We start from the raw sequence: 57,671 nt of genomic DNA on the forward strand, positions 1-57,671 counted from the left end.
ACGCCGCCTTTAGAGGCACTGGCTCACTCAGTTGGAAGTCATGTCTCGATCAGGGTGATCGCATTGCAAGTCCTTGCTTTTATTGTCGCGTACATAAAAGTACGAATGTGTTCCTGAAACCCTACATAGCAACCGCTGTGCCATAAACGACCGCCGGTAAGCGCTGTATCCCGCGTGCCAGAGCGGGTGTCGCATTCTTGTAATAAATTTTCGAATGGCGGCGCATAGGCGTTTTCTTCCTTTAAAGTGGAGGCCGAACAAGCCGATTAAAAAGGCGAAGCGGGTCCCTCTGGGGCGCCAGACGAATTGAAGTACACCGATTAGGATGACTGGTTAGTCACGCGCACCAATACTGGAAACGGAGGTTCAAGTTGGTGCGTTAGTTGGTCAAATGCTCACAAAAGGATGCTCCTGTGTAGATAAGGCGCTGTAAAAAAATGAAAAAACAGCCAGCAAGTGATGGCTAATTGAAACTAACAAACCAAGTTGTCGAACAATAAACGGCGCGCAGTTGCAATGCGTGTGTTCAAGTTTCTTTTAACAGTCGTGCACGGCAGCGCTGGCCTGGTTAACGAAACAGGCGCTTTGCAAGGACATCAGCAGGGCAGGCGAGGGCCTGTGACCCGATACCCGTTAGAAAACGTGCATCAATTTGGCAAGTAGTGGTTTGGAGACGACGGGCAGGCCTGGGGCGGACGCGGCCGGGTGAAGCGGTGGAAGGTGCAAGGATGGGGTTACACGAGCTGAATGCGACACAGAGAGACTCCTTTCCGGGTCAGGTGCCAGGCTTGTGGCCGGGCACCTGCACTGTTTATGGACGCCTGACGTCCGATATCTGCACTTTGGTGCGAGTAAGCACCCCTGAAGCGCAGCGCGTGCCACACGGTTATGGCACGGCCGTTCCACTTGGAAGATCTGTGCCAATTGTGTCTTTTTGTATCGAGAAAATTACAGGTGGTTGCCGCTGACCCCGCCATAGGCTCGGTCTCAATGCCTATCTGCGCGGCACCACGCGGCTTTCGTAGGCGCGAGCTTGCTCGCGAAAGGGCTCATGTAAAACTGTCAGCAATGAACCTGACCCCTTCACGAGCAAACCCGCCCCAACGGGCTAGCCGACTTCCGCAGACCTACCGACCACCCACCCACGCCAACACCCCCCGCCACAACCCACGCCGCCTTGCAGCCGGACGCTCCATCAACACCCCCGGCATATCCCGCCAGCGCACCCACGCCTCATTGCGCCAATGCAGCACCTGCAACGAACTGCCCAGCCAGTCCAGGCTGTTGACGCTCGGCAACCGCCCCGCATCGTCACCGCGCTGATGCAGCTCCGGCAGCACCTCATGGGTCAGCCAGCGCCGCAGGCTGCGATTCTCCGGAACGTAGTGATGCACCAACAGGGCAAACACCCCGGACTCACTTACCAGGATGCACTTCTCCCAATGCTCATGGCTTTCCACCCAGGCCGTGCGCCGCTGGTCCGGGTCGAGCTTCATCGTCGCCCGCTCATCGATGGCCCGCCCCATCAGGCGGCTGAGATCGGCCAGACAGAACCAGCCCTGACCGTCGCTGAGCACGGCGCGCAATCGGCGGCGGTGGCGGTAGAAGAGAGTGGCGTGGAAGTGTTGCGTGCAGGGGGGGTTGGGGTTGATTGCGGTCATGTCGAGTCCTCGTTACGTTAATCCCGCCACTGACCGTCGCCAAACGATCATGGGGTGGCGGCTGTGCGCAGGTTGGCGAACCGGGTCAACGTAGTCGCACCCCGGCAGACCCGAAGGTCTCCCACGCACAGCTGCCATAACGAACAGACAGGCAGGAAACTGCCCGCAACGTCTTGAGGAGCTGCGTGACTACGTGATGTTCAGGTCGCCAAACCCGACTCGCTGAATTGGCAGCGAGCGGGGGGCAGGGTAGCGGAGGGAGGGGGTGGGGGCAAGGGTGGGGCGTTGGGTATAGATAGAATTTGCCGGCGGTTTGGGTCTTACTTGCTGATCTTTTTAAGGCGCCGACGCGATGGACGCGTGATCTGGTCGTAATGTATTCGTTTGGGCCGGGGTAATCTGAAACAAGTCGGTATCTATCTGTATTAACTATTAAATAATATTTGGTCAGCGTGCTTGGAATACCAGTTGGAACGCTGTGTGGCCTGGATTCCGATGGACGGTGCTGTTAGAGCTACAGGCCATAAACGAATCGGCATCGAATCTATAAAAATGTCGGCCCCCCAGGTCGCCCATGGCCTGGCTGGGCCAGTCGTTCATCAGCTAAGGGCGCAGCTCGTTGAGGCTTTTGACCACGATCTGCTGGGCTTCGGTGCTGGTTGCGAGGTTGTGAGGATTGATGTGGTAGCGCTGCAGCACATATTGCATCAAGGCCTTGCGGCTTGGTATCAAAAGCTGCCCAGTCAGCATACCAAAGTCGGCTTCGATGATCGCCTTCTACGCCTCGTTCATTCGAACGGCTGCTCCGCTTCGTAGCTCGCCAGATGGCCTATGCAAACAAATTGACTAAGGCTGCTGTGCGCCAATGCGTGAAATCTGACCGCAATACATTGGTTACCCACCGCTCAAACACGGGTTTAGGTCAATGGGAGAGGGAAAATCTCAGGCCCTGTATCTTTGTTCGGTTTTTGCTCTGAACCCACTAACTATCTTCAACACCACCCCGAAGGAGAAAGTCGCTCAGAAGCTTGGCAGCCTTGATTTTGACCTTGAAGATTGGGAGTGAAACACCCTCAAGACCGTCAAAATATGCCTTTGCTTTTTCTTGATCTACTGTGCCCCTAAGATCATCAAACCGGCCGTATTCATTGAGATTAGCTTCCGTGAGATGAGTGCTCATCAAATCAATCAGCTTCGCTGCATGCACCCCCAAAGCTGAAACGATAGCCGCTACTTCTTTACCTTTTGCGGCCGTCTTGTAATCCATAAGATAGTCGCGGAAGGTCCGAGCGGGATCGATCTGCACATCGCCTCGCTGGATGTCGTGCAAGAAAATCTCGGATAACTTCTGGTCCTCCTGCGAGAGCGATGTGAACGACCGATGCAACTCGGCCAGGGTTGCCTCCTTGGATGCCCCGTCGCCGCTCTGCAGCTCTTTGAGGTACTTGGCAAAACGCGAGTTCATGTAGTCTGCGTCGATCTTGCCGGTGTCGATCTCGGTGATGTGGCTATCGATGTCGAACGGGATGCTCTCGCCGGCACCGCCACCGCCTGCCCCCAGTTCCTTGTAGCGTTGCAGCAGCGTCAGGTACTGCAGCTTCGTGATGGCCAACGCAATCGACTGCTTCGGACCCGTGTCGAATTCGTAGACCATCTTGTCCCAGGTGAAGCCCTGAATCTTGGCGGCCTCAAAGATAGCGCTGAACCGGTTGAAATGTTTTGCGAAAACCGCCCGCGCCGCCAAGTCGTCGGGCAACTTGGCAAAGTCGGTGATGCCCGCCGCGCTGAAGAGAGCAATGATCTCGGTGAAGCACTCGTTCAAGCGCTCCAGGTTCCGGGGCAACTGGTCGGCAAAGAGGCCAATGGGCTTGTCGCCAGAGTACACCTTCACCGCCGCACCCACGTTGCGCTTCATCGTGTGCGGCTTGCGGTAGTAGCGGATCGTGCCAAATGGCTTGTCTGGCCCGAACAGCCGGTTGGTGCGTGAGAACGCCTGTATGAGGGTCTCGTAATCCAGCAACTTGTCGCAGTACAGCGTGTTGACCCACTTCGAGTCGAAGCCTGTCAGCATCTGGTTCACCACGATTAGCAGATCCAGCCGCTTCTCCGGCTCGGCCTCGATCCGGATGTAGGGTGCCTTGTGGGCCAGACGTGCGGCCAGGTCCTTCTTGAAGTTCATATGGCTTCCCATGTCGAACTTCTGACCATAGGTGGCGTTGTAGTCCTTGATGATCTCTTCCAGCCCGGCTGCCTTGAAGGTCGGATCGGTATTGCCGGTGTCGTCATCGCTGATGTGCGGGTCGAACAGCGCGGTAATCTTCAGCGTGGGGCACTTCGCCTTCATGAGGCGGTAGTAGACGATCGCCTCAGTGATGCTGCTGGTGGCAAGGATGGCGTGGAACTTCCCTCCTTGGCTCAGCACCTCCCAGTTGTCAGCGATGTCCCTCAGCACGGCGTGGTGGTGCTCGTCGCGCTCGTACTGGGCGTTCGACAAGTAGTCCTCAATGCCGCGCTGGTACTCCCCCGCGGCATCAACGTGGCCTGCCATCGGCACGTCGTTCATGTACCGGTTGAAGGCCTTCTTCTTCGCTGGGGTCGCCAGTGCCTCAGCCACGGACGACGCCTTGGCCTTCTCCAACGCCACTGCCAGTCGAAGGTCGCGGTCGCGGTAGGTCAGAACCTGGTAAGGATCGAAGCCCAGAACGTTCTTGTCACGGATGCCGTCGGCAATGCTGTAGCGGTGCAGTTCGTCCCCAAAGACATCCGTCGTAGTGTTGTCCTTGCGAACGTTCTCCTTGTGGATAGGCGTGCCGCTGAAGCCAAAGAACACAGCGTCCGAGAAGCTCGCCTTGATGTCGGCCAGCATGTCGCCGAAGGTGGAACGGTGGCACTCATCCACGATGAACACGATGCGTTTGCCGCGCATGGTCTCCAGGTCGTGTGCCTTCAAACCATCCGAGTCGTCCGTGATCCGGCTCATCTTCTGGATGGACGTGACTATCAGGGTGTCCGCGGGCGCGGTGCTCTTCAGCGTCTTGACCAGCACCCCGGTGTTTTCAGTGGCCTGCACCTGGTTGCTGTCACCGGCAAAGTCCCGGTAGGCCTTCAGCGTCTGCGTTCCCAGTTCCACCCGGTCCAACAGGAACACCACTTTGTCGGCGTCCTTGGAGTTGGCGATGAGCTGGGCCGACTTGAAGCTCGTCATGGTCTTGCCCGAGCCGGTGGTGTGCCAGATGTAGCCGCCCAGGCGGTTCGGGTTTTTCCAATCGGTCTTGGCCACCTTGTCGGAAATGGCGTGCGCGGCGTAGTACTGGTAGCTGCGCATCACCTTCAGCACGCCGTCGGCCTCGTCGGCTACGGTGTAGAAGCCGATCAGCTGGTGCGCCATCGGGATCGACAGCAGGCTGGAGGTGAAGTTCTTCCAGTTGTTGATGGGTTCGTTGTTGAAGTCAGCCCAGTGGAAGGCGTAGTCCTTGTTGAACTTGCCGTCCGGACCGGGGTTAGCGAAATACAGCGCCTCCCCAGGCGCCATGGCCACAAAGATCTGAACCAGAGAGAACAGGCGGGTGAACACGCCCTCGCGTGCGTACTTCTGAATCTGGTTGTAGGCCTGGCTGACAGGCACACCGCTCTTCTTCAGCTCGATGTGGATCAACGGCATGCCGTTGATCAGTAGCAGCATGTCACCCCGCCGGTCATGTTGCAGTTCAGACGTGCGGGCGTAGCGCGGCTGCTGGGCAATCTGGTAGCGACTCTGCCCAGCGGCAATCTCGTGCCGGTCGTAGACCTTCAGGCTCACCTCCTTGCCAAAGTGCAGCGTGTCGGCCGGGTTGTCCCGCGTGATGGCCACCGTCTTGCCGTTGATGAAGCCGTTCAGCTTCAGCGGGGTGCGCAAGGCGACTATCTGCTCCATCACCTGCTGCATCTCGCTGTCGGTCAGCGGCACCTCGTTCAGTCGGTCCTTGCCTCGGTTGTTCTCGAAGAGGATCTGCTTCCAGTTCGCCAGCAGGTCGGCCTCGCTGGGGCACTTTATGACCTGCAGCTCCCCCCAGCCGCGCTGGCGCAATTCGTGGATGAGAGCGGCTTCGAATTCAGACTCATTGGCAAAGGTGGTCATGGGTGATGTACTCAAAGCTCAGATAAAATCATCGTTTCTAAGCATGATGATTTGATTTGCCGGAATTTCTGGATCTGACGCGCTTGTCGCCTGATCAGCAGGTCCAAGTTATAAAAAAACGCACCGATTCTTCGTTGTTCGGCTTCGTGGATCGGGAACCGGACCCGTAGCCGTTTGATTGCCGTCTTTGATATTGAGAGCACCTTTGTGCCCTGCATGATGGGCAACAGCTGTGTATGGAAGGCATCCGAGTTCAGGTAATAGCCGAGAAAGAAGGGCGCGAACGAGCTTTTTGGTCTAAGTGCAATCGTGTGGAGGCCTGCAACGACTATCTGATTGCCTATATTGCGAAGCTCGGTACACTTGCCGACGGCGTCATCCTCGGCCGCATCCGCCATTACTATGTCACCATTCCTGAGACGGGACGAGCTGAGTTTCTCCACAATTGCGTCGCTAGAGATCAGTGGTACGTCATCAGTTTGCGCATCCAAGACCTCACCGAATTTGGTGAGGATGTCCCCGTAGTGAACGTTCTTGGCCAAACCAGAGCGGCGGTTTAGATTGGCCCTCGAAAGGCTATTGTTTGCGATGTTCTCCATAGCTTTTTCGACGCTCTCTTCCGCCCAGCTTCCTTGGAAGCCTTTGAATCTGATGCCTGGAGCACCTTCATCAGGGTTGGGGAACATTTTCTGAAGCATCGCCTTCTTAAGCGCCATTAGCTTGTCATATTTGCGCTGATGCAGGGCTATGAATAGATCTAATTCACGGAAGAAGGCGCCAATACGATTCTGTTCCGTGACTTGGGGGATGGTGACGACACGCTTCTTCCAATCGTCAGCATCGAAAAACAGCTTTTCAATGTCCACGCCGTACGAGCTTAGAAAGAACTTCCTACGCATCGCGGGCAAGCTCGCCACGATGGTGAGAAACTCCGTCAGTAGCTTCTCGCTGTCGATGGCGGTCAGATATTCATTCGACACGATGGCGCCATCCAAGGCAGGCGGCACGATGCCGGTCGCCCCGTGCACCACCTGTCGCTTGGAAATGACGAAGTCGCCCGCCTTGAGCTGGGCGTAGTTTTTCACCAGGATGTCGCGTCCTAGCAAGTGGCCGCGAGAAACGACGCCTTCGTTGCGCCGTTTGACCGTGATGAGCTCGTAGCGCTGATCGTCTTCCAGCACGATAGGGCGACGCTTTTCAGCGAGGACGCCGCCAATCGTCTCGTCCGCCCACGGTTCGCTGTACGCCTTGAACCGAATGCGAGGCACCTTTCCTGTGGTCTGGTCCGCCATGTCAGTTCCCCGCCAACAAGGTCTTCAGCTCTTCAATGCCCTTGATGTCGAACTCGCCGCCATTTAGCTCCCCCAGCATGCTCACCAGGGCATTTTCGGCTTGCTGAATGTCGCGGGCATTGTCGGCATAGGTGATCCGGTACTTCTCTACCAAGGCTTCCAGCCTGGCGATGAGGCTGGATGTCACCTTGCCAGGCAAGCGATGCAGCTCGTCCACCAATGGCGTGAGCCAGCTGCTTTCGAGCAGGGCGTACACCTGCTCGTCGCTGAGCGCCTCAATCGTGGCTTTGGTCTTCAGGTGTAGCGCTGCGGAATCCTTCTTGATAGTCGCTTTCAGCGACTTTTCTTTGGCCAGCACTTTGGCTGCTTGGATGATCTTGGCCTCGTAAGACTCGGAGCCGAAGGCCGCGGAGGCCTGATCCTCGGCCGCCAACTCCTTGGCCTCCTTGGTTACGGCAGCCGCGACGAACTTTTCGCCGGTTTCATTGAAGGCGTCCTTGGCCTTGTCTTCGTCGCTGAAGCTCTCAAGTAGTTCGTCCAGCTGAGCGACCACCTCGGTCAGTTCGGACTCCTTCTTGCGGAGTGCGTCCAGCTCCTTCTTGTGGTGTGCCAATTGCACGAGGTCAAAGGACAAGATGCGGCCTTTCCAGCCGTCCTGCACCTCGACGTCCTTCCCGTCCTTCTTCTTGAAAACATAGTTCGGGTCGACCACGCGCGTAGCACCAAAGCCCTCGGTCTGGAGGATTTCAAGATCCACAGCAATGGTCTGCCAGTGGTCGTCGAGGACTTGATAGGCCTGGTACTTGTCGATGAGCGGCACAGTGCCGACCTTGGTCAAGCGGGCAAACAGTTCGTCGCAGATAATCGCTTCTTGGCGAGGGACCTGCAGCGTGAGCATCTTGCCGATCAGTTCGCTTTGCAGCCAGGGCTTGAAGCCGTCGAATGCACGGGTGAAGGCCTCGTTGAACTCCGTCACTTCAGGGTGCTGCTGCACGACTGCAGACAGGTCATCTGCCTTCGGCTGGGCGTACGGCGTGCCATCCAAGGTAAACAAGGCCGCGCGCAGATTGGGGAAGGCCTTCCAGTAGTCGGCCAGCGCATCCAGTTCGCTCAGCGGGATGCCGCCGAACATTGAGGCATACAGGTCCCAGCTCTCGGGCGGCTCGGATGAGTCCACGTACCGCGGAATGTTGAGGTTGTAGTCGTTGGCATCGCATTGCAGCTCTGTCTTGGGCACCAGTCGGCTGAAGCCAGGCACAGTGGTGCGGGCGATCACCACATCGGTGATCTTCTTGATGTCGCAAGCGCGGAGCTTGTTGTTCTTGCCCTCTTTGGCAAAGCCTTTGGAGGCATCTACAAACAGCACATCGCTGCCTGCGCGCTTTTGCCTGAGCACGAGGATGACGGTTGGGATGCCAGTGCCGAAGAAGATGTTGGACGGCAGGCCGATTATGGTTTCGAGGTGGTCATTCTCGATCAGCTGTTTGCGGATGACGCCTTCCTCTCCGCCCCGGAACAGCACGCCGTGCGGCAGGACGATGGCCATGATGCCGTTGGGCTTCAGGTGGTACAGGTCGTGCAGCAGGAAGGCGTAGTCAGCCTTGGATTTGGGGGCCACGCCGAAGCGTGCGTAGCGCGGGTCAGTGTTCTTGTGCTGCGGGTCCCACTTCTGTGAGTAGGGCGGGTTTGACACCACCGCATCCAGGTACAGCGGGTTGTAGCTGTTGACCGGGTCTTGCTCGTCGAAGTACGGCCAATCGTCCTCTAGCGTGTCAGCGTTACGCGTGACGATGTTGCCCGGGAGAATGCCGCGCATCACCAAGTTCATGCGCGTGAGGTTGTAGGTGTTCTCCTTAAGCTCTTGCGCGTAGTACTTGATGCTGTCTTTGTCGCCCATGTGTTTCGCGATGGCCTGGCCGATGTTGAGCAGCAGCGATCCCGAGCCACTGGTGGAGTCGTAGATCTGGATGGTTTGGCGGTCCTTCAGATGCTGCGCGATGACCTCAGACATCAGCACGGACACCTCGTGCGGGGTGTAGAACTCGCCCGCCTTCTTGCCCGCATTGGCGGCAAACATGCCAATAAGGTACTCATAGATGAAGCCGAGCACGTCGTACCCCTGCTTGCCATCCATGGGGATGTCTTTGATCAGCTGGACAAGTTCGCTGATCGCCTTGGTCTGTTTTGCTGCGGTGTCGCCCAGCTTACTCAGCCCGGTCTCCAGCGTCTTGAAGATGCCTTCGAACAGGCGCTTGTGGTTCGGGTGGATCAGGCGGCCAAAGGCCGACAGGGCTTCGCGAACATCAGCAACATCGAAGTCGCTGGTTTGTTCGAGCCACGTCGAAAAGAGGTGCTTGTGGGCGATGAAGTAACCCAGGTTGGACTTGAAGTGGTCAACGGTTTCCGTGTCCTCTTCAGTCACCGCACTGAAGTCTTCGTCTGTGAAGCCCTCGGCGGAGGCGAAGGCCAACAGCTTGTCGGAGAGGTACTTGTAGAAGATGAAGCCAAGGATGTAGTCCTTGTATTCGTTAGCCTCGATCTTGGATCGCATCTGGTTGGCAGATTCCCAGATCTTGGCTGCGAGCTGTTGCTTGTTCACGGCGAGTACTTTTAGGTAGTTGATCAGGCAAATTGAAAGAAATTTTCTGCCTTGAGCAGGGCTGAGCCAGCAAAAGGATGGGATTTCAATAAGGTGCCGAAGTATCGCACCCACAGGGTGTTCACGAAAAGCTATGAAGAGGGTTAGCCGGTGGATATCGTCCCAAACTGAAGAAGGACTGAAGCAGACCTTCGTAGCCAAGCGGACTTCTAGGACTGCTGATCAGTAGCTTCCAGGCGCTCACTTGATATTGGTTGTGCGTCTGCAAGGGCCGAGGAATTCGCCATCAGCAAGCACCCTGAGTAGTGGCTTGCTCAGCAAGCTGCCTTAGCTAAGCTCGAAAGATGAAGGTCCACTGAGGGGCGAAAGCAGTCCTGCCTGAGCGATTGCTTCTGGCCGGCAGTCAGCCAACACTTTTCGATAACTCGCCGCGCATCATTGATAGCGGGCCCTGTTCGGAGCGGCACCACTTCACGAATGCCTGCCATTGATCACAGTGCGCCCTCACCGTGCCGTAGCCGCCGCCGAACATGTCTTTCAGTGCCTGCGGCCCTGCATAGCTCAAGTGCCTGCCATAGCCGAAATTGCGATCATCTCGGGGAACACGTGCAGCGCAAGCGACCGCCAGATGTCCTCGGCGCAGGCTGGGGGGACGGAGTCTTTCTTGAGCTCAAACCAGGCCGTGGCCACGTTCTCGAAGGTGTGTTCCGGTTCTGCGCGCTTGGCTTCATTCAACGTATTGCGCTGCACCTTGGGATCGATGCCTTGGGCGAGAAGCTCGCGCGCCTCGACCGCCATCTTTCGTGCGTTCGCCAGTCACAGTTCGGGGTAGGTCCCGCATCCGATGTTGATGCGCTTCTTGGTCGCCGGTTCGCGGTTGGTGAAATTACACATCACCGAGCCGTTGCTGAGTACGCGGAGCTACAAACCGTCACCATCTGTGAGGACGTAATCCTTGGATGCGGGTTTGACTCCCTTGAGCTGTCGATCGGAGAAGCGGAGGTTTTGAGCGGGCATGAGATTGAACCCGAGCACTGATTCTGTATTTCAAAGATCAGCAGCGGGTGTGATGGAATACCGTCTGGAATACGCGAACAGCCGTACCTCAAAAACCTCCGCCACCCGCAAACCTGCTGAAATCCCGTACTCATCAAATCCCAACCACAAAAAAAGGCGCCCTAAGGCGCCTTTCTCTTCAAATTTGGTGGAGCCGGGGGGATTTGAACCCCCGTCCGCCAGTACTCCGCTGTCGGTCCTACATGCTTAGCCGTGTCTATTGAGTTAACCCTCAGCGACCCGACGGGCAGGGTGCTTTGGGCGAGTTGCGTAAGTTTTAGTCACGTCGGCCGCAACGTCCTAGGTGACGATCCTGTTCTGTATGACAATCGGTTCGGGTTTACAGGCATCCCCTAGCGATTGCTGGAGCCGAAGCTACCAGAAGAGCTAGTCGCGCCGCTTACGCAGCGAGAGCGTAGCCCTCGTAGTTTTCGTCATTGGCAACTATAGAAAGTTGCAACAGTGGATTTACGACTTCTGTTACCAAGTCGGCATGCACCTAGAGTTTCGTCACCGGCGTCGAATCCTGATCGGCCCCGTGACTACCTGTAGGCAGTCAGTGGGGCGCAGTGTACGCCAATCGGCGCGACACGTCGACCCACTGCCTGGTGCTGTTCGGCAGTTATTTGGCGCCTTCGCTGCCCGAGCCCATTTTCTTCAGGCTGGCGATGGCCTTGGAGGTCAGCTCGATGCACTGCTTCTCGTCGCCTTTGGCCTTGGCCGCCATGCCGTCGGCTTCCACCTTTTTCAGCATTTCCTGGGTTTCAGTGCTGAGGTTGGTGTTGGTTGAAACCTGGGCATCCTTGATGGCCTGCAGGTTGCTGTCGCACAGATCGTCAGCGGCGAATACCGGCGAAGCGAGGAGTGCAGCGCTGAGGAACAGTCCTGTAAAAGCGGTACGTTTCATGTCGTTTCTCCTTGAACCTGTGGACTCGGTATGGCCGGTCGTGAGGCCGCTGCCCGAGGTGTCAGGTGGTGCACAGCACCCCTGAAAGGGAGCCCGCATTCGTGCGGGCTTACTGGATGGACTGCGCCGCCTGGCAAGGGTTCTATTTATTTTCCTAACCGTAATAAAAAGTCGAAAAGTGCCTAACGCGCACGAAAAAGGGGCAAAGATTGCCCCTTTGGTTGAAGTGTGCGGTTCAGTGCGCGCGCGGTTGGGTGACCCTGTCTACGAGGTAGACGAGGCTGTGGTAGTCGATGCCCGAGTGATGGCTCAGGCCGATTTCACAGGTGCGGCTGGTGGACAAGCCTTCGCTGCAATGCTGTACGGCGTCCTTGAGCGGGCGCAGGGCGTGGGCGTTGAGTTCCGGGGTGGTGAAGCCCTTGTCGCCGGCGAAGCCGCAGCAGTGAATGCCTTCGGGCACTACCACATTGACGCTGCACAGCCGCGCCAGTTCGATCAGCGCCTGGCTTTCGCCGAGGTGCTGGGTGCTGCAGGTCACGTGCACCGCCACCGGCGCCTGCTGTGGGGTGAACTCCAGTTTGTCGAGCAGGTGGGTGCGGATGAAGCGCACCGGGTCGTAGAGGTCCAGGCGTACGTCTTTGAGGTCCTGCACCAGGCGCAGGGTGCAGGGGCTGGTGTCGCAGTAGATCGGGTCGAGGCCGCCGCGGCTGGCGCGCAGCAGGGCGTTGATCAGTTCGTTGCGTTTCTCTTCGGCTTCGCGGGCGTAGCCCTTGGAGGCGAAGGGTTGGCCGCAGCACAGGCTGTCGGCGTCGTCGGGGAACACCACTTGGTAGCCGGCCTTTTCCAGCAGGCTGCGGGTCTTGTCCAGCAGCGAGGTCTGTTCGCGGTCGCTGGCCGCCGGGCCCATGACCCGCGACACGCAGGCGGCGAGGTACACCACTCGCGGGCGTGAGTCCTGGGCCGGGGTGTTCACGCGAATCGTCTCGGTGGCCTGGGGCAGGGCGGGGGTCCATTGCGGTACACGGCCGGCCGTGGCCTGGTGCAGGCGCGCGGTGAGGCGCGTCAGGCGCGGCGCGCCCAGCAGGCGGCGGGCGCCGTCGGCGGCCCACAGGGTGAAGCGCGCGCCGCGCAGGGCGGTGTGGAAGTGCTGGGCCAGCCACCCGGCGGTCTTGTCGTGGCGGGCCTGGGTGCCGCGCAGTTGCTTGACCAGCTCGCCGGTGTTGATGCCCACCGGGCAGCGCTGCGCACATAGGCCGGTGGCGGCGCAGGTGTCGATGCCCTGATACTGGTAGTCGCGCTCAAGGGCTTGGGTGTCTTCGCCGTTGCGCCGCCGTGCCTGGATATCGCGCCAGATGACGATGCGCTGGCGCGGGCTGAGGGTCAGGCCCTTGGAGGGGCACACCGGCTCGCAGAAGCCGCACTCGATGCACTTGTCGACGATGGCGTCGGCGGCGGGCAGCGGCTTGAGGTTTTTCAGGTGAATCTGCGGGTCGTCGCTGAGGATCACGTCCGGATTGAGGATGCCCTTGGGGTCGAGCAGGCGTTTGAGTTGCCACATCAACTGGTAGGCGTCGTGGCCCCATTCCTTCTCGACGAAGGGCGCCATGTTGCGCCCGGTGCCGTGTTCGGCCTTCAGCGAACCGCCGAATTCCACGGCCACCAGCTCGGCGACGTCGTCCATGAACGCCTGGTAGCGCGCCACCTCTTCGTGGCTGTTGAAGCCCTGGGTGAAGACGAAGTGCAGGTTGCCCTCCAGGGCGTGGCCGAAGAGGATGGCTTCGTCGTAGCGGTGCTTGTCGAACAGCGCAATGAGCCTGCGCACGCCGACGGCCAGTTGCTCCACCGGAAAGGTGACGTCTTCGATGATGACCGTGGTGCCGGTTTGCCGTACGGCGCCGACGGCGGGGAAGGTGTCTTTGCGAATTGCCCAGAGGCGGGCGTTTTCCACTGGGTCTTCGGTGAAGTCGACCTGTTTTTCCACCGGGAAGGCGGCCAGCGCGGCCATGATCTGCGCCAGTTGTTCATGCAGCAGGCTGTGGCTGGCGGCGCGGGCTTCGATGAGCAGGGCGCAGGCGTTGTCTGAAAGTTCACGCACGAAGGTCGGCATGCCGGGTTTGTTCTGCACCGAGCGCAGGCTGCGGCGGTCGAGCAGCTCCACGGCTGCCACCGGTTGCTGTTTGAGCACGGTGACGGCGTTGCAGCAGGTTTCCACGTCGGGGAACACGATCAGCGCCGAGGCCTTGTGCGGGTGGTCGGGCACGGTGTGGTAGGTCACCGCGCTGATGAAGCCCAGGGTGCCTTCGCTGCCGACCAGCAGGTGGCTGAGGATGTCCAGCGGCTCGTCGAAGTCGACCAGAGCGTTGAGCGACAGACCGGTGGTGTTCTTCAGCCGGTACTTGTGGCGAATGCGCGCGGCCAGTTCAGTGTTGGCGCGGGTTTCCCGGCCCAGGCGGGCGAGTTCGGCGAGCAGCTCGGCGTGGCTGGCGCGAAAGGCCGCCACGCTGGCCGGGTCTTCGGTGTCCAGGCGCGTGCCGTCGGCCAGCACCAGGCGCAGGCCGGCCAGGGTGTGGTAGGTGTTCTGCGCGGTGCCGCAGCACATGCCGCTGGCGTTGTTGGCGACGATGCCGCCAATCTTGCAGGCGTTGATCGAGGCCGGGTCGGGGCCGATCTTGCGCCCGTAGGGGGCCAGCCAGGCGTTGGCCTGGGCGCCGACCACGCCGGGTTGCAGGCGTATCTGCGCGCCCTGGTCGCGAATCTCGCGGCCGTTCCAGTTGTCGCCCAGTACCAGCAGCACCGAGTCGCTGATCGCCTGGCCCGAGAGACTGGTGCCGGCGGCGCGGAAGGTCACCGGCACCTGGTGGGCCTGGGCCAGTTTGAGCAGGGCGACCACTTCGTCTTCGGACTCCACGCGAATCACCAACTGGGGAATCAGCCGGTAGAAGCTGGCGTCGGTGCCGAAGGCCAGGGTCGACAGCGGGTCGTTGAAGCGTCGCTGTTCAGGAATGAGCAACTGCGCCTGGCGCAGAAAGGCGGCGGGCAGGGTCATGCGTCCTCCACAATCAGCACCACCAGGTCTTTCGGACCATGGGCGCCATAGGCCAGCACCTGTTCGATGTCGGCGGTCTTGGATGGGCCGGAGATCAGCAGCGCGTTGGTCGGCATGCTGCTGGCCCAATGCTGTTCGCGCTGCACCTGGTAGAGGTTATCGCGAATCTGGCTGGCCTTGAGCAGGGCGAAGTGCACGGGTGGCACCAGGCTCATCAGCCGTGGCTCTTCGCGGGTGGGCCAGAGAATCAGGCTGCCGGTGGCGGCGATGGCGCCGAGGGTGGAGGTGAAGCTGGCGGCGACATCGTCGAACAGCTCCTTCTTCCACGCTTCGATGGGGCGCTCGTAGGTTTTCAGTGGCGGCAGGCCGGGTTGCTGCGCCCACTGCGCCTGCACGCGCTGGCCGGCGGGCGTGCCGGGGGCGATCAGCAGGTTGGCCAGTTGGCGCTCGTGCACCAGCTCGGCCAGGCGCTGTGGCCAGGTCTGTTCGCTGCACAGGTGAGTTTCCGTGTGCACGGCTTCCATCAGCTGGCGCAGGCGCGCCACGCGTTGCTCCGGGGGGTAGGTCCAGGGCTCGGTCACCAGCGCTTCATTGAACTGATCGGCGATGGGGCGGGTGCCTTCCAGGCTGCGGCGCAGCTTGCCGAGAATGTTGTGCTTGGCGCTCATCGGGCGCTCTCCTTGTGGCGGGCCTGGTGTTCGCGGGCCAGTTCGTGCAGCGAGCGGGCGGCGGGCCTGGGCTTGCTGTGGTGTTGCGTCCACGGGCCGATGTCGCCGGGCAGCAGGCCGCGCAAGCGCGTGGCGAAGAAGCCGAACACGCGGTACAGCGTTGGCGAGGTGTTGAGCAGGCGCCAGGCGTTCCAGATGAACCGTTCCTTGCGCGAATACTTGCGACCCTGGTCGCGCATCACCGGGTTGGGGCTGTCCGGGGCCTTGACGTTCTCTTCGCGCAGGCGGCGCAGCAGGGCGGGAATGGGAATCTTCACCGGGCACACTTCACCGCAGGCACCGCACAGTGACGAGGCGCTGGGGTGGTCGGGCACGCGGGCCAGGCCGGCCATGTGCGGGGTGATGATCTTGCCGATCGGGCCGGGGTAGACCTCGCCGTAGGTGTGCCCGCCCACCCGGGTGTACACCGGGCAGTGGTTCATGCACGCGCCGCAGCGAATGCAGTTGAGGCTCTGGCGCAGCTCGCTGTCGGCGAAGGCCTGGCTGCGACCGTTGTCCAGCAGCACCAGGTGCACTTCCTGTGGGCCGTCCAGCTCGTGGGCCTTGCGCGGGCCGGAGATCATGTTCACGTAGGTGGTGATCGGTATGCCCAGCGACGAGCGGGTCAGCAGCGACAGCAGCGGCACGGTGTCGCGCAGGTTTTCCACCACCTTCTCGATGCCGGTCACGGCGATGTGCACCGGTGGCACGCTGGTGACCATGCGCCCGTTGCCTTCGTTTTCCACCAGCAGCAGGGTGCCGGTTTCTGCCACGGCGAAGTTGACCCCGGAAACGCCGATGTCGGCCTCGAAGAACTTCTGCCGCAGCACGCGGCGGCCGGTCTGGATCAACTGGTCGACGTCGGTGGTGAAGTCGACGCCGAGGGTGTCGTGGAACAGCTGGCCGACCTGGGTGGCGTTCTTGTGGATGGCCGGCATGATGATGTGCGAAGGCTTTTCATGGTCCATCTGCACGATGTACTCGCCCATGTCGGCTTCCAGGCATTCGATGCCACGCTCGCCGAGGAAATGGTTCATTTCCATTTCCTCGCTGACCATCGACTTGCCCTTGATCAACTGACGCGCGCCGTGTTGCTCGACGATGGACAGCACGATGGCATTGGCTTCTTCGACGGTCTCGGCCCAGTGCACCTTCACGCCATTGCGGATCAGGTTGCTTTCCAGCTGTTCCAGCAGCTCGGGCAGCTTGGAGAGGGCGCGGGCGCGGATGGCGTTGCCCAGTTCGCGCAGGTCTTCGCGTTCGTCGGCGTCGCTGAAGGCTGCGGCACGCTTGACCATCAGCGAGTCCATGGCGCGGCGGAAGTTGCCGCGCAGTTGCGAATCGCCCAAGGCGTGGCGAGCGCGTTCGCGGAAGTCGGGTTCTATCTGCAGGGCGGGGATGCGTTGCGGCGCGTTCATGAGCGGCCTCCGCTGCGTTGCCACAGGAAACTGGCCAGGTGCTGGCCGCGCAGCGCAGCGCGCTGCTTTTCCAGGGCGCCGTTGATGTTCATCAGGCAGCCGCAGTCGGCGGTCAAAACCTGGTCGGCGCCGGATTCCTTCAGGGCGCGGGTCTTGTCGGCGACCATGGCGCCGGAAATGTCGGGCATGCGCACGCTGAAGGTGCCGCCGAAGCCGCAGCATTCGCTTTCGTGGTCGTGCTCCACGCGCTCGACGTTACCCAGCTGGGCCAGCAGCTCGCGGGCATGCAGGTGGGTGTTCATCTCGCGGCGTGCCGAGCAGGAGGTGTGCAGGGCGATGCGCGTCGGCTGGCCGTGGTCGCTGAAGCGCACCTTGCACACGTGCAGCAGGAATTCGGTGAGTTCGAAGGTGCGTTCGGCCAGTGCGCGCACCTGTTCGAGCATCGCCGGTTCGTCCTTGAACAGCTCCGGGTAATGCTCGCGGAACATGCCGGCGCAGGAGCCGGAGGGCACCACCACTGGGTCGCTGCCGGCGAACAGCCGCACCTGGGCACGCGCGACTTCGCGGGCCTGTTCGGTGTAGCCGCTGGTGTAGGCCGGCTGGCCGCAGCAGCTCTGGCCCTGTGGATAATTCACCTCGATGCCTTCGCGCTCCAGCAGGTGAATGGCGTCCATGCCGGCTTCGGGGAAGAACAGGTCGACCACGCAGGTGCCGAACAGGTACACGCGGCTCGGCTTGTGCTCGGGGTACTGCCGGGGCCGGTGGCGGGGGGCGACGCGGGTGGCCTTGGGGGAGGCGTTGTAGAAGAGTTCGCTCATCAGGTGTTTCTCCGGGTGGGCCCGGTTATCGAAAACTGGCGCCCGCCGGGGCCGGCGCCAGGGTGTGCGGCTCAATGCACCAGCATGCCGGTGAACCAGTACGCCTGGGCGTAGGTGATGATGCCGACCAGGGTGGCGAAGAACAGGCTGTGCTTGAGGGTGAAGCGGAACAGGTCCGACTCCTTGCCGACCAGGCCGGTGGCGGCGCAGGCCACGGCGATGGATTGCGGCGAGATCATCTTGCCGGTGACGCCGCCGCTGGAGTTGGCCGCCACCATCAGCACGTCACTGACGCCGGTCTGGTGCGCGGTGGTGGCCTGCAGGGCGCCGAACAGGGCGTTGGCCGAGGTATCCGAGCCGGTGAGGAACACGCCCAGCCAGCCGAGGAACGGCGAGAAGAACGGGAACGCCGCGCCGGTACCGGCCAGTACCAGGGCCAGCGTGGAGGACATGCCCGAGTAGTTCATGACGAAGGCGAAGGCCAGCACCATGCCGATGGACACGATGGCCCAGCGCAGCTCGATGAGGGTCTCCTTGAAGGTGGTCAGACCAATCTTCGCGCTGATGCGCAGTACGATCATCGACACGATGGCCGAGAGCAGAATGGCGGTGCCCGAGGCGGCGATCAGGTCCAGCTTGTACACCGCCGGCATGGCCGTGGCCTTGGCGACGATGGGCGTGCCTTTGATGACCATCTGGTCGAGGAACGGCACCGCCGTGTTGATGGTCCAGGCCTGCAGCGGGCCGCCAGCGGCGAACAGCGCCTTGAACGGCTTGAGGGTCCAGACGGTGACCATGGCGGTGAGAATCAGGAACGGCGACCAGGCCTTGAAGATCTGCCCGGCACTGTAGGGCGATGGCGTGCGCGACGACATCGGAGCGCTGCCGCCACCGCCCAGCATGGCCGCGCCACCGCCGCTGATCACCACGTCGCTGGCACGCTGCGGCTGCCAGACCTTGAGGAACAGGGTCAGGGAAATGATGCTGACCAGCGCCGAAGTGATATCGGGCAGCTCGGGGCCGATGAAGTTAGAGGTCAGGTATTGGGTGAGGGCGAAGCTGGCCCCGGCGACGAACGCGGCCGGCCAGGTTTCCCGCACACCGCGCACGCCGTCCATGATGAACATCAGCCAGAACGGTACGAAGATCGACAGCAGCGGCAGCTGGCGGCCGGTCATGGCGCCGATCTTGAACGCTTCGATACCCGACACCTGGCCGGCGACGATGATCGGAATGCCCAGGGCGCCGAAGGCCACCGGTGCGGTGTTGGCGATCAGGCACAGGCCGGCAGCGTACAGCGGGTTCAGGCCCAGGCCGACCAGCAGCGCGGCGGTAATCGCCACCGGGGCGCCGAACCCGGCCGCGCCTTCCAGGAAGGCGCCGAAGCAGAAGCCGATCAGCAGCACCTGCAGGCGCTGGTCGTCGGTGATGGTCAGTACCGAGCTGCGGATGATCTCGAACTGGCCGCTCTTGACCGTGAGTTTGTACAGGAACACCGCCGCGACGATGATCCAGGCGATGGGCCACAGACCGTAGGCGAACCCGTAACCGGCGGCGGCCAGGGCCATGTCCACCGGCATCTGGAAGGCGAAGATCGCCACCAGCACCGACAGCGCCAGGGTGATGCTGCCCGCGATATGCCCCTTGAGCCGGAACACCGCCAGCGCCAGGAAGAAGAACACGATGGGAATCAGCGCAGCGGCGGCGGAAAGGCCGAGGCTGCCCAGGGGGGTATAGAGTTGTTGCCAGGTCTGCATTGGGTTGGCCCCTAGTTGTTTTTGGTTAGGCCCGGTGTTCGGTGGCGCGGTTGCCTTGTTCGGCAGGCGGGTGCAGCGCCCTGTTCACCAGCTCAGGCCTCTCGGGTCGAGAGGTCCAGCAAGGGGAGGTTGGTCGATCTCCCTTTTATCTCTGGATAATTGGTAATACCAATTTACCGAGATTGTTGGCTAGGTTAGAGGCCCCATGGGAGGCGTGTCAATTTGTCCAGCGCACGACTTTGGTCGGACCTGTTCTGCTCGGTGATAAAAACGCGCTCGGCAGGACGCATCTGCCAGGTGCCGAACGTCTGCCGATCGGCCAGAATAGACGCCCCGATAACGAGGTCGGGAAGCGGGAGTGAGGGTTATGGGATTTGGTCAGATCCGGCAGCGCCGTTTGTCGGACGATATCGTTGAGCAGCTGGAAAAGATGATTCTGGAGGGGGCCTTGAAGGCCGGTGGTCGCCTGCCCGCCGAGCGTGCCCTGGCCGAGCAGTTCGGCGTGTCGCGGCCATCGTTGCGGGAGGCGATCCAGAAGCTCACCGCCAAGGGCCTACTGGTCAGCCGCCAGGGCGGTGGCAATTACGTGGCCGAGAACCTCGGCTCGACCTTTAGCGATCCGCTGCTGCAACTGCTGGAAAACAGCCCGGATGCGCAGCGCGACCTCCTGGAGTTCCGCCACACGCTGGAGGCTTCATGCGCCTACTACGCGGCGCTGCGCGCCACCGACCTGGACCGTGAACGCCTGCGCGAAGCCTTCGATGCCTTGCAGGATTGTTACGCGCGGGCCGAGGAGGGCGGCGGTGCCGAAGAGGGCGCGGCGGATGCCAACTTCCACCTGGCGATTGCCGAGGCCAGCCACAACGCGGTGCTGTTGCACACCATTCGCGGTCTGTTCGACCTAGTGCGGCGCAACGTTGTGATCAATATCGGTGGTATGTACAAGCAGCGTGCGGAAACCCGCGAGATGCTCATCGAGCAGCATCGGGAGTTGTACGAAGCAATCGTCGAGGGGCGTGCCGAAGAAGCTCGCAGCGTGTCGAGCCGGCACTTGATGTACGTGCAGGAGGTGTTACAGGAGGTGCGTGAGCAAGAGGCGCGTGCCGCCCGCGCGGAGCGGCGGCACAACCTCTGAGCAGAGGGCTCGCCGGGGCCTGGCGAGCGCGCCTGGGCGTCAGTCTTCCTTGCCCTTGTTGCGCACCACGCGTTGCAGCTCGCGCTTGGTGTCGCGCTCGCGCTCGGTGTCGCGCTTGTCGTATTCCTTCTTGCCCTTGCCCAAGGCGATTTCGCATTTGATCAGGTGCTGCTTCCAGTACAGCGAAAGCGCTACGCAGGTGTAGCCCTTCTGTTGCACGGCGGCGAACAGGCGGTCCAGTTCGCGCTGGTTGAGCAGCAGCTTGCGGGTGCGGGTAGGGTCGGCGATGACGTGCGTGCTGGCGGTCTTGAGCGGCGTGATGTGACTGCCCATCAACCAGGCTTCGCCATCCTTGAGCAGGATATAGCTGTCGACCAGTTGTACCTTGCTGGCACGCAGGCTCTTTACTTCCCATCCGGCCAGGACCAGACCGGCCTCGAACTTCTGTTCGATGAAGTAATCGTGATGCGCCTTTTTATTTTGCGCGATGGTCCCTGTGGGGTGCTTTCTGAGTTTGGCCATAGGGGGCGCATTATAGGCAGTTGCTGCGTCGGCGGCTACGGAGCACGAACGAAAACGTCATGCGCCTGACAAACCTGTGTAACGCTTGCCTGCCGGGCTTCTGGCCGACATTGTCGCAGCCGTTGCACGGCTCCCGGGTCGTGGTGCGCTTGAGCGAGAAGGGCGAATCCCGGACAATGCGCGCACTTTTTTACCGATGTAACGTGGCGTGTCGCATCCCAGCGGCCCACGACTCAGGTAGAACAGCCAGGGCGCAGCGGTGTCCGATGCTGTTAACCTGATTTCATTTTCGCGCCATGCAGCGCCGTTCGGCGTTGGTTTGCCGCTCAGCCTTGGAAATGACGCTGACATGACTACGCATATTCAACGCTCGGCATTGCTGCCGTACCCGGCCCGGTTCCTTTACGACCTGGTCAACGACGTGGCCCGTTACCCGGAATTCTTGCCGTGGTGCGCGGCGGCCGTGGTGCACGAGGCCAGCGATACCGAAATGCGTGCCAGCCTGGAGATCGCCAAGGGTGGCCTGAGCCAGAAGTTCGTGACCCGCAACACGCTGGTGCCAGGCGAGTCGATCATCATGGATCTGGTCGAAGGTCCCTTTAACCAGCTGCACGGCGTGTGGACCTTCAAGGCGCTGAACGAAAAGGCCTGCAAGATCAGCCTCGACCTGTCTTTCGACTACGCCGGGCCGCTGGTGCGTGCCACCCTCGGCCCGCTGTTCAATCAGGCCGCCAATACCCTGGTGGATGCCTTCTGCCAGCGCGCCAAGCAGCTGCATGCCTGAGCCGCTGATCGATATCGAGGTGGTGCATGCCGGCGTCGACCGCCAGGTGCTGCTGACCCTGCAGGTACCGGCTGGCAGCACCTTGATGCAGGCGGTGCTCGCCAGTGGCATCGCGCAGTCCTTTCCTGAGCTGGATCTGCAGGCTTCGGCGATGGGTATCTTCGGCAAGGTGGTCAAGGACCCGGCCGCGCATGTGCTGGAGGCGGGGGACCGTATCGAAATCTATCGGCCGCTGCTGGCCGACCCCAAGGAAGTACGACGCCTGCGTGCGGCGAAAACAGCGAAGCCGCGCAAAGGCCGCGCCTGAGGCTTTCTGGAGGCAAAAAAATGCCCGGCGTGCCGGGCATTTTTTATGGGGGGCCGCTTTATGCGGCTTAGCGCGAGGGCGCTTCCAGCGGCTCTTGCACGGGCGCCGGGACCGTTTCGACGCTGTCGACGTCCTTCTGGATCTGGTCGAGCAGCGAGCCTGGGCGAGCCGGTTGTTCCGGTTTGGGCTGCGGCTGGTTCTCTACAGGCGCTGTCACGTTGGTATCGCTGCCTTTGCCGAGGATCGCTTCGTCGCGGCTGACGCCGGGCATGAAGTCGCCGGACAGGCTAACCAGTTGGTCGTTGCCGTTGAAGAACAGGCTGATGCGCTCTTGCTGACGTTCGCCGCCACCGGGTTGCAGGCTATACAGGTAGTCCCAGCGGTCGGTATGGAAGGTGTCGACCAACAAGGGGTTGCCCATGATAAACCGCACTTGCCGCCGGGTCATTCCTGGGCGCAACTGGTCTATCATGTCCTGCGTGACGACATTTCCCTGCTGGATGTCGATTTTATAAACCCCGGGGAACGAGCAACCGGCGAGTGCGAGCAGTCCCACGAATGTGAAACTGGTTAGCAAGAGCTTGGTGTTTTGCATCGGTGGGCGACTTCCACTATCTTGGCTGGGTCAACAAACCCCGATCATACCTGCATTAAGAGAAGCTGCGAAGCAGCGTCTACGAGAAAGCTGACCATGGTTGAAAATAGCGAACTACGTAAAGCAGGACTCAAGGTGACCCTACCGCGGGTCAAGATCCTCCAAATGCTCGATTCTGCCGAGCAGCGCCACATGAGTGCCGAGGATGTATACAAGGCACTGATGGATGCCAGTGAGGATGTCGGCCTGGCCACGGTCTACCGTGTCCTGACCCAGTTCGAAGCTGCTGGCCTGGTCGTGCGTCATAACTTCGATGGCGGTCATGCCGTGTTCGAATTGGCCGATGGTGGCCACCACGACCACATGGTCAACGTCGATTCCGGCGAGGTCATCGAATTCTTCGACGAAGAAATCGAAGCCCTGCAAAAGGCTATCGTCGAGCGTCATGGCTACGAGCTGGTGGATCACAACCTGGTGCTCTACGTACGCAAGAAGGCCTGAGGCTTTCACAGCGACATGAAAAAGCCCCTTGTCGATGCGTTCGGCAAGGGGCTTTTTTGCTGCCTGTATTTCAGCCTTTCGGGGTGATGATCATCTTCTTCGCATGGGCCAGCGACTCTTTGGTCAGGTCGATCCCGCCCAGCATGCGTGCCACTTCTTCTATACGTTCCTTCTTGTCCAGCTTCGACACTGCCGTGCGAGTGGCATTGCTCTCGCGCACCTTGTGCACGAACAGGTGTTGATGGCCCTGGGCTGCTACTTGCGGCAAGTGGGTCACGGTGATCACCTGGCCACGGTCGCCCAGGCGGCGCAGCAACTGGCCGACGATCTCGGCGGTCGGGCCGCCGATACCGACGTCCACTTCGTCGAACACCAGGGTCGGGATGCGTGAGGTCTGTGCGGTGATGACCTGGATCGCCAGGCTGATACGTGACAACTCGCCGCCCGAAGCCACCTTGGACAATGGCTTGAGTGGCTGGCCAGGGTTGGCACTGACCAGCAGTTCGACCTGCTCCAGGCCGTAGGGCTGCAGTTCCTGGCTGCTGCCAGGCTTGAGTTCGATATTGAAGCGCCCTCCCGGCATGCCGAGACGATGGATTTCCTGCTCTACGGCATGGGCCAGCTCACCCGCCGAGCGGTGACGCAGGTCGCTCAGTTCCCGGGCCTTTTCCTGGTAGTGGCGAGCATAGGCGGCCAGCTCGTTCTGCAGGCGCTCGATGGACTCGTCGCTGGCGTTGAGGGTCTCGATTTCGTCGAGCAGCTTCTGGTGCAGCGCCGCAACTTCATGGGGTTGCACGCGATGCTTGCGGGCCAGGCTGTAGATGGCATCCAGGCGTTCTTCTATCTGTTGCAGCCGTGCCGGGTCTGCATCGAAATGATCGAGGAAGCGATTCAGCTCGCCCATGGCTTCTTCGACCTGGATCTGTGCGCTGGACAGCAGGTTGGTCGCTTCGCTGAGCGAGTTGGAATTGCTGCTGACGCTGGACAGGCGATTGAGGCTGTTGGTGAGCGCGTGCAGCACGTTGCCGGAGTCACTTTCGCTGCACTGCTCGATGACCTGGCGGCAGATGGTCAGCAGGCTTTCGGCATTGGTGAGGGCCTTGTGGTCCTGTTCGAGCTGTTCCAGCTCGTTTTCACCAAGGCTGAGATTTTCCAGTTCTTCGAGCTGGTAGCTGAGCAACTGGTGACGTGCGCGCTGCTCATCGCCCGAGCTGGACAGGCGTTCCAGTTCCTGGCGGGTCTGGCGCCAGCGCTGCGAAGCGAGCTGGACCTGGCGAGCCAGCTCGGTGGCACCGGCATATTCGTCGAGCAGGCGCCGGTGGGTGTCGGTCTTGAGCAGCGACTGGTGTTCATGCTGGCTGTGGATATCGATGAGCAGTTCGCCCAGTGCCTTGAGGTCGCCCTGTGGGCAGGGCGTGCCATTTATATAGGCGCGGGAGCGGCCTTCGGCGGTGATGACCCGGCGCAGGATGCAGGGGGAGTCGCCATCCAGGTCGCGCTCGCTGAGCCAGGCGCGTGCCTCCGGGATTTCAGCCAGGTCGAAGGTGGCAAGGATATCGGCCTTGTCGGCGCCGGGACGGACCACGCCGCTGTCGGCGCGGTCGCCCAGGGTGAGGCCCAGCGCGTCGAGCATGATCGACTTGCCGGCACCTGTCTCGCCCGTGATTACGCTCATCCCGCGGTCGAGCTCCAGGTCGAGGTGCTCGACGATGGCGTAGTTGTGTACGGAAAGATGAACCAGCATGCAGCGGCTCCAAGGTCGTTGGTCTGGTTATTTATACAGTGTTTTGTTTTGGCCTGACAATGCCCGCGCTTAGTCCGATTTGCACGGCTGGGCGGCGGATTTATACCTCTGTAGCGGAAAATGCCCGCTTCGCACGGCCTTTGGCGTGGCCGATGCGCTTTTCCGTCGACCTTGCCCCTTGAAGCTGGAAATTCCGCTCCCATATAGGGGGCAGAAGCGCGAGTTGGGATCGCGGACGTTTTCGAGAGGAGAAAGTTATGGCTGACGAACAGAACCTGGATACGCAAGCTCAGGAACAGGCCGCACAGGCCGGTGCCGGTGAAGACCTGGCGACCCGTGTACAGGTGCTCGAAGAGCAACTGGCTGCCGCACAGGACCAGTCGCTGCGTGTCGCTGCGGATCTGCAGAACGTCCGCCGCCGCGCCGACCAGGATGTCGAGAAGGCACACAAGTTCGCGCTGGAGAAGTTCGCCAGCGACCTGCTGCCGATCATCGACAGCCTGGAACGCGGTCTCGAGCTGTCCAACCCCGATGATCAGAGCATCCGCCCGATGCGCGAAGGCATCGAGCTGACCCTCAAGATGTTCCAGGACACCCTCAAGCGTTACCAGCTGGAAGCCATCGACCCGCATGGCCAACCGTTCAACGCCGAGCATCACCAGGCCATGGCCATGGAAGAGAACGCCAACGTCGAGCCGAACACCGTGCTCAAGGTGTTTCAGAAGGGCTACCAGCTCAATGGTCGCCTGCTGCGCCCGGCAATGGTCGTGGTCAGCAAGGCGCCTGCACCGGCCAAGCCCTCGATTGACGAGCAGGCTTGAAATTTTCCGGGCAGCCCCCATTTAACGGTCAAGCGTTTTTAAAGAGCTACCGCGATCTGTGAACCCGGTCGCGGCAACCAATCAAAAGTTTCGGGAGAGTCAAGATGGGTAAAATTATCGGTATCGACCTGGGGACTACCAACTCCTGCGTCTCCATCCTCGAAGGCGGCAACGTCAAGGTCATCGAAAACGCCGAAGGCGCGCGTACCACCCCTTCGATCATCGCCTATGCCAACGATGGCGAAATCCTGGTTGGCCAGTCGGCCAAGCGCCAGGCGGTCACCAACCCCCACAACACCCTGTACGCGGTCAAGCGTCTGATCGGCCGTCGTTTCGACGAGAACGTCGTACAGAAAGATATCCAGATGGTCCCTTACAAGATCGTCAAGGCCGACAACGGCGACGCGTGGGTCGAGGTGAACAGCCAGAAGATGGCTCCGCCACAGATCTCCGCTGAAATCCTGAAGAAGATGAAAAAGACCGCCGAAGACTTCCTCGGCGAGTCCGTGACCGAAGCGGTCATCACCGTTCCGGCCTACTTCAACGACAGCCAGCGTCAGGCGACCAAGGATGCGGGTCGTATCGCCGGTCTGGACGTCAAGCGCATCATCAACGAGCCTACCGCTGCGGCGCTAGCCTACGGCATGGACAAGGCCAAGGGTGACCGCACCATCGTCGTCTACGACCTGGGTGGTGGTACCTTCGATATCTCGGTCATCGAGATTGCCGAAGTCGACGGCGAGCACCAGTTCGAAGTGCTGGCCACCAACGGTGACACCTTCCTGGGTGGTGAAGACTTCGACATCCGCCTGATCGACTACCTCGTCGAGGAGTTCAAGAAAGAAAGCGGCATGAACCTCAAGGGTGACCCGCTGGCCATGCAGCGCCTGAAGGAAGCTGCGGAAAAAGCCAAGATCGAGCTGTCCTCGGCTACCCAGACCGACGTCAACCTGCCCTATATCACCGCCGATGCCAGCGGTCCCAAGCACCTGAACGTCAAGGTCTCCCGCGCCAAGCTGGAGTCCCTGGTGGAAGAGCTGGTCGAGCGCACTATCGAGCCCTGCCGCACGGCGTTGAAGGACTCCGGTCTGGACGTCTCCGACATCCACGAGGTCATCCTGGTGGGCGGTCAGACCCGCATGCCGCTGGTGCAGAAGCGCGTGGCCGACTTCTTCGGCAAGGAAGCGCGCAAGGACGTCAACCCGGACGAAGCCGTCGCCATCGGTGCCGCCATCCAGGGCGCCGTGCTGGCCGGTGACGTCAAGGACGTGCTGCTGCTGGACGTCACCCCGCTGACCCTGGGCATCGAGACCATGGGTGGCGTGATGACCGCGCTGATCGAGAAGAACACCACCATTCCGACCAAGAAGTCGCAGGTGTTCTCTACCGCCGATGACAACCAGAGCGCCGTGACCATCCACGTGCTGCAGGGTGAGCGCAAGCAAGCCGCGCAGAACAAGTCGCTGGGCAAATTCGACCTGGCCGAGATTCCGCCAGCGCCACGCGGCGTTCCGCAGATCGAAGTGACCTTCGACATCGACGCCAACGGCATCCTGCACGTCGGCGCGAAAGACAAGGCCACCGGCAAGCAGCAGTCCATCGTGATCAAGGCCAACTCCGGTCTGTCCGAGGAAGAAATCCAGCAGATGGTGCGTGACGCCGAGGCCAATGCCGAGGAAGACCGCAAGTTTGAAGAGCTGGCCTCGGCCCGTAACCAGGGTGACGCGCTGGTCCACTCGACTCGCAAGATGATTTCCGACGCCGGTGACAAGGTCACTGCCGAAGAGAAAGCCGCTGTCGAAGCTGCTGTGGTTGCGCTGGAAGCTGCCGTGAAAGGCGACGACAAGGCTGCCATCGAAGCCAAGGTCGAAGAGCTGTCGAAAGTTTCGGCTCCGATCGCGCAGAAGATGTACGCCGAGCAGGCTGAAAACCCTGAGGCGGCTGCCAAGCCTGCCGAAGGTGCGGCGAAGGCCGACGACGTCGTCGACGCCGAGTTCGAAGAAGTCAAGGACCACAAGTAAGCGCAGGCTCACTTGCAACCCGATTGACCGCAGGCCCGCGGGAACGGGTAGGATGTCGCCGCGCGGGAGCTTGCTCCCGCGTTGGCGTGTCTGGAACAGACGAAAATTTCCGGTTTGCGCGCAGTGCTGCGCAAACCCTGTGGCAAAGCCTTGCTGCTCCTGCAGCAGGCTTGTTCTGCCGCTTTCACGGCCGCTGATGGCCGTTGAACGAAGACCGGGATCGTTGAATTGACGTGAGTTGGGTCCGAGCCTGAAGGGGCTCAACGAGTCTGGCCGGGCTCAGGAGCGTTTGGCCGGGCGTCCTCAAGAGTGCAGAAGAATTATGGCGAAGCGTGACTATTACGAAGTATTGGGGGTCGAGCGAGGCGCCAGCGAGGCGGAGCTGAAGAAGGCTTATCGTCGTCTGGCGATGAAGCATCACCCCGACCGTAACCCTGACGACAAAGCGTCGGAAGAACTGTTCAAAGAGGCCAACGAGGCCTACGAGGTATTGTCCGACGCCAGCAAGCGTGCAGCCTACGACCAGTATGGCCATGCCGGTGTCGACCCGAGCATGGGTGGCGGCGGTGGTGGCTTCGGTGCCGGCGGCGCGAACTTCTCCGACATCTTCGGCGATGTATTCAGTGACTTCTTCGGCGGCGGCGGTCGCGGCGGTGGTCGTGGCGGCCCGCAGCGCGGCAGCGACCTGCGTTACACCCTGGAGCTGAACCTCGAGGAAGCGGTGCGCGGTACTACCGTGAACATCCGTGTGCCGACCCTGGTGAACTGTAAGCCGTGCGACGGCAGCGGCGCCAAGAAAGGCTCTTCGCCGGTCACCTGCCCGACCTGTGGCGGTATCGGCCAGGTGCGCATGCAGCAGGGCTTCTTCTCGGTGCAGCAGACCTGCCCGCGTTGCCATGGCCAAGGCAAGATCATTTCCGATCCGTGCGAGTCCTGTAACGGCGAAGGTCGGGTCGAGGAATACAAGACTCTGTCGGTCAAGGTGCCGGCGGGTGTCGATACCGGCGACCGTATCCGCCTGTCGGGTGAAGGCGAGGCCGGCCCGCAGGGTGGCCCGAACGGTGACCTGTACGTGGTCATCAACGTTCGCGAGCACCCGATTTTCCAGCGCGATGGCAAGCATCTGTACTGCGAAGTGCCGATCAGCTTCACCGATGCGGCGCTGGGTGGCGAGATGGAAGTGCCGACCCTCGATGGCCGCGTGAAGCTGAAGATTCCGGAAGGTACCCAGACCGGCAAGCAGTTCCGTCTGCGCGGCAAGGGTGTGGCGCCAGTGCGTGGCGGCGGTCCGGGCGACCTGATGTGCCGCGTGGCGGTGGAAACGCCGGTCAACCTCAGCAAGCGTCAGCGCGAGCTGCTCGAGGAGTTCCGCGAGTCGCTGCAGAGCGACGAATCGCACTCGCCCAAGGCCAGTGGCTGGTTCGAAGGCGTGAAGCGTTTCTTCGGCGACTTGTAAGATTTTTCACGGGAGCAGGACATGCGACGTATTGCTGTAATGGGCGCCGCCGGGCGCATGGGCAAGATTCTCATCGAAGCGGTGGGCCAGACCCAGGGTGCCGGCCTGACCGCCGCCATCGACCGCCCCGACAGCACTCTGGTAGGTGCTGACGCGGGTGAGCTGGCCGGCCTCGGTCGCCTGGGTGTGCCGCTGTCGGGCGACGTGGCGCGTGTGGCCGAAGAGTTCGACGTGCTGATCGACTTCACGCACCCATCGGTGACCCTGAAGAACCTGGCGTTCTGCCGCAAGGCCGGCAAGGCGATGATCATCGGCACTACGGGTTTCACTGCCGAAGAGAAGCAGCGTCTGGCCGAAGCGGGCAAGGAAATCCCCATCGTCTTCGCCGCCAACTTCAGCGTGGGTGTGAACCTGTGCCTGAAGCTGCTCGACACTGCGGCGCGCGTGTTGGGCGATGACGTGGATATCGAGATCAGCGAAGCGCACCACCGTCACAAGGTCGATGCACCTTCGGGGACTGCTCTGCGCATGGGTGAGGTGGTCGCCAGCGCGCTGGGTCGTGACCTGGAAAAGGTCGCGGTGTATGGCCGTAAGGGCCAGACCGGTGCTCGCGAACGCCAGACCATCGGCTTTGCCACCACCCGCGCGGGTGACATCGTGGGCGACCACACCGTGCTGTTCGCTGCAGACGGCGAGCGCGTGGAGATCACTCACAAGGCCTCCAGTCGCATGACCTTTGCCCGTGGTGCGGTACGTGCGGCCATGTGGCTTGATGGCAAGGCGCCAGGCCTTTACGACATGCAGGATGTGTTGGACTTGCGTTGATCGGTCGTCAATTACCGTGAAAAAATCAGGCCGTCGGCGATCATTCGATCATTGACGGCCTTTTTGTAACAGCGAAAGGCCGATTGGTAGTAGACCCAAAGAGCCCTTTTCTGTAAGCTACAGCTTTAGTGTGTCCACTAAAAGCGCGCAGATGAATCTATCCAATAAAGCGGGGTGACGTATCAAACGTCATTCCGCTTTTTTGCAACCTGCGATCGCCCCTTCAGGCTTTAACTACGGGAGGTCTTCTTGACTAAGCCAGCCATACTCGCCCTTGCTGATGGCAGCATTTTTCGCGGCGAAGCCATTGGAGCCGACGGTCAGACCGTTGGCGAGGTGGTGTTCAACACCGCAATGACCGGCTATCAGGAAATCCTTACCGATCCTTCCTATGCCCAACAGATCGTTACCCTGACCTACCCACACATCGGCAATACCGGGACCACCCCGGAAGATGCCGAATCCGACCGCGTGTGGTCGGCTGGCCTGGTCATCCGCGACCTGCCGCTGGTAGCCAGCAACTGGCGTAACAAGCTGTCTCTGCAAGACTACCTGAAGGCCAACAACGTGGTGGCCATCGCCGGTATCGATACCCGTCGCTTGACGCGCGTGCTGCGTGAGAAGGGCGCCCAGAACGGCTGCATCCTGGCTGGCGACAACATCAGCGAAGAGGCTGCCATCGCCGCCGCTCGCGGCTTCCCGGGCCTCAAAGGCATGGACCTGGCCAAGGTGGTCAGCACCAAGGACCGCTACGAGTGGCGCTCCAGCGTGTGGGAGCTGAAAACCGACAGCCACCCTGAAATCCCGGCCTCCGAGCTGCCTTACCACGTCGTGGCCTACGACTACGGCGTGAAGGTCAATATCCTGCGCATGCTGGTCGCCCGTGGCTGCCGCGTGACCGTGGTGCCGGCCCAGACCCCGGCCAGCGAAGTGCTGGCGCTCAACCCGGACGGCGTGTTCCTGTCCAACGGCCCTGGCGATCCGGAGCCCTGCGACTACGCCATCACCGCCATCAAGCAGGTGCTGGAAACCGACATCCCGGTGTTCGGCATCTGCCTCGGTCACCAGTTGCTGGCCCTGGCCTCCGGAGCCAAGACCGTCAAGATGGGCCATGGCCACCACGGTGCCAACCACCCGGTCCAGGACCTGGACACCGGTGTGGTGATGATCACCAGCCAGAACCACGGCTTCGCGGTGGACGAGGCGACCCTGCCTGCCAACGTGCGGGCCATCCACAAGTCGCTGTTCGACGGCACCCTGCAAGGTATCGAGCGCACCGACAAGAGCGCCTTCAGCTTCCAGGGTCACCCTGAAGCAAGCCCCGGCCCGACCGACGTGGCGCCTCTGTTCGATCGCTTCATCCAAGCCATGGCCAAGCGTCGCTGAGCGGTTGCCTTGAGAATGAAGTAATCAGGTGCCAGGGCGGCCCCGGCAGCTTCGAGCTGCGCCAGGCGTCGCCGCCCGACACCTCAATGAAATGTTCAAGACGGCTTGCCGACTGACCTGCGGATTTGAGTGACAACCCATGCCAAAACGTACAGACATTAAAAGTATCCTGATTCTCGGCGCCGGCCCCATCGTGATCGGCCAGGCGTGCGAGTTCGACTACTCCGGCGCCCAGGCCTGCAAGGCCCTGCGCGAAGAGGGTTACCGCGTCATCCTGGTGAACTCCAACCCGGCCACCATCATGACCGACCCGGCCATGGCCGACGCCACCTACATCGAGCCGATCAAATGGCAGAGCGTGGCCAAGATCATCGAGAAGGAGCGTCCTGACGCCGTCCTGCCAACCATGGGTGGCCAGACCGCGCTGAACTGCGCCCTGGACCTGGAGCGCGAAGGCGTGTTGGCCAAGTTCGGCGTCGAGATGATCGGTGCCAACGCCGACACTATCGACAAGGCCGAAGATCGCTCGCGCTTCGACAAGGCCATGAAAGACATCGGCCTGGAATGCCCGCGTTCGGGTATCGCCCACAGCATGGAAGAGGCCTTCGCGGTGCTCGAAAAGCTGGGCTTCCCGTGCATCATCCGTCCGTCCTTCACCATGGGCGGCACCGGTGGCGGCATTGCCTACAACCGTGAAGAATTCGAAGAGATCTGCGCCCGTGGTCTGGACCTGTCGCCGACCAAGGAACTGCTGATCGACGAGTCGTTGATCGGCTGGAAAGAGTACGAGATGGAAGTGGTCCGCGACAAAAAGGACAACTGCATCATCGTCTGCTCCATCGAGAACTTCGACCCGATGGGCGTGCACACCGGCGACTCGATCACCGTCGCGCCAGCCCAGACGCTGACCGACAAGGAATACCAGATCATGCGTAACGCCTCCCTGGCGGTGCTGCGTGAGATTGGCGTCGAGACCGGCGGTTCCAACGTGCAGTTCGGTATCTGCCCGGATACCGGCCGCATGGTCGTCATCGAGATGAACCCGCGCGTATCGCGTTCCTCGGCCCTGGCCTCCAAGGCCACCGGTTTCCCGATCGCCAAGGTCGCGGCCAAGTTGGCGGTCGGCTACACCCTCGACGAACTGCAGAACGACATCACCGGTGGCAAGACCCCGGCGTCCTTCGAGCCGTCCATCGACTACGTCGTCACCAAGCTGCCGCGCTTCGCCTTCGAGAAGTTCGCCAAGGCCGACGCCCGCCTGACCACCCAGATGAAATCCGTGGGTGAAGTCATGGCCATCGGCCGTACCTTCCAGGAGTCCCTGCAGAAAGCCCTGCGTGGCCTGGAAGTCGGCGCCTGCGGCCTGGATCCGAAGCTGGACCTGGCCAACCCGGAAAGCGAAGGCGTGCTCAAGCGCGAACTGACCGTGCCGGGTGCCGAGCGTATCTGGTACGTGGCCGATGCCTTCCGTGCCGGTTTGAGCCGCGACGAAATCTTCGCCATGACCAGCATCGACCACTGGTTCCTGATCCAGATCGAAGACCTGATCAAGGACGAAGAGAAGGTCAAGACCCTGGGGCTGTCGGCCATCGACCGCGACCTGATGCTGCGCCTCAAGCGCAAGGGCTTCTCCGACGCGCGCCTGGCCAAGCTGCTGGGTGTCACCGAGAAGAACCTGCGCACCCATCGCCAGAAGCTGGAAGTGTTCCCGGTCTACAAGCGCGTCGACACCTGCGCCGCCGAGTTCGCCACCGACACTGCCTACCTGTACTCCACCTACGAGGAAGAGTGCGAGGCCAACCCGTCGACCTGCGACAAGATCATGATCCTCGGCGGTGGCCCGAACCGTATCGGCCAGGGTATCGAGTTCGACTACTGCTGCGTGCATGCGGCCCTGGCGCTGCGTGACGATGGTTACGAAACCATCATGGTCAACTGCAACCCGGAAACCGTATCCACCGACTACGACACCTCCGACCGCCTGTACTTCGAGCCGGTTACCCTGGAAGACGTGCTGGAAATCGTGCGTGTCGAGAAGCCGAAAGGCGTCATCGTCCAGTACGGCGGCCAGACCCCGCTGAAACTGGCGCGCGCGCTGGAAGCGGCCGGCGTACCGATCATCGGTACCACCCCTGATGCCATCGACCGTGCCGAAGACCGTGAGCGCTTCCAGCAGATGGTCGAGCGCCTGAATCTGCGTCAGCCGCCGAACGCCACCGTGCGCAGCGAAGACGAGGCCATCCGTGCCGCCGCCAAGATCGGTTATCCGCTGGTGGTGCGTCCGTCCTACGTACTGGGCGGTCGGGCGATGGAAATCGTCTACCAGGAAGACGAACTCAAGCGCTATCTGCGTGAAGCCGTACAGGTGTCCAACGACAGCCCGGTACTGCTCGACCACTTCCTCAACTGCGCCATCGAGATGGACGTGGATGCGGTCTGCGACGGTACTGATGTCGTGATCGGCGCGATCATGCAGCACATCGAGCAGGCGGGCGTGCACTCCGGTGACTCGGCCTGTTCCCTGCCGCCGTACTCGCTGCCGGCCCACGTGCAGGACGAAGTTCGCGACCAGGTGCGCAAGATGGCCCTGGAACTGGGCGTGGTCGGCCTGATGAACGTGCAGTTGGCCCTGCAGGGCGACGACATCTACGTCATCGAGGTCAACCCGCGTGCTTCGCGTACCGTACCGTTCGTGTCCAAGTGCATCGGTGTTTCCCTGGCGATGATCGCTGCGCGCGTCATGGCTGGTAAGACCCTGAAGGAACTGGGCTTCACCCAGGAAATCATCCCGAACTTCTACAGCGTCAAGGAAGCGGTCTTCCCGTTCGCCAAGTTCCCGGGTGTCGACCCGATCCTTGGCCCGGAAATGAAGTCGACTGGCGAAGTCATGGGTGTGGGTGATACCTTCGGCGAAGCGTTCGCCAAGGCTCAGATGGGCGCCAGCGAAACCCTGCCAACCGGTGGCACTGCGTTCATCAGCGTACGCAACGATGACAAGCCGCTGGTGGCCGGTGTTGCGCGTGACCTGATCAGCCTGGGCTTCGAGGTCGTCGCCACGGCTGGCACCGCCAAGGTGATCGAGGCGGCTGGCCTGAAGGTGCGTCGCGTCAACAAGGTGACCGAAGGCCGTCCGCACGTCGTGGACATGATCAAGAACGACGAAGTCACCCTGATCATCAACACGACCGAAGGTCGTCAGTCGATTGCCGACTCCTATTCCATTCGCCGTAATGCGTTGCAGCACAAGATCTACTGCACCACCACCATTGCGGCCGGTGAAGCTGTCTGCGAGGCGCTGAAATTCGGTCCCGAGAAGACCGTTCGTCGCCTGCAGGATCTGCATGCAGGATTGAAAGGATGAATAAATACCCCATGACCGTCGAGGGCGCTCGCGCCCTCGAAGAAGAGCTGAATCACCTGACCAAGGTGGTCCGCCCGAAACTCAGTCAGGACATCGGCGAAGCACGCGAGCTGGGTGACCTGAAGGAAAACGCCGAATACCATGCCGCCCGCGAACAGCAGGGCATGGTCGAGGCGCGGATCCGTGACATCGAAGGCCGCATGCAGAATGCCGTGGTCATCGACGTCACGACCATTCCTCACACCGGCAAGGTGGTGTTCGGCACCACCGTGGAGATCGCCAACGTCGACACCGACGAAAGCGTGGTCTACAAGATCGTCGGTGAGGATGAAGCGGACATCAAGCAGGGCAAGATCTCCGTGACCTCGCCGATTGCCCGTGCGCTGATCGCCAAGAGCGAAGGCGACGTCGTAGCGGTGACCACACCCGGTGGCGTGGTTGAATACGAGATCATCGAAGTCCGTCACATCTGACGTTTCGAGCCGCTCTTGCCGTACCGAACAGGCTGTTCATCGAAGGGTGAACGGCCTGTTTCATCTAGGTCAGGACCGTTTCGCGGGCACCACGGGCTGCCGGTCATTGCGCTGGCAAGCGGTGTCTGATGAGGCGGGAAAGAAGCGGATATGGCGGGGCGCGCGACGCACGCCCCCGGCGAGGCGGCGATCAGCCGGCGCGGTGTACGTTGGACAGGTTCTTGTTCGGCTTGGGGTTCTTGCGATAGATCAGAGCCATCTTGCCGATCACCTGGACCAGTTCCGCAGAGCCGTTCTGGCACAGCTCGGCAATGGTCTGCAGGCGGCTTTCGCGGTCCAGGATGTTGAGCTTGATCTTGATCAGCTCGTGGTCGTTGAGCGCACGTTCCAGCTCGGCGAGCACACCCTCGGTCAGCCCGTTGTCGGCCACGATCAGGACCGGCTTCAGGTGATGGCCAATGGATTTGTATTGTTTCTTCTGCTCTTGAGTGAGCGGCATAATCTGACCCCTGCGTCTGGTCTGGTGAAAAACGGCGGCCAGTTTACCCGAGCACGTTCGGGGCCGCTCACTTAATCGCGACCCGTTTATTTTTGAGGTGCCCAGTGGCCCGTTCCAAGTCAAGCCATAGCTGGCTGAAAGAACATTTCGACGACAAATACGTGAAAATGGCACAAAAGGACGGCTATCGTTCGCGTGCTAGCTACAAGCTCCTGGAGATCCAGGACAAGGACAAGATCATTCGCCCAGGCATGACGGTCATCGACCTCGGTGCGGCACCGGGGGGCTGGTCGCAGGTCACCAGCCGTCTGATCGGCGGCCAGGGGCGGTTGATCGCTTCGGACATCCTGGAGATGGACAGCATCCCTGATGTCACCTTCATTCGCGGCGATTTCACCGAAGACGCCGTGCTGGCGCAGATTCTCGAAGCGGTAGGTAATACGCAGGTAGACCTTGTGATTTCCGATATGGCCCCCAATATGAGTGGATTGAGCGCCGTGGACATGCCGCGCGCCATGTTTCTCTGTGAACTGGCGCTGGACCTGGCAGGGCGAGTGTTGCGCCCCGGTGGCGATTTCCTCATCAAGATTTTCCAGGGTGAGGGCTTTGACACGTTCCACAAGGATGTCCGTCGGCTGTTCGACAAGGTCCAGATGCGCAAGCCGCTATCGTCGCGCGATCGTTCTCGCGAGCAATACCTGCTGGCGCGGGGCTTTCGCGGCATCGAGGGCTCGGCCAGCGATGAGCGTCTTTGACGCGGGGTGATAGCTTTTTTCAAATGGCGCGTGCGTGCCGCCTGGACGAACATGCTGTAGCGAATGTTTCACAAAGGGTTACAGACGGTGCCTGCCACATCCGGGGGTTCTGTAGTAAGTTAGGGCGGTGATTATCATGCGAGGCACGCTTGCTGCGTGGAGCTTGCTTCAGAGGGTAGCTAATTGAACGATATGGCAAAGAATTTGATCCTGTGGTTGATCATCGCGGCGGTCCTGGTGACGGTGATGAACAACTTCTCCAGCCCGAACGAGCCGCAGACCCTCAACTACTCCGAATTCATCCAGCAGGTGAAGAGCGGCAAGGTCGAGAAGGTCGCCGTCGACGGCTACGTCATCACCGGCAAGCGCACCGATGGCGACACCTTCAAGACCATCCGCCCGGCAATCCAGGACAATGGCCTGATCGGCGACTTGGTCGACAACAACGTGGTCATCGAAGGCAAGCAGCCTGAGCAGCAGAGCATCTGGACCCAGCTGCTGGTCGCCAGCTTCCCGATTCTGGTGATCATCGCCGTGTTCATGTTCTTCATGCGCCAGATGCAGGGCGGAGCGGGCGGCAAGGGCGGCCCGATGAGCTTCGGCAAGAGCAAGGCGCGCCTGCTCTCCGAAGACCAGGTCAAGACCACGCTGGCCGACGTCGCCGGTTGCGACGAGGCCAAGGAAGAAGTCGGCGAGCTGGTCGAGTTCCTGCGCGACCCAGGCAAGTTTCAGCGCCTGGGCGGTCGTATCCCTCGCGGCGTGCTGATGGTCGGCCCGCCCGGTACGGGTAAAACCCTTTTGGCCAAGGCTATCGCGGGCGAAGCCAAGGTGCCGTTCTTCACCATTTCCGGTTCCGACTTCGTGGAAATGTTCGTGGGTGTTGGCGCCAGCCGCGTCCGCGACATGTTCGAGCAGGCCAAGAAGCACGCGCCCTGCATCATCTTCATCGACGAGATCGACGCCGTCGGTCGTCACCGTGGTGCCGGCATGGGCGGCGGTCACGACGAGCGGGAGCAGACCCTCAACCAGTTGCTGGTAGAGATGGACGGCTTCGAAATGAACGATGGCATCATCGTCATCGCCGCTACCAACCGTCCTGACGTACTCGACCCTGCACTGCTGCGTCCTGGTCGTTTCGACCGCCAGGTGGTGGTCGGCCTGCCGGACATTCGCGGTCGCGAGCAGATTCTCAAGGTGCACATGCGCAAGGTGCCGATGGGCGAGAACGTCAACGCGGCGGTCATCGCCCGTGGCACGCCTGGCTTCTCCGGTGCTGACCTGGCCAACCTGGTCAACGAGGCATCGCTGTTCGCTGCACGTAACGGCAAGCGTCTGGTCGAGATGAAGGAATTCGAATTGGCCAAGGACAAGATCATGATGGGCGCCGAGCGCAAGACCATGGTCATGTCCGAGAAAGAGAAGCAGAACACCGCTTACCACGAAGCCGGTCACGCCATCGTCGGTCGCCTCGTGCCAGAGCACGACCCGGTCTACAAGGTGTCGATCATCCCGCGTGGTCGTGCATTGGGCGTCACCATGTTCCTGCCCGAAGAAGATCGCTACAGCCTGTCCAAGCGCGCACTGATCAGCCAGATCTGCTCGCTGTACGGCGGCCGCATCGCCGAAGAAATGACCCTGGGCTTCGATGGTGTCACCACGGGTGCGTCCAACGACATCATGCGCGCCAGCCAGATCGCGCGGAACATGGTCACCAAGTGGGGCCTGTCTGAGAAGCTCGGCCCGCTGATGTACACCGAAGACGAAGATTCGGGCTTCCTGGGGCGTGGCGCCAGCCAGAACACCAGCTTCTCGGGTGAAACCGCCAAGCTTATCGACTCGGAAGTGCGCAGCATCATCGACCACTGCTACGGTACGGCCAAGCAACTGCTGACCGACAACCGCGACAAGCTCGACGCCATGGCCGAAGCGCTGATGAAGTACGAGACCATCGACGCCGACCAGATCGACGACATCATGGCCGGCCGCACACCGCGTGAGCCGCGTGACTGGGAAGGTGGTTCGGGCACCAGTAACGGTACGCCGGTCACTCCGGATTCCCGTCCCGAGGCGCCTATTGGCGGTCCTGCTGCTGAACACTAAGGTCTGACATGACTTCGACGCTGTACCCGACCCGGTTGCCTTGCGGCAACCGGGTTCTTGATTTATCCCGTACCCATGTGATGGGTATCCTCAACGCAACCCCCGACTCTTTCTCCGACGGTGGCCGCTACAGCCTGCTGGGCAACGCGTTGCGCCATGCAGAAGCCATGGTGGCGGCGGGCGCCACGCTGATCGACATCGGCGGCGAGTCGACGCGTCCCGGTGCGCTGCCGGTTTCCGTGCAGCAGGAGCTGGATCGTGTCGCACCGCTGGTCGAGCGCGTCGCGCAGTCCCTCGATGTGGTGATTTCCGTGGATACTTCCACGCCGCAGGTGATCACCGAGACGGCCCGCCTGGGCGCTGGCCTGATCAACGACGTGCGTTCGCTGCGTCGGCCTGGAGCCTTGGAAGCGGCAGCCGCAGTTGGCCTGCCGGTGTGCATCATGCACATGCTGGGCGAGCCCGGTGATATGCAGGATAATCCGCATTATCAGGACCTGGTGGGGGAAGTGAGCGGCTTTCTCGCCGAGCGCATGCAGGCCTGTGAGCAGGCTGGCATACCTGCCGAGCGTATCGTGCTGGACCCCGGCTTTGGCTTCGCCAAGACCCTGGAGCACAACCTCAGCCTGTTCAAACGCATGGACGCCTTGCACGCATTGGGACGCCCCCTGTTGGTCGGTGTCTCGCGCAAGAGCATGATTGGCGGTGTGCTGGGTCGCCCGGTCGATCAGCGCCTGTTTGGCGGCCTGGCATTGGCTGCACTGGCCATGACCAAAGGCGCGAAAATTCTGCGTGTGCACGATGTGGCCGAGACAGTGGATGTCGTGCGCATGATCACAGCCGTCGAGTCGGCTGAATAAGAACATTCTGGAGCATCCATGACTACCAAGAAATATTTCGGCACCGACGGTATTCGCGGTCGCGTTGGGCAATACCCCATCACCCCTGACTTCATGCTCAAGCTGGGCTGGGCCGCCGGTATGGCGTTCCGCCGCATGGGTGCCTGCCGCATCCTGGTCGGCAAGGACACGCGGATCTCCGGCTACATGTTCGAGTCTGCGCTGGAGGCCGGCCTGTCCGCCGCTGGCGCCGACGTGATGCTCCTTGGTCCCATGCCGACCCCGGCGATCGCCTACCTGACCCGTACTTTCCATGCCGAGGCGGGCATCGTGATCAGCGCTTCGCACAACCCGCACTACGACAACGGCATCAAGTTCTTCTCCGGCAAAGGAACCAAGCTGCCTGACGAGATCGAAATGATGATCGAGGAACTGCTCGATGCACCGATGACCGTCGTGGAATCGGCCAGTCTGGGCAAGGTGTCGCGAATCAACGACGCGGCGGGTCGTTATATCGAGTTCTGCAAGAGCAGCGTGCCGACCGGTACCAGTTTCGCCGGCCTGAAGCTGGTGGTCGACTGCGCCCACGGGGCCACCTACAAGATCGCGCCCAACGTATTCCGCGAGCTGGGTGCGCAGGTCAGCGTGCTGGCGGCACAGCCCAACGGGCTGAACATCAACGAGAGCTGCGGCTCGACCCATATCGAGGCCGTGCAGGCCGCTGTGGTGGCCGAGAAGGCCGATCTGGGCATTGCCTTCGACGGTGATGGCGATCGGGTCCTGATGGTAGATCACACGGGTACGGTGGTCGATGGCGACGAGCTGATGTACATCATCGCCCGCGACATGCACCAGCGTGACCGTCTGCACGGTGGTGTGGTCGGTACCCTGATGAGCAATCTGGGCCTGGAACTGGGCTTGGCCGACCTGGGGATCCCTTTCGTGCGCGCCAACGTCGGCGACCGCTACGTCATTGCCGAACTGCTGGAGCGCAACTGGCTGCTCGGCGGTGAAAACTCCGGGCACGTGGTATGCCTGCAGCACACCACAACGGGGGACGCGATCATCGCTGCCCTGCAGGTGCTGATGGCGCTGCGCCGCGCAGGCCAGACCCTGGCCGAGGCGCGTCAACAGATCCGCAAGTGCCCGCAGGTGCTGATCAACGTCAGGTTTGCCGGTGGTGTCGATCCGGTGGCCCATCCTTCCGTGCAGGAAGCCTGCGCCCGTGTAACCGACGAAATGGCTGGGCGTGGGCGGGTATTGCTGCGTAAATCCGGCACCGAACCGCTGGTACGGGTGATGGTCGAGGGTGAGGACGAGGCTCAGGTGCGCGGTTATGCCGAAGAGCTGGCCAAGCTGGTCGCTGAAGTTTGTGCCTGAGACGGGCTTGCCAGTGTTGAAAGTGTTGGGTAAGATCTGCGCCCACTTTGACCGACGAGGTAAAGCATGCGTCGCCCTATGGTAGCTGGTAACTGGAAAATGCACGGTACCCGCGCCAGCGTCGCTGAGCTGATCGAGGGTCTGGCGGCGCAGGTGTTGCCTGGCAACGTTGATGTCGCTGTGATTCCTTCGAGCCTGCACATCGGTCAGGTGGTTGATGGGCTCCAGAACGGGCCGATCATGGTCGGTGCACAGGATGCGGCTGTACAGGCCGAGCAGGGTGCGCTGACAGGCGAGATCGCTGCGGTGCAGTTGGTCGACGCCGGTTGCAAGCTGGTGCTGGTTGGGCACTCCGAACGCCGCCTGTTGCTGGGCGAGTCCGATGAGGTGTTGAACCGCAAGTTCGCAGCCATCCAGGCCAATGGCCTGACACCGGTACTGTGTATTGGTGAGACGCTGGAGCAGCGCGAGGCAGGGCAAACCCTTGAAGTGGTCGGGCAGCAGCTTGACAGTGTCGTCAAGGCGTTTGGTATCCAGGCCTTCGTCAATGCCGTTGTTGCCTACGAGCCTGTATGGGCCATTGGCACCGGATTGACCGCAACGCCCGAGCAGGCGCAGGACGTGCACGCAGCGATTCGTGCGCAACTGGCCAAAGAAGATTCTGAAGTCGCGCAAGGTGTGCGGCTTCTCTATGGCGGCAGCGTGAAGGCGGCCAATGCGGCTGAGCTGTTCAGCATGCCGGATATCGATGGGGGGCTTGTAGGTGGAGCTTCCCTGAATGCAGATGAATTCGGTGCGATCTGTCGCGCCGCGGGAAACTGAAAAGATGCTGGAAACAGTCGTGATCGTTTTTCATCTGCTGGGTGCCCTGGGTGTTGTTGCCCTGGTTCTGATGCAGCAGGGTAAAGGTGCTGAAGCAGGTGCTTCTTTTGGTGCGGGTGCATCAAATACTGTCTTCGGAAGCCAAGGAAGTGCTACCTTCCTGAGTAAGTTTACTGCTATACTCGCTGCATGTTTTTTCTTGACCAGCCTGGGCTTAGGTTACTTTGCTAAGGAAAAGGCTCAAGTAATTAACCAGATCGGTTTGCCAGATCCAGCCGTCATGGAAGTCAAGCAAAAGCCATCATCCGATGATGTTCCTATGCTTGATGGCAGCAAACCAGCCGCTACGGCTCCTGCTGATGTACCTCAGGCTCCAGAGCAGAAGAAGTAAGCAAGAATTCGACGATGTATCAGAGATCGTCAAATGTGTTGTAAAGCCGAGGTGGTGGAATTGGTAGACACGCAACCTTGAGGTGGTTGTGCCCATAGGGTGTAGGGGTTCGAGTCCCCTTCTCGGTACCAATAAACAAGGCAGCCCGCATCAGCGGGCTTTCTTGTAGGTCGATGTTCGGTTGACCTGTCAAGGGATCAATCGTATAATCCGGCCCCAGCTTTGTCGCGGGGTGGAGCAGCTTGGTAGCTCGTCGGGCTCATAACCCGAAGGTCGTTGGTTCAAATCCAGCCCCCGCAACCAGTATTAGCGGAGCCCCTTTTGAGGGGCTTTTTGTTAGCTGGACAGAACATGACGCCGGTGTTCAGCGGCGTTCTCACGGATGGGCTTTTGCCCATTTTTTTATTTTTAAAGCATGCACGAGGGGGTTCAGGTGTCGAGCAAGCTAGAACAGTTGCAGGCCATGCTGGCCCCAGTGGTCGAAGCGCTTGGCTACACATGTTGGGGAATCGAGTTCGTTTCCCAGGGCCGGCATTCGATGCTGCGCGTTTATATCGATAAAGAAGGCGGCGTTCTGGTGGATGACTGTGAAATCGTCAGCCGTCAGGTCAGTGGTGTATTGGATGTCGAAGATCCGATCAGCTCTGAATACACGCTCGAAGTGTCTTCTCCTGGCATGGATCGCCCGCTGTTCACCCTTGAACAGTTTGCTTTGCACGCTGGGGACCAAGTGAAAATAAAGCTGCGCTCGCCATTCGAAGGACGGCGCAACTTTCAGGGCTTTCTCCGCGGGGTGGAGGAGCAGGATGTCGTGGTGCAGGTCGATGACCACGAATACCTGTTGCCGATCGACTTGATCGACAAAGCCAACATCATTCCCACGTTTGACTGAAGACGTGCCAGATACTGCGGATCCCGCGGATCCAATGGCTTGCGAAAGGCGAGGCGTACGATGAGCAAAGAAGTACTGCTGGTTGTTGAGTCGGTGTCCAATGAAAAGGGCGTACCGGCAGGTGTAATTTTTGAAGCGCTGGAGCTGGCACTGGCCACCGCTACCAAGAAGCGCTACGAAGACGAAGTCGATGTGCGCGTTGAAATCAACCGTCACACCGGCAACTACGAAACATTCCGTCGCTGGACCGTGGTCGAGGACGAAGATCTGGATGACCCGGCGCACCAGTACGCCGTCGACCAGGCCCAGGCCCACAAGCCTGGCGCCGTGGCCGGTGATGTCATCGAAGAGAAGATCGAGTCCATCGAGTTCGGTCGTATCGCCGCGCAGACCGCCAAGCAGGTCATCGTCCAGAAGGTCCGTGAGGCGGAACGCGCCCAGGTCGTCGATGCCTATCGCGAGCGTCTGGGCGAAATCATTTCCGGCACTGTAAAAAAGGTGACGCGTGACAATGTCATCGTCGACCTGGGTAACAATGCCGAGGCACTGCTGGCACGCGAAGACATCATTTCCCGGGAGACCTTCCGGGTCGGTGTTCGCCTGCGCGCACTGCTGAAAGAAATCCGCACCGAGAACCGCGGCCCGCAGCTGATCCTGTCGCGTACCGCGCCGGAAATGCTGATCGAGCTGTTCCGTATCGAAGTACCGGAAATCGCCGAAGGGCTGATCGAAGTGATGGCAGCGTCCCGTGACCCGGGTTCGCGCGCCAAGATCGCCGTGCGCTCCAAGGACAAGCGTATCGACCCGCAAGGCGCCTGCATCGGCATGCGCGGTTCGCGAGTCCAGGCTGTCTCCGGTGAGCTGGGTGGTGAGCGTGTGGATATCGTGCTGTGGGACGACAACCCAGCACAGTTCGTGATCAACGCCATGTCCCCTGCTGAAGTCGCGGCAATCATCGTCGATGAAGATGCCCATGCAATGGATATCGCCGTTGGCGCGGACAACCTGGCGCAAGCCATTGGTCGTGGCGGTCAGAACGTACGCCTGGCCAGCCAGTTGACTGGCTGGACACTGAACGTGATGACCGAGTCGGACATCCAGGCCAAGCAGCAGGCCGAGACCGGCGACATCCTGCGCAACTTCATCGAAGAGCTGGAAGTCGATGAAGAGCTGGCACAGGTGCTGGTCGACGAAGGCTTTACCAGCCTGGAAGAAATTGCCTACGTACCGCTGGAAGAGATGCTCAACATCGATGGTTTCGACGAGGAGATCGTCGACGAGCTTCGTGCTCGGGCCAAGGATCGCCTGTTGACCAAAGCCATCGCTACCGAGGAAAAACTGGCAGATGCCCAGCCGGCCGAAGACCTGCTCTCGCTTGAGGGTATGGACAAGGACCTGGCGATGGAACTGGCGGTACGCGGCGTGCTGACCCGCGAAGACCTGGCCGAGCAGTCGATTGACGACCTGCTCGACATCGACGGCATCGACGACGATCGTGCCGGCAAGTTGATCATGGCCGCCCGTGCCCATTGGTTCGAGTAACAAGGCGCGGCCTGAGGAGAGAAGTGCATGACGCAAGTCACGGTGAAAGAACTGGCCAAAGTGGTCGACACACCGGTAGAGCGCCTGCTGCAGCAGATGCGTGAGGCAGGCCTGCCGCACACCGCCGCCGAGCAAGTAGTGACCGACAACGAAAAACAGGCGCTTCTGGCGCATTTGAAGAGCGGTCACAAGGCGAAGGCGGAAGAACCGCGCAAGATTACCTTGCAGCGCAAGACCACCAGCACCCTGCGTGTGGCTGGTAGCAAGAGCATCAGCGTAGAAGTACGCAAGAAAAAAGTCTTCGTGCAGCGCAGCGCCGAAGAAATCGAAGCCGAGCGCAAGCGCGAGCTGGACGAGCGCCGTGCGGCGGAAGCTGCCGTGCGCCAGAAAGCCGAGGCCGAAGAAGCCAAGCGCCGCGCCGAAGAAGAAGCGCGCCGTCAGCCAGCAGCTGCCGAAAGCAAGCCAGAGCCTGTGGCCGAGAAAGCGCAACCGGCCGAAGCTCCGGTCGAGCGCGCCGCTGCTCCAGAGCCTGTGCGTGAAGCATCGGCTGCAGCCCCGACCAGCAATCCTCCTGCGACCACCACCATCGAAGTGCGCAAGCGTGACGATCGTCGTGCGGAAAAGACCCATCGTGGCGAAGAGCGCGGTTCGCGCAGCGGCGATGGCGAGCGCAAGGGTGCTGCTCCTCGTCCTGCGAGCAAGGAAAAGGCGCCGAATGCCCGCGTTGCCCCACGTACCACCGACGAAGAGAGCGATGGCTTCCGTCGCGGCGGCCGTGGCAAGTCCAAGCTCAAGAAGCGTAACGCTCACGGCTTCCAGGCTCCATCCGGGCCGGTGATTCGTGACGTGACCATCGGTGAGACCATCACCGTTGGCGAGCTGGCGGCGAAGATGTCGGTCAAGGCAGCCGAAGTCATCAAGTTCATGTTCAAGATGGGCACCCCGGTGACCATCAACCAGGTTCTGGACCAGGACACTGCGCACCTGATCGCCGAAGAGCTGGGCCACAAGGTGACCCTGGTCAGCGACAACGCCCTGGAAGAATCCCTGGCCGAGTCCCTGAAGTTCGAAGGCGAGAGCTTCGCTCGTGCTCCGGTGGTGACCGTCATGGGCCACGTCGACCACGGTAAGACCTCGCTGCTCGACTACATTCGTCGTGCCAAGGTTGCCGCAGGCGAGGCCGGTGGCATTACCCAGCACATCGGTGCCTACCACGTAGAAACCGAACGCGGCATGGTCACCTTCCTGGATACCCCAGGCCACGCGGCGTTCACCGCCATGCGTGCCCGTGGTGCCAAGGCCACCGACATCGTGATCCTGGTGGTCGCGGCGGACGACGGCGTGATGCCACAGACCATTGAAGCTGTACAGCACGCCAAGGCGGCCGGTGTACCGCTGGTGGTCGCGGTGAACAAGATCGACAAGCCGGGTGCGGACATGGACCGTATCCGCAGCGAACTGGCCACCCATGGCGTGACTCCGGAAGACTGGGGCGGCGAGACTCCGTTCGTACCGGTCTCGGCGAAGATGGGTACCGGCGTCGACGAACTGCTCGAAGCCGTTCTGCTGCAGGCCGAAGTGCTCGAACTCACTGCCACGCCGTCGGCGCCTGGCCGTGGTGTGGTGGTCGAATCGCGCCTGGACAAGGGCCGCGGCCCAGTGGCCACCGTGCTGGTTCAGGACGGTACCCTGCGTCAGGGCGACATGGCTCTGGTCGGCTCGAACTTCGGTCGTATCCGCGCCATGCTCGACGAGAACGGCAAGCCTGTTAAGGAAGCCGGCCCGTCGATCCCGGTCGAGATCCTCGGCCTGGATGGCACGCCGGAAGCCGGTGACGAGCTGACCGTACTGGCCGACGAGAAGAAGGCCCGTGAAGTCGCGCTGTTCCGCCAAGGCAAGTTCCGCGAAGTCAAACTGGCTCGCGCACACGCCGGCAAGCTGGAAAACATCTTTGAAAGCATGGGCCAGGAAGAGAAGAAGACGCTCAACATCGTCCTCAAGTCCGACGTCCGTGGTTCCCTGGAAGCGCTGCAAGGTGCCCTGGGTGGTCTGGGTAACGATGAAGTGCAGGTGCGGGTCATCGGTGGCGGTGTCGGTGGTATCACCGAGAGCGACGCCAACCTGGCACTGGCCTCCAACGCCGTGCTGTTCGGCTTCAACGTGCGTGCCGATGCCGGCGCACGGAAGATCGTCGAGCAGGAAGGTCTGGACATGCGTTACTACAACGTAATCTACGACATCATCGAAGACGTCAAGAAGGCCCTGACCGGCATGCTGGGCAGCGATGTTCGCGAGAACATCCTCGGTGTTGCCGAAGTTCGTGACGTGTTCCGCTCGCCGAAGTTCGGCGCCATCGCCGGCTGCATGGTGATCGAAGGGACCGTCCACCGTAATCGTCCGATCCGCGTACTGCGCGAGGACATCGTGATCTTCGAAGGCGAGCTGGAATCCCTGCGTCGCTTCAAGGACGATGCTTCCGAAGTCCGCTCTGGCATGGAGTGCGGTATTGGCGTCAAGAGCTACAACGACGTCAAGGTCGGCGACAAGATCGAGGTCTTCGAGAAAGTCCAGGTGGCCCGCAGCCTCTAAGTCGCGGGTTCCAGGCACAGCGCGGTGCGCCGTGCCTTATGCTGAACGCAACGCCCGGTCTGACATCCGTCGGACCGGGCGTTTGCCGCTTTCAGACCGTCAGGGTCAAGGCCCGGGTCAGTAATAGGTATCAAGCATGGCCAAAGAATATAGCCGTACCCAACGCATCGGCGATCAGATGCAGCGCGAGCTGGCACAACTGATCCGTCGCGAAGTCAAGGACCCGCGCCTGGGTCTGGTGACCATTACTGCCGTGGACGTCAGCCGTGACCTCGGCCACGCCCAGGTCTACGTCACCGTCATGGGCCCGGATGGCAGCGATGCCGTCGCGCAGAGCCTCAAGGTGCTGAACACCGCCGCCGGCTTCCTGCGCATGCAGATCGGCCGCGAAATGAAACTGCGCACCGTGCCGCAGCTGCACTTCCATTACGACGAGAGCGTGTCCCGTGGCGCGCACCTGTCGGCGCTGATCGAGCGTGCCGTGGCCGAAGACAGCCAGCACCAGCCAGCTTCTGCCGCAGACGATTCGAAGGAGTGACCGGTGGCTCAGGTCAAACGCATTCGCCGTAACGTCAGCGGCATCATCCTGCTCGACAAGCCCCTGGGCTTCACTTCCAATGCCGCCCTGCAGAAGGTGCGTTGGTTGCTCAATGCGGAAAAGGCCGGCCACACCGGCAGCCTCGACCCCCTGGCCACCGGCGTGCTGCCGCTGTGCTTCGGCGAGGCGACCAAGTTTTCCCAGTACCTGCTCGATTCGGACAAGTCCTACGAGACGCTGATGCAGCTGGGCAAGACCACCACCACCGCCGACTCCGAGGGCGAGGTGCTGCAAACCCGCCCCGTGACCGTTGGTCGCGCCGACATCGAGGCGGTATTGCCCGAATTCCGTGGGCAGATCAGCCAGATACCGCCGATGTACTCGGCCCTCAAGCGCGACGGCCAGCCACTTTACAAACTGGCACGTGCAGGGGAAGTAGTGGAGCGTGAGGCGCGTTCTGTTACTATTGCGCGCCTGGAATTGCTGGCGTGCGAAAGCGAGACCGCACGGCTGGCCGTGGACTGCAGCAAAGGCACCTATATCCGTACCCTGGTGGAGGATATTGGTGAGCGCCTGGGCTGTGGTGCCTATGTCGCCGAACTGCGGCGTACCCAGGCAGGTCCTTTCAGCCTGGCCCAGACGGTCACGCTGGAAGAGCTGGAACAGGCCCATGCCGAAGGTGGCAACGAAGCGCTAGACCGCTTCCTGATGCCATCGGACAGCGGCTTGCAAGACTGGCCTCTGCTGAAGTTTTCGGAGCACAGCGCGTTCTATTGGCTGCACGGTCAGCCGGTACGTGCGCCGGATGCACCGAAGTTCGGCATGGTCCGTGTACAGGATCACCAGGGCCGCTTCATCGGCATCGGTGAAGTGAGCGATGACGGGCGTATTGCGCCGCGTCGACTGATTCGGTCAGAGTGACCGGAACCCCGCAGGCCTGGCGTCAGGTCGGCGGGCGAGGGTGGCTGTCAACAGGCACGGTCACACCTCTTTTTTTAAATACGGGGCCTTGGCCTCGGCCTGTTGGAATCGTCCCGCAAGGACGGTTTCCTCGACTTGAAGGAATGCCCACATGGCACTCAGCGTTGAAGAAAAAGCTCAGATCGTTACCGACTACCAGCAAGCTGCCGGTGATACTGGTTCGCCAGAAGTGCAAATCGCACTGCTGACCGCCAACATCAACAAGCTGCAAGGCCACTTCAAGGCCAACGGCAAGGACCACCACTCCCGTCGTGGTCTGATCCGCATGGTAAACCAGCGCCGCAAGCTGCTGGACTACCTGAAAGGCAAGGACGTGAACCGCTACAGCACCCTGATCGGTCGTCTGGGTCTGCGTCGCTAATCACGGCGTGGTGACTCTCTTCCCGGCAGCCCAGGCCTCGTGCGCGAGGCCTGGCGTCGTCTCGGGAAGAAATCTGAGGTTGGTTGCCTGTCAGGCGCATCGGTCCATCCGGTGTGCCTGGCGGGCTTCCAGCCTCAAGTTTTATCTGGACTGCGGTCGGGGCCGATTCCCCGCCTGGCCCAAGCATTCGCAAGGCGTTGCATGACCCGTCGTCGAGCCGGGCGTTGCCCTTCAGGCAGTGCTCATCGAGCCGCGGCGCGCTGTGTAGCGTGAGCAAAACCGTTCCCCCAAGAGCCACAAACGAAAGGTAGGAAACCGTGAACCCGGTAATCAAGAAGTTTCAGTTCGGTCAGTCGACCGTCACCCTGGAGACAGGCCGTATCGCCCGTCAGGCCTCCGGCGCCGTGCTGGTCACCGTTGACGACGACGTCAGCGTATTGGTGACCGTGGTAGGGGCCAAGCAGGCCGACCCGAGCAAGGGTTTCTTCCCCCTGTCGGTGCACTACCAGGAAAAGACCTACGCAGCCGGCAAGATCCCCGGTGGCTACTTCAAGCGTGAAGGCCGTCCTTCGGAGAAGGAAACCCTGACCTCGCGCCTGATCGACCGTCCGATCCGTCCGCTGTTCCCGGAAGGCTTCATGAACGAAGTGCAGGTCGTCTGCACCGTGGTTTCCACCAGCAAGAAGACTGACCCGGACATCGCCGCGATGATCGGTACTTCGGCGGCCCTGGCAATCTCCGGCATTCCGTTCGACGGCCCGATTGGTGCTGCCCGCGTGGCCTTCCACGCCGAAACCGGTTACCTGCTGAACCCGACCTACGAGCAACTGGCTGCCTCGAGCCTGGACATGGTCGTGGCCGGTACCGAAGAAGCGGTGCTGATGGTCGAGTCCGAAGCCAAGGAACTGACCGAAGACCAGATGCTGGGCGCCGTACTGTTCGCCCATGACGAATTCCAGGTCGTGATCAACGCCGTCAAGGAATTCGCCGCCCAAGCCGCCAAGCCGACCTGGAACTGGCAGCCTGAAGCCGAGAACACCACCCTGCTCAACGCGATCCGCAGCGAGTTCGGCGAGGCCATCTCGCAGGCCTACACCATCACCGTCAAGGCTGACCGCTATGCCCGCCTGGGCGAGCTGCGCGACCAGGTCGTCGAGCGTCTGGCCGTCGAAGAAAACGGCCCGTCGGCTTCCGAGGTCAAGGCTGCTTTCGGTGAAATCGAATACCGCACCGTGCGTGAGAACATCGTCAACGGCAAGCCACGTATCGACGGTCGTGACACCCGTACCGTACGCCCGCTGAACATCGAAGTCGGCGTACTGCCGAAGACCCACGGTTCGGCGCTGTTCACCCGCGGCGAAACCCAGGCCCTGGTGGTTGCCACCCTGGGTACTGCCCGTGACGCGCAGCTGCTCGACACCCTCGAAGGCGAGAAGCGCGACGGCTTCCTGCTGCACTACAACTTCCCTCCGTTCTCGGTGGGCGAGTGCGGTCGCATGGGCGGTGCTGGTCGTCGTGAAATCGGTCACGGTCGTCTGGCACGTCGTGGCGTACAGGCCATGCTGCCAAGCGACGGCGAATTCCCGTACACCATCCGCGTGGTTTCGGAAATCACCGAGTCCAACGGCTCCAGCTCCATGGCTTCGGTCTGCGGTGCTTCCCTGGCGCTGATGGACGCCGGTGTACCGATCAAGGCACCGGTTGCCGGTATCGCCATGGGCCTGGTCAAGGAAGGCGAGAAGTTCGCCGTCCTCACCGACATCCTCGGTGACGAAGACCACCTGGGCGACATGGACTTCAAGGTAGCCGGTACCGCCAAGGGCGTCACCGCGCTGCAGATGGACATCAAGATCAAGGGCATCACCGAAGAGATCATGGAGATCGCCCTGGGCCAGGCCCTGGAAGCTCGCCTGAACATCCTCGGCCAGATGAACCAGATCATCGGTCAGTCGCGCAGCGAACTGTCGGCCAATGCGCCGACCATGCTGGCGATGAAGATCGACACCGACAAGATCCGCGACGTGATCGGCAAGGGTGGCGCGACCATCCGTGCCATTTGCGAAGAAACCAAGGCTTCGATCGACATCGAAGACGACGGCTCGATCAAGATCTTCGGCGAAACCAAGGAAGCTGCCGAAGCTGCTCGCCAGCGCGTACTGGGCATCACTGCCGAAGCCGAGATCGGCAAGATCTACGTCGGCAAGGTCGAGCGCATCGTCGACTTCGGCGCGTTCGTCAACATCCTGCCTGGCAAGGACGGCCTGGTGCACATCTCGATGCTCAGCGATGCACGCGTCGAGAAAGTCACCGACGTGCTGAAAGAAGGCCAGGAAGTCGAAGTGCTGGTACTGGACGTGGACAACCGCGGCCGTATCAAACTGTCGATCAAGGACGTAGCGGCCGCCAAGGCCTCCGGCGTCTGATCCACCCGGTCAGCCAGGCTTCCCCGTGAAGCCTGACAACCTGAAAAATCCGCCCCCAGCGATGGGGGCGGATTTTTTTTGGCCGTCGATTACCGCGCCACCTGACTTGCATCTTGCAAGCGTATTTCACGCCCAAGCGGGCAATCTGCACGATGCGGCAATTTTAAAAATATTTTAAGTATTTGATATATATAGATTTTTTGTTCTTTCAAAAGCTGGCATAGCGCTTGCGATATACCTTGCAACCTGCAGCCACACGCTGGTGCAGATTTCGAGGAAAACAGGAGTTAATCGTATGAAGAAGTTCGCTATCGCTGCTGCCACTGCCCTGACTCTGACCATGGCTGGTGGTGCCTTTGCCCAGACCGCCAACCAGGCTCCCATGATGCTGGCCGCCAACTCCACCGTGGAGAACGCCAAGCAAGAAGGTAGCGATACCTGGATCACCACCAAGGTCAAAGCAGACCTGCTGACCGAGAAAGGCATTCCAGGTTCGGACATCAAGGTCGAAACCTCGAACGGCGTGGTAGCCCTGTCGTCCGACGTCAAGGTGACTGAAGCCCAGAAGAAAATGGCTGTAGATATCACCAAGAAAATCAAGGGCGTGAAGTCGGTGACCGCCGAAGCCCTGAAAGCCGAGTAATCGACTCGATTGTGACCGTCTGAAGCATCGCATTCGCCAGGGAGGCGGGTGAGATGTGAAGAAGGTTCATGCGACCGGCCACAGGGATGTGGCCATTACAGGCCCCGGCTTTCGAGTCGGGGCCTGTTCTATTCATTCCAAAGGTAACGAGCGTTCAGGTGCTCTCCGCTTTGTTGGCGCGAGCTGAACGAACGGCGTTGGCTTCAGCCGCCATGCAGGTCAGTCCGTGGCAGCGAGCTTGCTCGCGAAGGCGGCGTCACGGTCACAGCAAACCCAGCGACTTTGCCAGCTTTTTGCGAGCAAGCTCGCTTCCACAAAGCCGCGAAGGCGGCAGAAATTCACTGCATCTGTTGTGAGCGTGCGGGCGCTTCGCGGCTGAAGCCGCTCCTACCCGGCCTAACCGAGCGGTATAGCCCCTATGGCTACTGCCCGCGCTTACTGTCGATGCGTACCAGGCGGCCGCCTTCGAAGCGCAGGTAGCGGTACATGCCGTGGTCGGGCCCGTAGATCCATTCCTCGATCATCACCTGCTCGGCATTGCGGTAATTGCGGCTGAAGCTCTCTTTGGAGCCGATCACTGCCTGGCTGACCGGAGCCCCGCATTTGCGTTGCACTTCGAAGCCGTGGTCACCGAGGCTGATCAGCTGGCTGCCACAACGCATGGTCGACGACTCGGCCAGGCTGCTTTGCGCGGCGGCCAGCAGGCCGAGTATGAGCATGACGGGAATGAGGTTCTTCAACGGTTCACTCGCTGTCCAGATGCAGAGGGGTGACTACCCGGCCATCGGCTTCGGCCTTGCCGAGCTGGGCGTCGATGAAGTAGATACGGTCGTCTTCCAGCCCGGCCTTGCCGACCAGATAGTCCTTGATGCTGCTGGCGCGGTCCTGGCCCAGCTCACGCAGCAGGGCGTCGTTGGTACTCCAGAACTGTAGTACAGCGTCGCGCATCCGGTTCTGGCGCTCTTCCTTGCCCAGCTCGGTCCATTGCGCCGGGGGTTGCTGTTTGAGGCGCGTACGATAGATGCCTTCGAGCATCGGCGCCTTCTCGTCCTCGGGCACCTGCAGCATGTCAGGGCGTGGCGGCACCTTGTCGCCACGACGCTGCATGATCTTGTAGTAGGTGATCCGGTATTCGCGCTCCAGACGCTCGCGGGCGAGCAGCGGGCCATCGCTGCTGGCGGCGCTGGTGCCTTCGATTTCCAGGCGCAGGGTCGGGCGCTCCTTGAGCCCGGCAGCCAGTTTGTCGAGCGCCGCCCGGGATTCATCGTTCAGCGCCCGTGACCCTGGTTCGAAGCGAATGTTGCCCAGGTCCTGGGAACCGCCGCCGGCCACCAGGCCACCGATGAACTTGAAGGGCGACTGCGCGGCGCGCACCACCAGGTTGCGCAGGGTTTGCCAGACGATGGGCATGACACTGAACTGCGGGTTGTTCAGGTCGCCCTCGACCGGCAGCTCCAGCGAGATCCGCCCTTGTGGATCCTTGAGCAGCGCCACCGCCAGGCGAATCGGCAGGTCCACGGCATCGGGGCTGTCGACCTTCTCTCCCAATTGCAGCTGTTCCACCAGCACCTTGTTCTGCGCCTTGAGCTTGCCCTGAGTAATCAGGTAGTGCAGGTCGAGGTTGAGGCGCCCTTTGCGGATGCGGAAGCCGGCGAACTTGCCGGAATAGGGCGTCAGGGTGGTCAGCTCGACGCGACGGAAGCTGGTGGCGATATCCAGGGCGGCCATCGGGTTGAACGGGTTCAGGCTGCCCTTGATGGTCACCGGTGCGTAGCGGTCGACCTTGCCTTCGACATTCACCGGTGCCGGTTTGGCCTGACGATTGTCGATGGTGCCGATACGCCCGTTGAGCTGCTGCACGGCCGTGGCGAAGTTCGGTGTCAGGGTGAAGTCGGCGAAGTACGCCGAACCGTCGTTGATGGCCACCTCGCCGACGCGGATGCCCAACGGTTTTTCGCTGCGGCTTGACGCCTGGCGCTGCGCCGCTGGTTGCGGCTTGGCATCGGCGGGTTGCGGAATCAGCAGGTCATCGACGTTGGTGGTGCGGTCTTCGTTGATCATGAAGCGCGCATAGGGCTGCTGCAGGTCGACACGGTCGATCGACAGGCTCTCGCCATGCTGGTAGTTCAGGCCATCGAGGGTCAACTGCTGCCACTTGACGAAATCACGCTGCTTGAGGGTGTCCAGGGTGTGCATCTGCGTGACCTGGGCCTTGCCGGTCACGCTCAGGGCCAGCGGCTCGGTGCTCTTGAGGTCCACGGCCAGGTCGCTGCCGAGCATGCCGCTGCGCAGTTCCAGGCGGATGAACGGGCTGATGTAGGCCTGGGCAATGCGCAGGTCGATGTCTTCGCTGCTGACCTTCAGGCGTGCATTGACCGGTGCCAGGTTGACCTCGCCGCTGGCGGCCAGCTTGCCCTGGCGCCCGATGCCGGTGTCCAGGCGCAGCTTGAAGGGCGACTTGTTCAGGCTGTCGAAGTCATGCAGGTCGAGGTTCAGCGGGCCGACTTCCAGGGCCACTGGCTCCTTGACCCCACGGTCGGCCAGGTGCACCTGATAGTTGCGCAGTTGCACATCGCGGACCTGCACCTGCCAGGGCTTGGCCGGTGTTGCAGGAGGCGTCTCGGCCGGTTTGGCCGGTGGCTGGGCTGCCTTGTCATCCTTGGGCGGGTTGGCGTTGCTGGCCGGTTTGGCACGCGCCTCGCCGGCGAACAGCTTCTGCCAGTCCAGTTGCCCGTCCGCCTCGCGTGCGGCCCAGGTTTCCAGCTTCTGGCTGCGCACCTTGCCGACCACCACCTGTTGCCTGGCCAGGTCCAGGGAGGTATCGCTGACCTCCAGCTGCTGCAGGCGGACCAGCGAGCGGCCATCCGGCGCATTGAGCGCCAGTCCCGCCACGCTGGCCTGGGCGCCGCTCAGTTGCAGTTCGGTCTGCCTGGCAAGGTTGAGTGTGTAATTCGTGCTCAGGGTCAGACGGCCATCCTGCAGCGCCAGTGGCACGGCGTCACGCACATAGGGCCACCAGAGTTTCATCTTGCTGTCGGTGATTTTCAGCGTGCCTTCAGAGCTGATCGGCGCCAGGCTCAGGCGCCCCTGCCAGTCGATCTGGCCGCCGTCCGGCCCGGCGGCGACCAGCACCGCATCGGCGTTGTCTTCGGGCAGGGTACTGAGGTTCTTCAGCTCCAGGTTCAGGCGGTCGTAGAGAAACTCGATAGGGTCGCTGGGGCGTTGGTCGCGAAAGTGCAGGTAGCCGTCGACCAGCTTGATGCGGTCGATGCGCAGGGCGAAGGGCTTGTCTGCCGCAGGCTTTTCCGGTGTCGGTTCGGCGGCCGGCAGCTTGAACAACTGCGTCAGGTTCAACTGGCCCTGGCGGTCGAACAGCACTTCGGTACGGGGCTTGACCAGCTCTACGTCCAGCAGGTGCAGGGCGCCGCTCCAGAGGCTGTCGAGCTGCAGGTTGGCGTAGAGCTTTTCCAGCGCCAGTTGCTCCTGGCCAGGCGTGCCGATGTTCAGCCCCCAGATGCTCAGTTCCAGCGTGTAGGGGTTGAGCTCCAGGCGCTCGATACGTGCCGGTACGCTGGCGTATTGCGCCAGCTGCTGGTTGGCGATGCGCAGGGCGACACCGGGCAGGATGAAGAAACCCAGCAGGCTGTAAAGGACGAAGACCGCCACCAGGGCGCCAATAACACGTTTAAGACCTTTGGGCATTTGGTGCTGCGTCTCTCTCGAATCGGAGGTGCTTGGAGTATGGCATGCCGATTCGGTTCATAAGGCGGTGTTGTTCCGGCTTGTAGGAAAAATCCTTATGTTTGCTCGGTCAGAACTGCAGGACCAGTGTCTTGAGCGGCGGTTGGCCGTCCTGAGAGGGGAAGTCCGCAGCCGGTTGGATCACCTGCCACTCGCGCACCGGGCGGCCGTTCTTCGCAGCACAGCGCAGCACCTGCTCGCGCCATTCCTCCATGGGCACCTTCGCCAGGTTGTTGCAGCAGATCAGCACGCCGTCGGGCGCCGTGGCCAGTAGCGCTGGCTTGAGCAGGCTCTGGTAGTCGCGCAGCAGGTCCACGGTGCCGAACGCGCTCTTGGCCCAGGCCGGCGGATCGAGCAGCACCAGGTCGTACTCACGGGCTTGCAGGCGTGGATAGGCCGGCAGTTTCTGCCCGCGCCGCGCAGTGACCGGCAAACCGGCCAGTTGGCGGATCGCCGGGAAGTAGTCCGACTGGATGAACTGCATGTCCGGCAGCTCCGGGTTGAGGGCGGCGTTCTCCCGACCGACCGCCAGGTTGCCTTCGGCGAAGTCCAGGTTGCAGACCTCACGGGCACCACCGGCCGCCGCGCTGAGGCCGACCCCGCAGGTGTAGGCGAACAGATTGAGTACGCGCTTGCCCTGGCTGTGCCGGCGCACCCAGCCACGGGCGTTGCGCAGGTCGAGGAACAGCAGCGGGTCCTGGCCGGCATGACGACCCCGCACCCGATAGTTCAGGCCCCACTCGTGACCGACCAGGTCCTGCAGCGCGGCGTCATCAGGCTGGTGCACGCTGTCCTGGCGATCGATACGCGAGTTGCCACGCGAGCGGTCGTTGTAGACCGGCAGCAGATTCAGCTGCAGGTGGGCCTGAACAGTGTCGATCAGCTCCAGCAGCGGTTCGCGCTCCAGGCTGTGGTGAAAGCTCTGAACCAGCAATTGTGGGCCATAGCGGTCGAGGGTCAGGCCCGCAGCGCCTTCCTGGCTGCCATGGAACAGCCGGTAGCAGTCGGTGCCCTGGGCATGCAGTTCGTCCAGCAGTGGCTGGCGGCGGTCTAGGGCGACGCGGAGCGCCTGGGTGAGGGAAGACATGTGCGGCGCCTCGGAGGGATCGTAAGGAGGCGCGGGATTCTAGCAGATAGGGAGCATCGGCCGTGGCGCCGACGCCCCCGCAGGCGCGGTCAGGAGCGGACTACGCCATCGACACGTGGCTGCCGGCGCAGGCGACGACGGATGGCCAGTGCAGTGAACAGCACCAGCAGTGCCAGGATGCTGAAGAAGATCGTGTTGAACACCGGGAAAGGCTGATCACGACTGGTGGTGGCTTCCACCGAGGTGATGTTGGGGAATACCGAGAAGATCTGGATACGCCACCCGTAATAGCGGATCAGCACCAATTGCTGGGCATCACGGGAATAGCCCTGGGCCTTGGCCTGCAGGTCGGCCGAGTCGAACTTGAAGTACCAGGGGAAGCTCCAGCCGGTGTCTTCGTTGCGGTACACCACCACTTTCTTGGTGTCGGGGTTTTCGGTGTTGATGAAATACACGTCGCGGGTCGGACCGTCGGCCGGGTTTTCCGCGTTGATCACGCCATCGGCGTCCATGCGCTTGACTTCAACCCCGGTGATCAACACCACGTCATGCCGCGGCAGCAGGTAGTGCAGGCCAAGCCCGCCCGCTGTCAGGACCAGAATCACCACCAGCCAGATCGACCGCCTGAGCCACTTCATGCCATTGTTCCTCTATGAAAATTGCGTGACTTTGCCCTAATCGGCAGCGCGCTTGAAGCAAAACAGTTATTACAAAATTCGACAAGACCATCCCTAGACGGAGAGTTGCATGATCTGGTTCCTTGAAGGGCAGTCCAGCCA

At 61.3% G+C, this 57,671-nt stretch carries 44 protein-coding genes, 2 tRNA genes, 1 other RNA gene and 3 pseudogenes (1 of these 50 cut by a window edge); 28 read left to right on the plus strand and 22 right to left on the minus strand.

What is annotated here, in order from left to right; all coding sequences use genetic code 11:
- Positions 1 to 1,127: 1,127 nt before the first annotated feature.
- The 14 genes and pseudogenes from QZ497_RS12635 to QZ497_RS12695 form a co-directional block, all read right to left on the minus strand.
- Positions 1,128 to 1,661, minus strand: a complete 534-nt coding sequence (locus tag QZ497_RS12635; protein WP_295475242.1) for a Bro-N domain-containing protein — start codon at positions 1,659 to 1,661, stop codon at positions 1,128 to 1,130.
- Positions 1,662 to 2,264: 603 nt separating this feature from the next.
- A pseudogene (locus QZ497_RS21870) lies at positions 2,265 to 2,456 on the minus strand (WYL domain-containing protein); the annotation flags it as partial.
- 187 nt (positions 2,457 to 2,643) lie between these two features.
- Complete coding sequence (locus tag QZ497_RS12640; RefSeq protein ID WP_295475245.1) at positions 2,644 to 5,778, minus strand: HsdR family type I site-specific deoxyribonuclease; 3,135 nt, start codon at positions 5,776 to 5,778, stop codon at positions 2,644 to 2,646.
- 11 nt (positions 5,779 to 5,789) lie between these two features.
- Positions 5,790 to 7,070: a hypothetical protein gene (locus QZ497_RS12645; RefSeq protein WP_295475248.1), complete on the minus strand. Its 1,281-nt coding sequence runs from the start codon at positions 7,068 to 7,070 to the stop codon at positions 5,790 to 5,792.
- A 1-nt stretch (position 7,071) separates the two neighbouring features.
- Positions 7,072 to 9,669 carry a type I restriction-modification system subunit M gene (locus QZ497_RS12650; protein ID WP_295475250.1) on the minus strand — a complete coding sequence of 866 codons (2,598 nt, stop codon included), beginning with the start codon at positions 9,667 to 9,669 and terminating at the stop codon, positions 7,072 to 7,074.
- Between the two features lie 422 nt (positions 9,670 to 10,091).
- Positions 10,092 to 10,297 (minus strand): annotated as a pseudogene (locus QZ497_RS12655) (hypothetical protein); the annotation flags it as partial.
- A pseudogene (locus tag QZ497_RS12660) lies at positions 10,261 to 10,686 on the minus strand (integrase arm-type DNA-binding domain-containing protein); the annotation flags it as partial. The pseudogenes QZ497_RS12660 and QZ497_RS12655, both read right to left, overlap by 37 nt.
- Before the next feature lie 185 nt (positions 10,687 to 10,871).
- Positions 10,872 to 11,263: a transfer-messenger RNA gene (ssrA, locus tag QZ497_RS12665) on the minus strand.
- Between the two features lie 84 nt (positions 11,264 to 11,347).
- Complete coding sequence (locus QZ497_RS12670; protein WP_295475253.1) at positions 11,348 to 11,632, minus strand: hypothetical protein; 285 nt, start codon at positions 11,630 to 11,632, stop codon at positions 11,348 to 11,350.
- Positions 11,633 to 11,867: 235 nt separating this feature from the next.
- Positions 11,868 to 14,678, minus strand: coding sequence for an FAD-binding and (Fe-S)-binding domain-containing protein (locus tag QZ497_RS12675; protein WP_295475255.1), 2,811 nt, complete (start codon positions 14,676 to 14,678; stop codon positions 11,868 to 11,870).
- On the minus strand, positions 14,675 to 15,346 hold the full coding sequence (locus QZ497_RS12680; RefSeq protein WP_295475258.1) for a lactate utilization protein: 672 nt from the start codon (positions 15,344 to 15,346) through the stop codon (positions 14,675 to 14,677). Before QZ497_RS12680 ends, QZ497_RS12675 begins: the two co-directional genes overlap by 4 nt.
- The gene (locus tag QZ497_RS12685; RefSeq protein ID WP_295475261.1) at positions 15,343 to 16,803 is read right to left on the minus strand and encodes a LutB/LldF family L-lactate oxidation iron-sulfur protein; all 1,461 of its coding nucleotides are present in this window, start codon (positions 16,801 to 16,803) and stop codon (positions 15,343 to 15,345) included. Before QZ497_RS12685 ends, QZ497_RS12680 begins: the two co-directional genes overlap by 4 nt.
- Positions 16,800 to 17,621 carry a (Fe-S)-binding protein gene (locus QZ497_RS12690; protein ID WP_295475263.1) on the minus strand — a complete coding sequence of 274 codons (822 nt, stop codon included), beginning with the start codon at positions 17,619 to 17,621 and terminating at the stop codon, positions 16,800 to 16,802. Before QZ497_RS12690 ends, QZ497_RS12685 begins: the two co-directional genes overlap by 4 nt.
- Positions 17,622 to 17,692: 71 nt before the next feature.
- Entirely contained in the window at positions 17,693 to 19,378 is a 1,686-nt protein-coding gene (locus tag QZ497_RS12695) for a lactate permease LctP family transporter (protein WP_295475266.1), read from the minus strand.
- Between the two features lie 367 nt (positions 19,379 to 19,745).
- Here QZ497_RS12695 and QZ497_RS12700 point away from each other — a divergent pair, with 367 nt between their 5' ends.
- Positions 19,746 to 20,513 (plus strand): FCD domain-containing protein, encoded by a 768-nt coding sequence (locus QZ497_RS12700; protein WP_295475269.1) that lies wholly within the window; start codon positions 19,746 to 19,748, stop codon positions 20,511 to 20,513.
- A gap of 39 nt (positions 20,514 to 20,552) precedes the next feature.
- Here QZ497_RS12700 and smpB read toward each other — a convergent pair whose 3' ends face one another.
- Entirely contained in the window at positions 20,553 to 21,035 is a 483-nt protein-coding gene (gene smpB, locus QZ497_RS12705; protein ID WP_295475272.1) for an SsrA-binding protein SmpB, read from the minus strand.
- Positions 21,036 to 21,384: 349 nt separating this feature from the next.
- Here smpB and QZ497_RS12710 point away from each other — a divergent pair, with 349 nt between their 5' ends.
- Positions 21,385 to 21,819 carry a type II toxin-antitoxin system RatA family toxin gene (locus QZ497_RS12710; protein ID WP_295475274.1) on the plus strand — a complete coding sequence of 145 codons (435 nt, stop codon included), beginning with the start codon at positions 21,385 to 21,387 and terminating at the stop codon, positions 21,817 to 21,819.
- On the plus strand, positions 21,812 to 22,126 hold the full coding sequence (locus QZ497_RS12715; protein WP_295475276.1) for an RnfH family protein: 315 nt from the start codon (positions 21,812 to 21,814) through the stop codon (positions 22,124 to 22,126). Before QZ497_RS12710 ends, QZ497_RS12715 begins: the two co-directional genes overlap by 8 nt.
- A 67-nt stretch (positions 22,127 to 22,193) precedes the next feature.
- On the opposite strand, the gene QZ497_RS12720 is transcribed toward QZ497_RS12715, so the two are convergent.
- Complete coding sequence (locus QZ497_RS12720; RefSeq protein ID WP_295475279.1) at positions 22,194 to 22,721, minus strand: outer membrane protein assembly factor BamE; 528 nt, start codon at positions 22,719 to 22,721, stop codon at positions 22,194 to 22,196.
- A 96-nt stretch (positions 22,722 to 22,817) separates the two neighbouring features.
- On the opposite strand from QZ497_RS12720, the gene fur reads away from it, so the two are divergent.
- A complete protein-coding gene (gene fur / locus QZ497_RS12725; protein ID WP_295475282.1) occupies positions 22,818 to 23,222 on the plus strand; it encodes a ferric iron uptake transcriptional regulator in 405 nt (134 codons plus the stop codon).
- Between the two features lie 70 nt (positions 23,223 to 23,292).
- Here fur and recN read toward each other — a convergent pair whose 3' ends face one another.
- Positions 23,293 to 24,966, minus strand: coding sequence for a DNA repair protein RecN (recN, locus tag QZ497_RS12730; RefSeq protein ID WP_295475284.1), 1,674 nt, complete (start codon positions 24,964 to 24,966; stop codon positions 23,293 to 23,295).
- A gap of 257 nt (positions 24,967 to 25,223) precedes the next feature.
- Here recN and grpE point away from each other — a divergent pair, with 257 nt between their 5' ends.
- From grpE to greA, 7 genes are all read left to right on the plus strand, one after another.
- Positions 25,224 to 25,787 (plus strand): nucleotide exchange factor GrpE, encoded by a 564-nt coding sequence (gene grpE, locus QZ497_RS12735; RefSeq protein WP_295475286.1) that lies wholly within the window; start codon positions 25,224 to 25,226, stop codon positions 25,785 to 25,787.
- Positions 25,788 to 25,891: 104 nt separating this feature from the next.
- Positions 25,892 to 27,808, plus strand: coding sequence for a molecular chaperone DnaK (gene dnaK / locus QZ497_RS12740; protein WP_295475289.1), 1,917 nt, complete (start codon positions 25,892 to 25,894; stop codon positions 27,806 to 27,808).
- 322 nt (positions 27,809 to 28,130) lie between these two features.
- Positions 28,131 to 29,264 (plus strand): molecular chaperone DnaJ, encoded by a 1,134-nt coding sequence (gene dnaJ / locus QZ497_RS12745; RefSeq protein WP_295475292.1) that lies wholly within the window; start codon positions 28,131 to 28,133, stop codon positions 29,262 to 29,264.
- A gap of 21 nt (positions 29,265 to 29,285) precedes the next feature.
- Positions 29,286 to 30,089: a 4-hydroxy-tetrahydrodipicolinate reductase gene (gene dapB, locus QZ497_RS12750; protein ID WP_295475295.1), complete on the plus strand. Its 804-nt coding sequence runs from the start codon at positions 29,286 to 29,288 to the stop codon at positions 30,087 to 30,089.
- A gap of 249 nt (positions 30,090 to 30,338) precedes the next feature.
- Positions 30,339 to 31,475 (plus strand): glutamine-hydrolyzing carbamoyl-phosphate synthase small subunit, encoded by a 1,137-nt coding sequence (gene carA / locus QZ497_RS12755; RefSeq protein WP_295475297.1) that lies wholly within the window; start codon positions 30,339 to 30,341, stop codon positions 31,473 to 31,475.
- A gap of 139 nt (positions 31,476 to 31,614) precedes the next feature.
- A complete protein-coding gene (gene carB / locus QZ497_RS12760) occupies positions 31,615 to 34,836 on the plus strand; it encodes a carbamoyl-phosphate synthase large subunit (protein WP_295475300.1) in 3,222 nt (1,073 codons plus the stop codon).
- On the plus strand, positions 34,833 to 35,309 hold the full coding sequence (gene greA, locus QZ497_RS12765) for a transcription elongation factor GreA (RefSeq protein ID WP_295475303.1): 477 nt from the start codon (positions 34,833 to 34,835) through the stop codon (positions 35,307 to 35,309). The genes carB and greA overlap by 4 nt, the downstream gene beginning before the upstream one ends.
- A gap of 190 nt (positions 35,310 to 35,499) precedes the next feature.
- Here the strand turns inward: greA and QZ497_RS12770 are convergent, their stop codons facing one another.
- Positions 35,500 to 35,808 carry a YhbY family RNA-binding protein gene (locus QZ497_RS12770; protein ID WP_295475306.1) on the minus strand — a complete coding sequence of 103 codons (309 nt, stop codon included), beginning with the start codon at positions 35,806 to 35,808 and terminating at the stop codon, positions 35,500 to 35,502.
- Positions 35,809 to 35,912: 104 nt separating this feature from the next.
- On the opposite strand from QZ497_RS12770, the gene rlmE reads away from it, so the two are divergent.
- The 16 genes from rlmE (at position 35,913) to QZ497_RS12850 (ending at position 52,064) form a co-directional block, all read left to right on the plus strand.
- Positions 35,913 to 36,563 (plus strand): 23S rRNA (uridine(2552)-2'-O)-methyltransferase RlmE, encoded by a 651-nt coding sequence (gene rlmE, locus QZ497_RS12775; RefSeq protein ID WP_295475308.1) that lies wholly within the window; start codon positions 35,913 to 35,915, stop codon positions 36,561 to 36,563.
- A gap of 192 nt (positions 36,564 to 36,755) precedes the next feature.
- Positions 36,756 to 38,663, plus strand: a complete 1,908-nt coding sequence (ftsH, locus tag QZ497_RS12780; protein ID WP_295475312.1) for an ATP-dependent zinc metalloprotease FtsH — start codon at positions 36,756 to 36,758, stop codon at positions 38,661 to 38,663.
- An 8-nt stretch (positions 38,664 to 38,671) separates the two neighbouring features.
- A complete protein-coding gene (gene folP, locus QZ497_RS12785) occupies positions 38,672 to 39,523 on the plus strand; it encodes a dihydropteroate synthase (protein ID WP_295475315.1) in 852 nt (283 codons plus the stop codon).
- Between the two features lie 18 nt (positions 39,524 to 39,541).
- Positions 39,542 to 40,882 carry a phosphoglucosamine mutase gene (gene glmM / locus QZ497_RS12790; RefSeq protein ID WP_295475317.1) on the plus strand — a complete coding sequence of 447 codons (1,341 nt, stop codon included), beginning with the start codon at positions 39,542 to 39,544 and terminating at the stop codon, positions 40,880 to 40,882.
- A gap of 66 nt (positions 40,883 to 40,948) precedes the next feature.
- Positions 40,949 to 41,704: a triose-phosphate isomerase gene (gene tpiA / locus QZ497_RS12795; RefSeq protein ID WP_295475320.1), complete on the plus strand. Its 756-nt coding sequence runs from the start codon at positions 40,949 to 40,951 to the stop codon at positions 41,702 to 41,704.
- A gap of 4 nt (positions 41,705 to 41,708) precedes the next feature.
- Positions 41,709 to 42,095 (plus strand): preprotein translocase subunit SecG, encoded by a 387-nt coding sequence (secG, locus tag QZ497_RS12800; protein WP_295475323.1) that lies wholly within the window; start codon positions 41,709 to 41,711, stop codon positions 42,093 to 42,095.
- 45 nt (positions 42,096 to 42,140) lie between these two features.
- A tRNA-Leu gene (locus tag QZ497_RS12805) sits at positions 42,141 to 42,226 on the plus strand.
- 95 nt (positions 42,227 to 42,321) lie between these two features.
- Positions 42,322 to 42,398, plus strand: a tRNA-Met gene (locus QZ497_RS12810).
- Positions 42,399 to 42,528: 130 nt separating this feature from the next.
- Complete coding sequence (gene rimP / locus QZ497_RS12815; protein ID WP_295475326.1) at positions 42,529 to 42,987, plus strand: ribosome maturation factor RimP; 459 nt, start codon at positions 42,529 to 42,531, stop codon at positions 42,985 to 42,987.
- 60 nt (positions 42,988 to 43,047) lie between these two features.
- Positions 43,048 to 44,529: a transcription termination factor NusA gene (gene nusA, locus QZ497_RS12820; RefSeq protein ID WP_295475328.1), complete on the plus strand. Its 1,482-nt coding sequence runs from the start codon at positions 43,048 to 43,050 to the stop codon at positions 44,527 to 44,529.
- A gap of 27 nt (positions 44,530 to 44,556) precedes the next feature.
- Complete coding sequence (infB, locus tag QZ497_RS12825) at positions 44,557 to 47,118, plus strand: translation initiation factor IF-2 (protein WP_295475331.1); 2,562 nt, start codon at positions 44,557 to 44,559, stop codon at positions 47,116 to 47,118.
- A gap of 136 nt (positions 47,119 to 47,254) precedes the next feature.
- Positions 47,255 to 47,656 (plus strand): 30S ribosome-binding factor RbfA, encoded by a 402-nt coding sequence (rbfA, locus tag QZ497_RS12830; protein ID WP_295475334.1) that lies wholly within the window; start codon positions 47,255 to 47,257, stop codon positions 47,654 to 47,656.
- 3 nt (positions 47,657 to 47,659) lie between these two features.
- Positions 47,660 to 48,577 carry a tRNA pseudouridine(55) synthase TruB gene (gene truB / locus QZ497_RS12835; protein ID WP_295475336.1) on the plus strand — a complete coding sequence of 306 codons (918 nt, stop codon included), beginning with the start codon at positions 47,660 to 47,662 and terminating at the stop codon, positions 48,575 to 48,577.
- Positions 48,578 to 48,728: 151 nt separating this feature from the next.
- Positions 48,729 to 48,998, plus strand: coding sequence for a 30S ribosomal protein S15 (gene rpsO / locus QZ497_RS12840; protein ID WP_295475338.1), 270 nt, complete (start codon positions 48,729 to 48,731; stop codon positions 48,996 to 48,998).
- A 317-nt stretch (positions 48,999 to 49,315) separates the two neighbouring features.
- Entirely contained in the window at positions 49,316 to 51,421 is a 2,106-nt protein-coding gene (gene pnp, locus QZ497_RS12845; RefSeq protein ID WP_295475340.1) for a polyribonucleotide nucleotidyltransferase, read from the plus strand.
- A gap of 295 nt (positions 51,422 to 51,716) precedes the next feature.
- Positions 51,717 to 52,064: a BON domain-containing protein gene (locus QZ497_RS12850; protein WP_295475342.1), complete on the plus strand. Its 348-nt coding sequence runs from the start codon at positions 51,717 to 51,719 to the stop codon at positions 52,062 to 52,064.
- Between the two features lie 422 nt (positions 52,065 to 52,486).
- On the opposite strand, the gene QZ497_RS12855 is transcribed toward QZ497_RS12850, so the two are convergent.
- From QZ497_RS12855 to QZ497_RS12870, 4 genes are all read right to left on the minus strand, one after another.
- Entirely contained in the window at positions 52,487 to 52,783 is a 297-nt protein-coding gene (locus QZ497_RS12855; protein ID WP_295475405.1) for a DUF2845 domain-containing protein, read from the minus strand.
- 25 nt (positions 52,784 to 52,808) lie between these two features.
- Positions 52,809 to 55,766 carry a DUF748 domain-containing protein gene (locus QZ497_RS12860; protein WP_295475344.1) on the minus strand — a complete coding sequence of 986 codons (2,958 nt, stop codon included), beginning with the start codon at positions 55,764 to 55,766 and terminating at the stop codon, positions 52,809 to 52,811.
- Between the two features lie 109 nt (positions 55,767 to 55,875).
- Positions 55,876 to 56,892: a class I SAM-dependent methyltransferase gene (locus QZ497_RS12865; RefSeq protein WP_295475346.1), complete on the minus strand. Its 1,017-nt coding sequence runs from the start codon at positions 56,890 to 56,892 to the stop codon at positions 55,876 to 55,878.
- 89 nt (positions 56,893 to 56,981) lie between these two features.
- Complete coding sequence (locus QZ497_RS12870) at positions 56,982 to 57,530, minus strand: DUF1523 family protein (protein ID WP_295475348.1); 549 nt, start codon at positions 57,528 to 57,530, stop codon at positions 56,982 to 56,984.
- 109 nt (positions 57,531 to 57,639) lie between these two features.
- On the opposite strand from QZ497_RS12870, the gene QZ497_RS12875 reads away from it, so the two are divergent.
- Positions 57,640 to 57,671, plus strand: partial view of an ATP-grasp domain-containing protein gene (locus QZ497_RS12875; protein ID WP_295475350.1) — the 5' portion only. It continues 976 nt past the right edge of the window; 32 of the gene's 1,008 nt are visible here — the first part of the coding sequence; its start codon is at positions 57,640 to 57,642; the stop codon falls past the right edge of the window.

It is taken from the genome of uncultured Pseudomonas sp. (genome assembly GCF_913777995.1).
GTDB lineage: Bacteria > Pseudomonadota > Gammaproteobacteria > Pseudomonadales > Pseudomonadaceae > Aquipseudomonas.

Excerpts from the sequence above, each read along its gene's own strand:
- rbfA (WP_295475334.1), top strand. The coding sequence starts at position 47,255 with ATGGCCAAAGAATATAGCCGTACCCAACGCATCGGCGATCAGATGCAG.
- QZ497_RS12645 (WP_295475248.1), bottom strand. The coding sequence starts at position 7,070 with ATGGCGGACCAGACCACAGGAAAGGTGCCTCGCATTCGGTTCAAGGCG.
- QZ497_RS12720 (WP_295475279.1), bottom strand. The coding sequence starts at position 22,721 with ATGCAAAACACCAAGCTCTTGCTAACCAGTTTCACATTCGTGGGACTG.
- QZ497_RS12640 (WP_295475245.1), bottom strand. The coding sequence starts at position 5,778 with ATGACCACCTTTGCCAATGAGTCTGAATTCGAAGCCGCTCTCATCCAC.
- QZ497_RS12855 (WP_295475405.1), bottom strand. The coding sequence starts at position 52,783 with ATGCTCATACTCGGCCTGCTGGCCGCCGCGCAAAGCAGCCTGGCCGAG.
- smpB (WP_295475272.1), bottom strand. The coding sequence starts at position 21,035 with ATGGCCAAACTCAGAAAGCACCCCACAGGGACCATCGCGCAAAATAAA.
- QZ497_RS12860 (WP_295475344.1), bottom strand. The coding sequence starts at position 55,766 with ATGCCCAAAGGTCTTAAACGTGTTATTGGCGCCCTGGTGGCGGTCTTC.
- dnaK (WP_295475289.1), top strand. The coding sequence starts at position 25,892 with ATGGGTAAAATTATCGGTATCGACCTGGGGACTACCAACTCCTGCGTC.
- folP (WP_295475315.1), top strand. The coding sequence starts at position 38,672 with ATGACTTCGACGCTGTACCCGACCCGGTTGCCTTGCGGCAACCGGGTT.
- infB (WP_295475331.1), top strand. The coding sequence starts at position 44,557 with ATGACGCAAGTCACGGTGAAAGAACTGGCCAAAGTGGTCGACACACCG.
- ftsH (WP_295475312.1), top strand. The coding sequence starts at position 36,756 with ATGGCAAAGAATTTGATCCTGTGGTTGATCATCGCGGCGGTCCTGGTG.
- QZ497_RS12680 (WP_295475258.1), bottom strand. The coding sequence starts at position 15,346 with ATGAGCGCCAAGCACAACATTCTCGGCAAGCTGCGCCGCAGCCTGGAA.
- QZ497_RS12870 (WP_295475348.1), bottom strand. The coding sequence starts at position 57,530 with ATGAAGTGGCTCAGGCGGTCGATCTGGCTGGTGGTGATTCTGGTCCTG.
- QZ497_RS12690 (WP_295475263.1), bottom strand. The coding sequence starts at position 17,621 with ATGAGCGAACTCTTCTACAACGCCTCCCCCAAGGCCACCCGCGTCGCC.
- QZ497_RS12850 (WP_295475342.1), top strand. The coding sequence starts at position 51,717 with ATGAAGAAGTTCGCTATCGCTGCTGCCACTGCCCTGACTCTGACCATG.
- QZ497_RS12695 (WP_295475266.1), bottom strand. The coding sequence starts at position 19,378 with ATGCAGACCTGGCAACAACTCTATACCCCCCTGGGCAGCCTCGGCCTT.
- grpE (WP_295475286.1), top strand. The coding sequence starts at position 25,224 with ATGGCTGACGAACAGAACCTGGATACGCAAGCTCAGGAACAGGCCGCA.
- secG (WP_295475323.1), top strand. The coding sequence starts at position 41,709 with ATGCTGGAAACAGTCGTGATCGTTTTTCATCTGCTGGGTGCCCTGGGT.
- QZ497_RS12685 (WP_295475261.1), bottom strand. The coding sequence starts at position 16,803 with ATGAACGCGCCGCAACGCATCCCCGCCCTGCAGATAGAACCCGACTTC.
- QZ497_RS12670 (WP_295475253.1), bottom strand. The coding sequence starts at position 11,632 with ATGAAACGTACCGCTTTTACAGGACTGTTCCTCAGCGCTGCACTCCTC.
- QZ497_RS12700 (WP_295475269.1), top strand. The coding sequence starts at position 19,746 with ATGGGATTTGGTCAGATCCGGCAGCGCCGTTTGTCGGACGATATCGTT.
- greA (WP_295475303.1), top strand. The coding sequence starts at position 34,833 with ATGAATAAATACCCCATGACCGTCGAGGGCGCTCGCGCCCTCGAAGAA.
- QZ497_RS12865 (WP_295475346.1), bottom strand. The coding sequence starts at position 56,892 with ATGTCTTCCCTCACCCAGGCGCTCCGCGTCGCCCTAGACCGCCGCCAG.
- dnaJ (WP_295475292.1), top strand. The coding sequence starts at position 28,131 with ATGGCGAAGCGTGACTATTACGAAGTATTGGGGGTCGAGCGAGGCGCC.
- QZ497_RS12710 (WP_295475274.1), top strand. The coding sequence starts at position 21,385 with ATGACTACGCATATTCAACGCTCGGCATTGCTGCCGTACCCGGCCCGG.
- QZ497_RS12770 (WP_295475306.1), bottom strand. The coding sequence starts at position 35,808 with ATGCCGCTCACTCAAGAGCAGAAGAAACAATACAAATCCATTGGCCAT.
- recN (WP_295475284.1), bottom strand. The coding sequence starts at position 24,966 with ATGCTGGTTCATCTTTCCGTACACAACTACGCCATCGTCGAGCACCTC.
- glmM (WP_295475317.1), top strand. The coding sequence starts at position 39,542 with ATGACTACCAAGAAATATTTCGGCACCGACGGTATTCGCGGTCGCGTT.
- carB (WP_295475300.1), top strand. The coding sequence starts at position 31,615 with ATGCCAAAACGTACAGACATTAAAAGTATCCTGATTCTCGGCGCCGGC.
- QZ497_RS12715 (WP_295475276.1), top strand. The coding sequence starts at position 21,812 with ATGCCTGAGCCGCTGATCGATATCGAGGTGGTGCATGCCGGCGTCGAC.
- dapB (WP_295475295.1), top strand. The coding sequence starts at position 29,286 with ATGCGACGTATTGCTGTAATGGGCGCCGCCGGGCGCATGGGCAAGATT.
- fur (WP_295475282.1), top strand. The coding sequence starts at position 22,818 with ATGGTTGAAAATAGCGAACTACGTAAAGCAGGACTCAAGGTGACCCTA.
- nusA (WP_295475328.1), top strand. The coding sequence starts at position 43,048 with ATGAGCAAAGAAGTACTGCTGGTTGTTGAGTCGGTGTCCAATGAAAAG.
- rpsO (WP_295475338.1), top strand. The coding sequence starts at position 48,729 with ATGGCACTCAGCGTTGAAGAAAAAGCTCAGATCGTTACCGACTACCAG.
- QZ497_RS12635 (WP_295475242.1), bottom strand. The coding sequence starts at position 1,661 with ATGACCGCAATCAACCCCAACCCCCCCTGCACGCAACACTTCCACGCC.
- QZ497_RS12675 (WP_295475255.1), bottom strand. The coding sequence starts at position 14,678 with ATGACCCTGCCCGCCGCCTTTCTGCGCCAGGCGCAGTTGCTCATTCCT.
- tpiA (WP_295475320.1), top strand. The coding sequence starts at position 40,949 with ATGCGTCGCCCTATGGTAGCTGGTAACTGGAAAATGCACGGTACCCGC.